This is a genomic window from Cupriavidus basilensis OR16, assembly GCF_000243095.1.
GTDB classification, from domain to species: Bacteria; Pseudomonadota; Gammaproteobacteria; order Burkholderiales; family Burkholderiaceae; genus Cupriavidus; species Cupriavidus basilensis_D.
This window is the reverse complement of sequence record NZ_AHJE01000090.1, coordinates 1-41,971: the sequence shown is the minus strand read 5'-3', so window position 1 is coordinate 41,971 and position 41,971 is coordinate 1. Positions and strand designations below refer to the sequence as shown.

Annotated in this window: 40 protein-coding genes, 10 pseudogenes and 1 riboswitch; of the genes and pseudogenes, 30 read left to right on the top strand and 20 right to left on the bottom strand. The window is 64.9% G+C overall.

Going from position 1 to position 41,971, the window contains the following annotated elements; all coding sequences use genetic code 11:
* The 4 genes and pseudogenes from OR16_RS46505 to OR16_RS28750 form a co-directional block, all read right to left on the bottom strand.
* Positions 1 to 197, bottom strand: a pseudogene (locus OR16_RS46505) (hypothetical protein); the annotation flags it as partial.
* Between the two features lie 10 nt (positions 198 to 207).
* Positions 208 to 1,334: pseudogene (locus OR16_RS28760) on the bottom strand (L,D-transpeptidase family protein); the annotation flags it as partial.
* A 5-nt stretch (positions 1,335 to 1,339) separates the two neighbouring features.
* Positions 1,340 to 1,708: pseudogene (locus tag OR16_RS28755) on the bottom strand (universal stress protein); the annotation flags it as partial.
* A gap of 144 nt (positions 1,709 to 1,852) precedes the next feature.
* Positions 1,853 to 2,812, bottom strand: a complete 960-nt coding sequence (locus tag OR16_RS28750) for a zinc-dependent alcohol dehydrogenase family protein (RefSeq protein ID WP_043421548.1) — start codon at positions 2,810 to 2,812, stop codon at positions 1,853 to 1,855.
* Positions 2,813 to 2,912: 100 nt separating this feature from the next.
* Here OR16_RS28750 and OR16_RS46500 point away from each other — a divergent pair.
* Positions 2,913 to 3,017, top strand: a pseudogene (locus tag OR16_RS46500) (universal stress protein); the annotation flags it as partial.
* 123 nt (positions 3,018 to 3,140) lie between these two features.
* Here OR16_RS46500 and OR16_RS28745 read toward each other — a convergent pair.
* Positions 3,141 to 4,658, bottom strand: coding sequence for an AAA family ATPase (locus OR16_RS28745; protein ID WP_006162050.1), 1,518 nt, complete (start codon positions 4,656 to 4,658; stop codon positions 3,141 to 3,143).
* 640 nt (positions 4,659 to 5,298) lie between these two features.
* Here OR16_RS28745 and OR16_RS28740 point away from each other — a divergent pair.
* A complete protein-coding gene (locus OR16_RS28740) occupies positions 5,299 to 6,546 on the top strand; it encodes an MgtC/SapB family protein (RefSeq protein ID WP_006162049.1) in 1,248 nt (415 codons plus the stop codon).
* 56 nt (positions 6,547 to 6,602) lie between these two features.
* Here the strand turns inward: OR16_RS28740 and OR16_RS41965 are convergent, their stop codons facing one another.
* The 5 genes from OR16_RS41965 to OR16_RS28715 form a co-directional block, all read right to left on the bottom strand.
* Positions 6,603 to 6,887, bottom strand: coding sequence for a DUF1488 domain-containing protein (locus OR16_RS41965; protein ID WP_006162047.1), 285 nt, complete (start codon positions 6,885 to 6,887; stop codon positions 6,603 to 6,605).
* 299 nt (positions 6,888 to 7,186) lie between these two features.
* Positions 7,187 to 7,678, bottom strand: coding sequence for a hypothetical protein (locus OR16_RS28730; RefSeq protein WP_006162041.1), 492 nt, complete (start codon positions 7,676 to 7,678; stop codon positions 7,187 to 7,189).
* Between the two features lie 263 nt (positions 7,679 to 7,941).
* Positions 7,942 to 8,145: a YgaP family membrane protein gene (locus OR16_RS28725; protein WP_006162039.1), complete on the bottom strand. Its 204-nt coding sequence runs from the start codon at positions 8,143 to 8,145 to the stop codon at positions 7,942 to 7,944.
* Positions 8,146 to 8,324: 179 nt separating this feature from the next.
* Positions 8,325 to 10,625 carry a heavy metal translocating P-type ATPase gene (locus OR16_RS28720; RefSeq protein WP_006162037.1) on the bottom strand — a complete coding sequence of 767 codons (2,301 nt, stop codon included), beginning with the start codon at positions 10,623 to 10,625 and terminating at the stop codon, positions 8,325 to 8,327.
* Positions 10,626 to 10,632: 7 nt separating this feature from the next.
* Positions 10,633 to 10,914 carry a DUF883 family protein gene (locus OR16_RS28715; protein ID WP_006162036.1) on the bottom strand — a complete coding sequence of 94 codons (282 nt, stop codon included), beginning with the start codon at positions 10,912 to 10,914 and terminating at the stop codon, positions 10,633 to 10,635.
* A 332-nt stretch (positions 10,915 to 11,246) separates the two neighbouring features.
* On the opposite strand from OR16_RS28715, the pseudogene OR16_RS43120 reads away from it, so the two are divergent.
* The 8 genes and pseudogenes from OR16_RS43120 to OR16_RS28685 form a co-directional block, all read left to right on the top strand.
* Positions 11,247 to 11,399, top strand: a pseudogene (locus OR16_RS43120) (ABC transporter permease); the annotation flags it as partial.
* Between the two features lie 10 nt (positions 11,400 to 11,409).
* Positions 11,410 to 11,544 (top strand): hypothetical protein, encoded by a 135-nt coding sequence (locus OR16_RS47445; RefSeq protein WP_006162032.1) that lies wholly within the window; start codon positions 11,410 to 11,412, stop codon positions 11,542 to 11,544.
* A 130-nt stretch (positions 11,545 to 11,674) separates the two neighbouring features.
* Entirely contained in the window at positions 11,675 to 14,257 is a 2,583-nt protein-coding gene (mgtA, locus tag OR16_RS28710) for a magnesium-translocating P-type ATPase (RefSeq protein WP_006162031.1), read from the top strand.
* A gap of 149 nt (positions 14,258 to 14,406) precedes the next feature.
* A complete protein-coding gene (locus tag OR16_RS28705) occupies positions 14,407 to 14,739 on the top strand; it encodes an ArsR/SmtB family transcription factor (RefSeq protein WP_006162030.1) in 333 nt (110 codons plus the stop codon).
* 12 nt (positions 14,740 to 14,751) lie between these two features.
* Positions 14,752 to 15,233 (top strand): annotated as a pseudogene (locus OR16_RS28700) (ArsI/CadI family heavy metal resistance metalloenzyme).
* Positions 15,234 to 15,243: 10 nt separating this feature from the next.
* The gene (locus tag OR16_RS28695) at positions 15,244 to 15,447 is read left to right on the top strand and encodes a low molecular weight phosphatase family protein (RefSeq protein ID WP_006162028.1); all 204 of its coding nucleotides are present in this window, start codon (positions 15,244 to 15,246) and stop codon (positions 15,445 to 15,447) included.
* A gap of 18 nt (positions 15,448 to 15,465) precedes the next feature.
* Positions 15,466 to 15,960, top strand: coding sequence for an arsenate reductase ArsC (locus tag OR16_RS28690; protein WP_006162026.1), 495 nt, complete (start codon positions 15,466 to 15,468; stop codon positions 15,958 to 15,960).
* Positions 15,961 to 15,965: 5 nt separating this feature from the next.
* Positions 15,966 to 16,691: an MIP/aquaporin family protein gene (locus OR16_RS28685; RefSeq protein ID WP_006162024.1), complete on the top strand. Its 726-nt coding sequence runs from the start codon at positions 15,966 to 15,968 to the stop codon at positions 16,689 to 16,691.
* A 184-nt stretch (positions 16,692 to 16,875) separates the two neighbouring features.
* On the opposite strand, the gene OR16_RS28680 is transcribed toward OR16_RS28685, so the two are convergent.
* Together OR16_RS28680 and OR16_RS28675 are read right to left on the bottom strand one after the other, a co-directional pair.
* Positions 16,876 to 17,241 (bottom strand): ArsR/SmtB family transcription factor, encoded by a 366-nt coding sequence (locus OR16_RS28680; protein WP_006162022.1) that lies wholly within the window; start codon positions 17,239 to 17,241, stop codon positions 16,876 to 16,878.
* 258 nt (positions 17,242 to 17,499) lie between these two features.
* A complete protein-coding gene (locus OR16_RS28675) occupies positions 17,500 to 18,897 on the bottom strand; it encodes an MFS transporter (protein WP_006162020.1) in 1,398 nt (465 codons plus the stop codon).
* A 97-nt stretch (positions 18,898 to 18,994) separates the two neighbouring features.
* Here OR16_RS28675 and OR16_RS47855 point away from each other — a divergent pair.
* The 13 genes and pseudogenes from OR16_RS47855 to OR16_RS28615 all read left to right on the top strand — a co-directional run.
* Positions 18,995 to 19,120, top strand: a pseudogene (locus OR16_RS47855) (helix-turn-helix domain-containing protein); the annotation flags it as partial.
* A gap of 307 nt (positions 19,121 to 19,427) precedes the next feature.
* Positions 19,428 to 19,730, top strand: a complete 303-nt coding sequence (locus OR16_RS47850) for a LysR substrate-binding domain-containing protein (RefSeq protein ID WP_337459878.1) — start codon at positions 19,428 to 19,430, stop codon at positions 19,728 to 19,730.
* Between the two features lie 223 nt (positions 19,731 to 19,953).
* The gene (locus OR16_RS28665) at positions 19,954 to 20,421 is read left to right on the top strand and encodes a hypothetical protein (RefSeq protein ID WP_043421543.1); all 468 of its coding nucleotides are present in this window, start codon (positions 19,954 to 19,956) and stop codon (positions 20,419 to 20,421) included.
* 145 nt (positions 20,422 to 20,566) lie between these two features.
* On the top strand, positions 20,567 to 20,839 hold the full coding sequence (locus OR16_RS28660) for a hypothetical protein (RefSeq protein WP_006162016.1): 273 nt from the start codon (positions 20,567 to 20,569) through the stop codon (positions 20,837 to 20,839).
* Positions 20,840 to 20,977: 138 nt separating this feature from the next.
* Positions 20,978 to 21,448 carry an SUF system Fe-S cluster assembly regulator gene (locus OR16_RS28655; RefSeq protein ID WP_006162014.1) on the top strand — a complete coding sequence of 157 codons (471 nt, stop codon included), beginning with the start codon at positions 20,978 to 20,980 and terminating at the stop codon, positions 21,446 to 21,448.
* 23 nt (positions 21,449 to 21,471) lie between these two features.
* Positions 21,472 to 22,920 (top strand): Fe-S cluster assembly protein SufB, encoded by a 1,449-nt coding sequence (sufB, locus tag OR16_RS28650; protein WP_006162013.1) that lies wholly within the window; start codon positions 21,472 to 21,474, stop codon positions 22,918 to 22,920.
* Between the two features lie 75 nt (positions 22,921 to 22,995).
* Positions 22,996 to 23,766 carry a Fe-S cluster assembly ATPase SufC gene (gene sufC / locus OR16_RS28645; protein WP_006162012.1) on the top strand — a complete coding sequence of 257 codons (771 nt, stop codon included), beginning with the start codon at positions 22,996 to 22,998 and terminating at the stop codon, positions 23,764 to 23,766.
* Positions 23,763 to 25,097 (top strand): Fe-S cluster assembly protein SufD, encoded by a 1,335-nt coding sequence (sufD, locus tag OR16_RS28640; protein ID WP_006162010.1) that lies wholly within the window; start codon positions 23,763 to 23,765, stop codon positions 25,095 to 25,097. The genes sufC and sufD overlap by 4 nt, the downstream gene beginning before the upstream one ends.
* Positions 25,094 to 26,362, top strand: coding sequence for a cysteine desulfurase (locus OR16_RS28635; RefSeq protein WP_006162009.1), 1,269 nt, complete (start codon positions 25,094 to 25,096; stop codon positions 26,360 to 26,362). The genes sufD and OR16_RS28635 overlap by 4 nt, the downstream gene beginning before the upstream one ends.
* Positions 26,362 to 26,812, top strand: a pseudogene (gene sufU / locus OR16_RS28630) (Fe-S cluster assembly sulfur transfer protein SufU). The gene OR16_RS28635 and the pseudogene sufU overlap by 1 nt, the downstream one beginning before the upstream one ends.
* Positions 26,813 to 26,816: 4 nt before the next feature.
* Positions 26,817 to 27,185: an SUF system Fe-S cluster assembly protein gene (locus OR16_RS28625; protein WP_006162007.1), complete on the top strand. Its 369-nt coding sequence runs from the start codon at positions 26,817 to 26,819 to the stop codon at positions 27,183 to 27,185.
* Position 27,186: 1 nt separating this feature from the next.
* A complete protein-coding gene (locus tag OR16_RS28620; protein WP_006162006.1) occupies positions 27,187 to 27,507 on the top strand; it encodes a Rieske (2Fe-2S) protein in 321 nt (106 codons plus the stop codon).
* A 133-nt stretch (positions 27,508 to 27,640) separates the two neighbouring features.
* Positions 27,641 to 27,841 carry a DUF2905 domain-containing protein gene (locus OR16_RS28615; protein WP_006162005.1) on the top strand — a complete coding sequence of 67 codons (201 nt, stop codon included), beginning with the start codon at positions 27,641 to 27,643 and terminating at the stop codon, positions 27,839 to 27,841.
* Positions 27,842 to 28,002: 161 nt separating this feature from the next.
* Here the strand turns inward: OR16_RS28615 and OR16_RS43735 are convergent, their stop codons facing one another.
* From OR16_RS43735 to OR16_RS40115, 5 genes are all read right to left on the bottom strand, one after another.
* A complete protein-coding gene (locus OR16_RS43735) occupies positions 28,003 to 28,224 on the bottom strand; it encodes a hypothetical protein (RefSeq protein ID WP_141639933.1) in 222 nt (73 codons plus the stop codon).
* A 188-nt stretch (positions 28,225 to 28,412) separates the two neighbouring features.
* On the bottom strand, positions 28,413 to 28,661 hold the full coding sequence (locus tag OR16_RS28610) for a hypothetical protein (protein WP_006162004.1): 249 nt from the start codon (positions 28,659 to 28,661) through the stop codon (positions 28,413 to 28,415).
* 201 nt (positions 28,662 to 28,862) lie between these two features.
* Entirely contained in the window at positions 28,863 to 29,210 is a 348-nt protein-coding gene (locus OR16_RS28605; protein ID WP_006162003.1) for an MTH938/NDUFAF3 family protein, read from the bottom strand.
* A gap of 36 nt (positions 29,211 to 29,246) precedes the next feature.
* Positions 29,247 to 29,441, bottom strand: a complete 195-nt coding sequence (locus OR16_RS28600) for a hypothetical protein (protein ID WP_006162002.1) — start codon at positions 29,439 to 29,441, stop codon at positions 29,247 to 29,249.
* A 58-nt stretch (positions 29,442 to 29,499) separates the two neighbouring features.
* Complete coding sequence (locus tag OR16_RS40115) at positions 29,500 to 29,940, bottom strand: hypothetical protein (protein ID WP_006162001.1); 441 nt, start codon at positions 29,938 to 29,940, stop codon at positions 29,500 to 29,502.
* Positions 29,941 to 30,199: 259 nt separating this feature from the next.
* Here OR16_RS40115 and OR16_RS41955 point away from each other — a divergent pair, with 259 nt between their 5' ends.
* The 3 genes and pseudogenes from OR16_RS41955 (at position 30,200) to OR16_RS28580 (ending at position 32,184) form a co-directional block, all read left to right on the top strand.
* On the top strand, positions 30,200 to 30,364 hold the full coding sequence (locus tag OR16_RS41955) for an FmdB family zinc ribbon protein (protein WP_006162000.1): 165 nt from the start codon (positions 30,200 to 30,202) through the stop codon (positions 30,362 to 30,364).
* 15 nt (positions 30,365 to 30,379) lie between these two features.
* Positions 30,380 to 30,522, top strand: a pseudogene (locus OR16_RS46495) (hydrolase); the annotation flags it as partial.
* Between the two features lie 131 nt (positions 30,523 to 30,653).
* A riboswitch (glycine riboswitch) is annotated at positions 30,654 to 30,752 on the top strand.
* A gap of 163 nt (positions 30,753 to 30,915) precedes the next feature.
* Positions 30,916 to 32,184, top strand: coding sequence for a D-amino acid dehydrogenase (locus OR16_RS28580; RefSeq protein ID WP_006161998.1), 1,269 nt, complete (start codon positions 30,916 to 30,918; stop codon positions 32,182 to 32,184).
* Between the two features lie 53 nt (positions 32,185 to 32,237).
* Here OR16_RS28580 and OR16_RS28575 read toward each other — a convergent pair whose 3' ends face one another.
* On the bottom strand, positions 32,238 to 34,685 hold the full coding sequence (locus OR16_RS28575) for a DUF3772 domain-containing protein (protein WP_006161996.1): 2,448 nt from the start codon (positions 34,683 to 34,685) through the stop codon (positions 32,238 to 32,240).
* A 450-nt stretch (positions 34,686 to 35,135) separates the two neighbouring features.
* Here OR16_RS28575 and OR16_RS28570 point away from each other — a divergent pair, with 450 nt between their 5' ends.
* Positions 35,136 to 36,053 carry a helix-turn-helix domain-containing protein gene (locus OR16_RS28570; protein ID WP_006161993.1) on the top strand — a complete coding sequence of 306 codons (918 nt, stop codon included), beginning with the start codon at positions 35,136 to 35,138 and terminating at the stop codon, positions 36,051 to 36,053.
* A gap of 167 nt (positions 36,054 to 36,220) precedes the next feature.
* Positions 36,221 to 37,861: an MFS transporter gene (locus tag OR16_RS28565; RefSeq protein WP_006161991.1), complete on the top strand. Its 1,641-nt coding sequence runs from the start codon at positions 36,221 to 36,223 to the stop codon at positions 37,859 to 37,861.
* A gap of 16 nt (positions 37,862 to 37,877) precedes the next feature.
* On the opposite strand, the gene OR16_RS28560 is transcribed toward OR16_RS28565, so the two are convergent.
* Together OR16_RS28560 and OR16_RS28555 are read right to left on the bottom strand one after the other, a co-directional pair.
* Positions 37,878 to 39,065, bottom strand: a complete 1,188-nt coding sequence (locus tag OR16_RS28560; protein WP_063709615.1) for an MFS transporter — start codon at positions 39,063 to 39,065, stop codon at positions 37,878 to 37,880.
* Between the two features lie 20 nt (positions 39,066 to 39,085).
* Positions 39,086 to 39,469 carry a response regulator transcription factor gene (locus tag OR16_RS28555; RefSeq protein WP_006161988.1) on the bottom strand — a complete coding sequence of 128 codons (384 nt, stop codon included), beginning with the start codon at positions 39,467 to 39,469 and terminating at the stop codon, positions 39,086 to 39,088.
* A 349-nt stretch (positions 39,470 to 39,818) separates the two neighbouring features.
* On the opposite strand from OR16_RS28555, the gene OR16_RS40110 reads away from it, so the two are divergent.
* A complete protein-coding gene (locus OR16_RS40110; RefSeq protein ID WP_050983139.1) occupies positions 39,819 to 41,093 on the top strand; it encodes a serine/threonine protein kinase in 1,275 nt (424 codons plus the stop codon).
* Between the two features lie 23 nt (positions 41,094 to 41,116).
* Positions 41,117 to 41,971 (top strand): annotated as a pseudogene (locus tag OR16_RS28545) (histidine kinase); the annotation flags it as partial.

The following is a 41,971-nucleotide window of genomic DNA, read 5'->3' as shown; positions in this document are numbered from 1 at the left end:
CCCATAGCGTAGACGATGTCAATGCGCTCGCCGGTGTGGGTATGGTCGAAGGCGAGGCTGCGGGCGCCCGGCAACGTTGCCAGGGCCGCAAGCGCGGGTGGGCCGGTAGCGGCAGTAGCACGCCGGCCAAGGCGAGTTCGCCGGTGCGACGCAGGAACAGTCGGCGGGGGTCGCTGGGTGGTCTGGTCATCGGACACTCCCTTTTGCTTATTGGCTCAATCTTGCGCGCTCGGCGCTCCAGGAGGAAGTCCGCAGGTTCGCGGACCGTTGCCGCAGCGCGTCGTCCAGGAGGCGGTCGAGTCCGTAGATATCGGAGAAGAAAAAGGTGCGACCGTCGGCCTTGACGATGGCCGTGCCGTACGCAAGCACCACCGGCAGTGGCTGCTGCAACCGCAACGTGCTGGATTGCCCTTTGTCCATGGCCTCGCGAATGCGCGCTTCGGTCCAGCCGGGTGTGTCGAGCCATGGCTCAGGTCGCGCCGGTCCCGCGTGAACAGCTTGGGCGCGGGCGTGTGATGCAGGTAGATGTTGTCGTTGTTGGGGAAAACAAACTTGATGTCCCCAAGCGCATTCATCGGCCCCGGGCGCTGCCGGATGCGCATCTGCCCGCGCTGGACGGCATCCAGGCTGGCCGCCGACAGCGTGGTCACCGCCTTGCCGTCGGCACCAACGAACTCGAAGCCCTGCCGCTCGAAATAGCCGGCGTCGCGCCGCAGCCTGGGCAAGGTTTCCGCACGCGCAATAGAGGGTGGCACGTTCCAATACGGGCTGAACTCGATGAAACGCATGTGCTCCTTGAAGAGCGGTGTTCGCGTGTCGAGCGCCTTGCCGACGATGACCTTCATCTCCACCTTGACCTGGACGTTGCTGTCGTGGACTTCATAGGCGCGCAGGACGAACTCCGGCACGTTGACCACGATCATGCGCGGGCCTTCCAGCAGGGGTGTCCAGCGAAGGCGCTCCAGCGTCAGTTCGATTTGCCGTACGCGGCTGGCGGGCGAGACATTCAGTTGCGCTAGCGTGCCGGCGCCGATAGCGCCATCGGCCTCCAGCCCGTGGCGGGCCTGGAAAGCCTTGACACCCTCCATCAGCGCGCCCTCGTAGCGTTCCGGGGCGGGTGTGCCCGTAGGCAGGTCGCCCATCGCAATCAGCCGCCGCGTCAGCACCGGTACGCCGGCGTAGGCTTGGCCGCTCGCCAGCTTCTTGCCCGGCAGCGGCGGCAGCGGTGCCTGCCAGGCCGGATCACCTGCCAGCGCTCGGTAGCGGGCGAGCGCCTCGCGCAGGGTGCCATATAGCGGGAACGACGGTGCCGCCTGCTGGACGGCCTTGGGCAGGTCCGCCGGAAGCCGCGGCGGCCGTGCGTGCCAATCACGATGAGATCCGCACTCCAGCGATCGGCTTCTTCCACGATGGTGGTGGAAATCTGCCCGGGGGCGACGGGCTTCTCGAGAATCTTTGTCGTATGCGGGATACCCGCTTCCGACAGGCGCTTGGCAGCGGCAGCCAGCGCATCGCGTCCCACGGCCAGGATGCTCTCCATAAGCTTGTTGGCATCGTAGCTGGCGACGGAGAAGAAGACATCGCTGTCGTCCGCGACGAAGAGCACCTCGACCTCGCTGCCGGTGGCCTTGGCTACGGTGATGGCCTGGCATAGGGCGAGATCGGAAGAGTGACTGCCGTCCACTGCGAGCAGTATTCGCTGATACATGGTTCGTGCCTCCTGGCTGGATATGGCAAGGTGCGCGTGCATGGGCGCCTCCGTCATTTGCAGCTTAGGGGGCGAGCCAGATGGCGTATTGACCTGTATCAAACACCTGCATCAGGCACTGCGCGCGCACCGTTGCCAGGCAGGCTAGGCGATGCGCAGTACCGCCGCGCCGGCCAGGCGGCCCGCGCGCAGGTCGGCTAGCGCGATATTGGCCTGCTCCAGCGGGTAGACCGTCGTGGTTATGCGCAGCGGCGTGGCTCGGGCGATTCGCATCAGTTCCAGTCCGTCGTTGCGCGTGAGGTTGGCCACCGACACGATCGATCGCTCCTCCCATAGCAGGCGATAGGGGAAGGCCGGAATATCGCTCATGTGGATGCCGCTGCAAACCACCGTGCCGCCCTTGGCGACGGCTTGCAGCGCCAGCGGCACCAGCGTGCCAACCGGGGCGAAGATCAGGGCGGCGTCGAGAGGCCGCGGCGCTGGTTGGTCGCTCGGGCCCGCCCAGCAGGCCCCAGTGTCAAGTGCGAACTGGGAGGCGTCGGCGTCGCCGGGCCGTGTGAAGGCGAAGATGTCCTGTTGCCGGGCGACGGCAATCTGCGTCACCAGGTGGGCTGCCGCGCCAAAGCCGTAGATGCCGATAGACCGGACGTCACGGGCGTCTCCTGCCATGCACAGCGTGCGGTACCCAATCAGGCCCGCGCACAGCAATGGCGCCGCATGCTCGTCATCGTAGTGCGCCGGGATGGGGAAGCAATAGCGGCTGTCGGCCACGACGTATTCGGCGTAGCCGCCGTCGCGCGTATAGCCGGTGAACTGCGGCGCATCGCACAGGTTTTCGCGATGTGCCGTGCAATAGCCACAGTGGCCACAGGTCCGCCCGAGCCACGGCACGCCGACCCGGTCGCCCGGGGCAAGGTCCGTCACACCGGCGCCGCAGGACTCGATCCTGCCGATGACTTCGTGTCCGGGAATCAGCGCCGTTTTCGGGTGCGTAAGATCGCCGTCGACAATGTGCAGGTCGGTGCGGCAGACGCCGCAGGTGTTCACGGCGATACGCACTTCGCCTGGGCCGGGAACCGGCACGGGGACGCGCGCCAGGCGCAGGGCCGGCCCGGTGCCTTGTGCCCAGCATTCATGCTAGGCCACGCCGGCGCTCGCCGCATGAGCCGCATCAATGGCATGCGCCAGGCGCCGCCCCCGGAAAGGTAGGCCGGTCCTTGTCATTCCATTTGCCGGTCAATTCGCAGTCCCCGGCGCACGTGCCATGGTGGCATGGAACGGCGGACGCGAGGCCGCGCGTGCCTTGCACGCGGATGCGGGCAGGTCAATGTGCTAGTCGGCCTCAGGTCTTATCTCGTCCGGACCAGCCGTGACGCGCGCAGCCGGAGTCATTCGAGCTCGGTTTCGCATCGACGGTACAGCTTGACCTGCGTCAGCCCGTTGATTCGGCGTCGCCGATTCGCACTACATGGCGCCATTCATCGCTGCCCAACGGCTCCTGTACGCGCCGCTGCCACTCCAGCACCTGAAGGTCCGCGTCGGATGGGTCTCCGCCATGGCGCGTGCGCGCGGCGATGCGTTCGCGCAGGGTAGCCAGGCCGGCATTGCAGTCGACGATGGAGAACGGCACGCCCCGGCGCGCGGCCAGCGACGCAAACCGCAGCCGCTGCTTGCGTGCAAGGAAGGTCGCATCGGCGATCATGGGGAAGCCGGCGGCACTGCCAAGCCGGCAGATTGCCAGTAGCCGCCCATAGACGCGGGCGGTGTGTTCAGCCGTGTAAAGATCGCCTTGTGCAGCGAGGTGGCTACGTGGAAGACGTTTGCGCTCAACGTCCGCGCGCACGCGGACCATGGCTGCGCCTAGCGCGAGCTGCTGGGCAACGGTGCTCTTGCCGCTGCCCGAGAGACCATGCATGAGAGTGATCGCGCCCGGAGGCCTCGTCAGGGTGACGCTGGCCAACGCAAGTAAATCGACGCAGCGCATCTGTATCGTCGCCATTTCCGCGGCAGTGCTCGTGCCCGCCACGTTGCGCTGGTGCTCCCGCTCAAGCAGCACACGGGCGCGCACCACGGCGCGCAGGGCCGTGTAGAACGGCAATACAGCCAGGCCGGCATAGTCGCCGCTGCACTCCAGGTAGGTATTGATCAGGCGATAGGCCAGATCTTGCCTGCCGGCATGCAGCAGGTCCATGAAGAGAAAGGCGATATCGCTGATCGTGTCGATCCAGCGCAGGCCAGCATCGAATTCAAGGCAGTCAAAAGGGGTTGGCACACCGTCGATCAGGGCGATATTGCCAAGATGCAAATCGCCATGGCACTCCCTGACATGGCCGCTCGCCAGCCGTTTCTCGAAGGCGGGGCGCAGCGAAGCGGCCCGCTCGTGCAGTAATGCCGCCAGGTGCGTAGCTGCATCGGTGGCAGATGCGAGCGCGGCGACCCTCGCGATGACCTGTTCTGCCACTGCCGCGATCTGCTCCGGCGTGCCGTGCCCGCCGTTGGCACTGGCTACGGGCGCCGCCAGGTGGATCGCGGCAAGCCGGTGGGCCAGCGTCTCGATATGCGATGCGGTCAATCGATTCGACTCTGCCATGGCGCAGAACAGGTCTCGCTGGCGGAAGCGGTGCATCTTCACCGCATACTCGAGCGCTGCGCCGGTGCCTCCCACCCGGACATCCCGCGGGGCGGGGCCCGCCACGATCGGTATCAGGCCGAGGTAGAGCGTCGGAGCCATCCGGCAATTCAATTCCAGTTCGGCTTCGCAATCCGCTTTGCGCGCAGCTAGCGTGCAGAGGTCGATGAAGTCGAGATGGACCGGCTTGCGCACCTTGTAGGCGAAGGCGCCGGCAAGGAATACCTGCGAAATGTGCGTCTCGATGAGGCTGACTTTGCCCACGGGATGTGGGTAGGCCGTGGGGCGCATCAACGCTTGCGTGAGTACCGCCGGTTCCATGCCGGGTTCTCCCAGGTGCCTGCCTCCCGGATCGGGAAGGCCATATGCCCATGCTATGCGCGCGGCCGGAATTTGGATTGACACGGATCAAGTCGACCGGTAGCCGCACTGCCTATATTTAAGCTTGAAGCGGAACGAGGGTTCGGCGTGCAACGCCGCGGGCACTTCTTGCCGACGGTCCATGCGCCGGCGATGGGAGAGAGGCGATGAGGATGATGATTTCCGACAAAGGCCCGGGTGGCGGCTCCGCGCGTTTGCGTGGTCTAGCGGCTTGCCTTGCCGCCATGTTTTGCGCCGGCTGCGCGTCGGGACCGGATTGGTTCCGGCCGCCCAAGCCCAGGGCGGACGCTACCGTACCTGCTGGGCCCGGGGTTGCCCGTAATGCGGCTGGGGACGACACATTCCGGATCGCGGCAGTTGACCTGGCGCAAGCCGCTTGCCCGATGTCATCGCATCATTGAAATGATCCACCTTTGCGCGCGCGGGAGTCCACGACGTTGAAGGCCGGTTGGCGCCACGGGATCTCGGCGTTTTACGGCGCATCAAGCATGCCGGGTGCGCATGACCCGGGCTTGAGAGGCAGTGCGTTGGCATCGCACCCGCGCTCTGGTCTCTTGTTCGTTGCCTTGGGAACACCGGCATGTATCAAACGGTAGTCGTCTTTTGCGTCGCCTTGGCGATCGGCTTGGGCTTCGGGCTGGAGCGGGAGCGCAGCCAAGTGCCGGACGGCGCCGAGGCCTCCGCCGGCCTGCGCACGTTTGCCATTGCCAGCGTGTGCGGCGCGCTGGGCGCGTTCCTGCCGAACGCCGGATTGCTGCCGGCGGTCTTGCTGGCGGTGGCCGCCCTGGCCGCCATGGGATACCGCCACACAGCAGCCAGCGACCCGGGGCTGACCACAGAGATTGCGCTGCTGTGCGCGGTGCTGCTCGGCGCGCTCGCCGTCTCGCAGCCTGCGCTTGCCGCCGGTATCGCAACGGTCCTGGTAATCCTGCTGCACGGCAAGGCCACCCTGCACCGTCTGGTGCGCAATGAACTGACCCGGCAGGAGGTGAGCGATGCCCTGATGCTCGCAGCCGCCGCGCTGGTGGTCTGGCCCCTGCTGCCAGACCGGTACATGGGGCCGCTCGATGCTTGGAACCCGCGCACGCTCTGGCTGGTGGCGGTGCTGGTCATGTTGTTGGGGATGGCCGGGCATATCGCCTCGCGCCTGTTCGGAGAGCAGGCCGGCCTGCCGCTGACCGGATTGTTCGGCGGCTTTATTTCTAGCGTGGCGACGATCGGTTCGATGGCGGCGATGGTGCGCAAGGCGCCTGGCGCGCACAAGGCGGCGGTAGCGTCTGCCTCGCTCTCCAGCGTGGCCACCTTCGTGCAGATGCTGCTGCTGCTTGCCGCCACCAGTGCGGCTGCATTTCGGGAATTGGCACTGCCCCTTACCGCTGGGCTGGCCACCATGCTGCTCTACGCGGGCGTCTGGCTGTGGCGCTCGGCCCGCGAACCGGCCGTGCACAACGGCACCCAACCGGCCGGCCGGTCCATGGACTGGCGGGTGGCGGCGGGCTTCGTGTTGCTGATGGCGCTGCTGTTGCTCGCTAACGCCGCCGCGCGGGCATGGGCCGGGTCCGGGCTACTGCTTGGCGTTGCGGTGGCCGGCGGATTTGCCGACGCGCACGCCGCGACGGTATCGGTCGCGGCGCAAGTGGCGGCCGGGCGCCTGTCCCCCGAGGCCGCGGTCTGGCCAGTGCTGGCGGCATTCTCCTCCAACACCATGACCAAGATCGTGGTGGCCGCGGCAGGCGGGCGCACCTTCGCGTGGCGCGTGGGCAGCGGGCTGGTGCTGGCCGCCGCCGCGACCTGGTGCACTGCCTTGATGCTTATCCCCTGGAGCTGATGCCAGAGGCCCGTGCCAAGCAGCAGCAGTCCGCCTATGCCTTGGCGCTTGGCGCGCTAGACCGCGAAGCGGAAATGACCGCTGTGCAGCACAATATTGTGGGCAGCGGTCATTTCGAACAACTGCCGGGCTACACCTTCGATATCTTTGCGGTGACCTTCAAAGGCCAGGATCAGGTCTTCAGCCCTGTGCGAGCGCGCGCCAAAGTGGTCTTCCAGTGCTTCGGCCGTGATCGCGTAGCTGGCCGGTGCGCCGTTCACGCTGACAGGGCATTCGAGAGACAGATCGGCGGGGCAATATGAGGGGCTTGCTTTGGGAAAGATGATCTGTGTGATGGTCATGGCATCGACCCCAGGGGCGAGAAAGGTGTAGCGCAGGGAAAAGCAGGGGAAAAGCAAGGAAAGGCACGAAAACGTCGAAGCCGCGATTGCGATGTCGACTACTTGCAGTCTAGGCAGTACGGTTTTGGCTTCAAGTCTAACTGCACGGTTTCCTGATCAACGTCAAGCCGTCGTTCATACATGGTCATGCTCTGTGCCAACTGCGAAGATCGGCCGAGTTCATGGTGCGGGGATACGCCGCGCAGCCCGTGCGTCAGCGACGCCCATAGCGCCTCGTTACCGACGCCTCGGCGGCGTGCTCAGCCGGCATGGACGGGCGCCCTTTGCGGACTGGCCGCGGTACCGGTGCCGTTCAACGCAGGATTCCACGCCATGGCCTGTCTGAACTGCTCGAATATGTCCTGCACCGGCGCGACCATCGAAGCGGTATCCCCCGCCTGCCGCAAGCTCATCGCCTGGCATCGCTGCCAGGACTCGCCGATCTCGCGCATCTGTTCGACAACGGCTGTCTGGTTGTGGATGGCCAGACTCACCCACGCTTGCATCAAGTGCGTGCAATGCTCGGCTTCGTTGCGCAGGAAGGTGACTGGCAGCGCGGCGAGCGCGGCGAAGTCGCCCGCATTGGCAAGCTCCACACCCACTTCGTGCGTGGTCTTGATGTCCCTGCGGATGGCTTCCAGCTGGATTTCAAGGAAGCGCTGGCGGCTCTCTTGCAGCAGGGTCAGCACACGCAGGCCTGCTTCGCAATTGGCGCCGAAGAACGCGAGTGGGACGTCGGTCTGGTCTGTCATGGTGTCTCTCCGTGATGCTCCGTGATTGGGCGCGCATACCCTGTGCTGCTGCCATGCCATGCGGACTCTCACGCGGGAAGGGCCCAGGTTTGGCATTGCTGGAAAGGACGAGTGCAGGGCATGCATGTCAGGCCACTCGTCCGCGAGATGCTTCTGAAGCGTGGCGGCCGCGCTCATGGATCCGCATCGAGCTTTGGCCGCCCATGGCGTGCCGCCATCGGGAATGGCAGCGGCACCTGGTGTTGCCGCAGGCGTCGGCCGGATCAGCCGGGCTTTCCGCCCGAGGCCGGGCAGGTCCTGACGCCGAGCAGGCTGTAGAGGGGGCAGATGCGGACGAGCCCTGTCAGGATCGGAATCACGCCGATCCATCCCCACACGCCGATCGTCCCGGTGACGGCAAGGCCGACTAAGGCCAGGCCGACGACGATCCTGAGAGTGCGGTCAATCGTACCAATATTGGTTTGCATTGCGTTCTCCTTTCGATAGCCCGTCAAATACAACCGCAGCGTCGCCGGGGTCGTTTTGCAATCTGGCGCCTGCACGATCCCAATATAACCAGATGGCTGTCGGTGGCTTTGATCTACGGCAACCCTGACGTGCATTAGCGCTGGAGTGCACGCCGTGCCGTGCGGCCTGGCGCCCTCTGTCAGGCGTCGCCCAGCGCGTGATACAACTCGTCCTCCTGCGCGAAATGCAGGCGCAGGATCGCATTGAGCTCATACAACAGGCGCTGGGCCTCCTGCGCGCTCTCCAGGTCAAGCCCGTCCTCGGCCCGGTCGGCGGCGATGCGCTCCAGCATGCCCGCCAGGTGGAATATTTCGCGATGCCCGCCGCTCAGCGCGGCAAGCGGATCCTCGCCGCCGAGCCGTTGCGCCAGCTCCGGATACAGGTCGGCGTCGTCGTGGAGCTCGTGCGCGAGCAATTGCCGGCGCAATGCCTGATTGAGTTGTGCGAGTTCCACTGCGGCGACGCCTCCAGGGAGGCTGGCTACACGATCCGCCATCAATCTCACTTGGCCCAGCACCTGCCCCAGTTCGCTGTGTTCGGTCTTCAGTTTCGTAGCCTCGGCAGGCGTGATCTGCGCGGGTCGCCAGCCTGGCCCCGGTTTGCGTGCCCGTAGTGCATTCAGGATTACCGCGACGTCGATCAACTCCTGCAGTATCGCGCCCGCCAGCGGCGGCAGGTAGCCGGCCGCGGCCACGATCATCGCGGCCAGGGAGAGCGCCATGCCCGCCACGACGCTTTGCACGGCGATGCGGCGTGCGCGCCGGGCGATCTGGATGGCCTCGGCCAGGCGGTCCAGGCGGTCGACCAGCAGTACCACGTCCGCTGCCTGCGCTGGCGCTGCGGCGCCCGCCGCGCCCATCGCGACGCCGACGTCGGCGGCAGCCAGCGCGGGCGCGTCGTTGACGCCGTCGCCAACCATGATGACGATGTCGTGCCGCTGCGCCTCGCGGATGGCCGCGAGCTTTTGCGCGGGCGTCTGCTGGGCGTGCACCTCCGTCACGCCCAGCATCGCGCCGGTCATCTGCGCCACGTCGTCGCGATCGCCGGTGAGCATCACCATGCGCCGGATGCCCGCTTGCCTGAGCAGCCTGAGCGCGCGGGGTGTGTCGAGCCGGATCTGGTCCGCGAGCTGCAGCACGCCGCACATGGCGCCGTCGACGCCAAGGAAGACGGCCGACGCACCCTCGTGGCCCAAGCGCCGCAGCAATGCCGTGCTCCACGGCTTGGGCGCCGTTGTCCTCGCTACGTGCGCCAGGGAACCCATGGCGACAGTGTGCCCGTCGACAATGCCGCTCAGGCCGGCGCCTGGCTCCTCACTGACCTTGGCCGGTAATGCCAGCGCCAGGCCGCGCTCGCGTGCCGTGGCCACCAGCGCGCGGGAACTCACGTGCACGGATGCCTGCGCCAGCGAGGCCGCCAGGCGAAGCACATCGCTGGGCGTGTGGCCCGGCGCTGCCTCGATCGCCGAGACGCGGGCCTGGCCTGTGGTCAGGGTTCCCGTTTTGTCGAAGAACAGCACGCGGCCCTGCGCCAACCGCTCCAGCGCGGCGCCGCTCTTGACCAAGATGCCCCGGCTGGCACTGCGCGACATGCCGCAGACGATGGCCACCGGTACCGCGAGAATCAGCGGGCAAGGGGTGGCGACCACCAGCACTGCGAGCGCGCGGCGCGCATCGCCAGTGATGAGCCAAGCGGCGCCGGCCAGCGCCAGCGCCAGCGGCACCAGCAGTAGGGCGTAGCGGTCGGCCAGGCGCGATGACGGGCTGCGGCTTTGCTGCGCTTGCGTCACAAGGTGGACAATGCCTGCATAGGTACTCTGCGCCGCGGTGGCGCCGGCGAGCATCTCGAACGGCGCGCCGGCATTGACCACGCCGCTGCGCAGCGGCTCGCCCGGCGCGCGCCGCTGCGGCATGGCCTCGCCGGTCAGGGTGGATTCATCCAGGTCAGCGGCCAGGATCAGGGTCCCGTCAGCAGGCACGACTTCGCCGGTGCGCACCAGCAGGCGGTCGCCAGCACGGATGAGGTCCACCGGCACCGGGCGCCATTCGCCGTTTTCGTAACGACTGGCCTCGCGCGGGGCATGGCGCAGCAGCGCGCTCATCTCCCTGGCGGCGCGCGCTTGCGCATAGCTCTCCAGGGCGCACCCGCTGGCCAGCATCAGGCTGATCACGGCCGCGGCAAAGTGCTCGCCAAGCCACCATGCGAAGCCGATGGCCAGCAGCGCAAGGACATCGACTCCAGCTTTGCGGTGCCATGCCGCCGAGACGGTGCTGGCGCTCAGGGTGATCAACACCGGCAGGACGCCGATCAGCCACACGCTGCGGGCGAGCGCAACCGACCCGAACCCATACAGCAGCGATCCCGCGGCGAGTGTGCCTGCGGAGATCGCCAAGAGCCCAGTATTGAGCCAGCGGTGGTAGCGAGGCTCCTGGAGTGCCATGTCAAGTTCAATCGCGGCGGGTGAGCACGATGGCGAAAAGCGCCTGCACATACTCTTCGCCGGAATCCGCCCAATCCCGTACTTGCTCGCGGCCCTGCGCCTGCAACTCGCGCAGCCGCAGTTGCAGCGCCTCCAGCCGTGCCTTGAACTGTTCACGGGCTTGACCGGCTTGCTCGCCGGTCAAGGCGGCGGTGTCACGCAGCAAGGCCTGCACATCCGACAACAGGACGTTGATATCGTGCTGTAGCGTGGCACGGTGCGCGGACAGGGCGGATCTGAGGTCGTTCACGGTGTTCTCCTGGCTGGTTCAATGAAGTGAATGCGGTGGGATGAAGCGTGGCGGATCCGCCGTGAGGAATAGCGGAATGGCATCTCCAACTATAGGCAGGGCTCGGGCGCGCCAGTTGATCTGCATCAATGGGTGCCGCGCACCCGACACTAGACTGAGCACACGGCATCGGAGTGTTCCGCCAGCGTGCAGAGACCGCTGCACGCCTGAATGGCGGGCGCGGCTTGGCCTGTGCCCGATGTCTCTCCCAGATACCGCCGGGACCGAACCGCGGTGAAGTCCAATGCAGCACGCGGATAAAGAAGCAAAAATATGGTGCCCGGCATTCCAATACCGTGGCCAACACCATCGGCATGCCAGACTGCATGCTTGATGCAGTGCGCAGCATGGAAGGCGTCAAGTTCGCCCTGCCGTCGTACTCTGGCGGCGCGCTGGTGCGCCTGAAGAGCGGCACCTACCAGCCGGCGACGGTGGTCGGCATCGACTCCGGCGTCAATGTATAAGCAGGCCGACATCGGCTACCTGCAGGCCAGGACCCAGCGGCTGCAGGACACCGTGGCCTTGGCCCTGGCGCTGGGTGCGGGCTGGGACGCCAATGCAGGGCAAGCACAGGCAAGGCAGCTATCATGATCGATCGAGCAATCCAGTACCTGGGCAAGACGGTGGGCTGGCTGCGCCGTCCGCGCACCATACCGCGGGAAGCGGCTGAAGCCCCGCGGGTCAGGGCCCCGCCAGGCAGAAGCCGGCAGCGTCCAGCGGCATGCCGGAAGCAATACTCCGGGCTGCCAGCACGCCACTCGCGGTCCTGCTCGGGCAACTGAACGCCAGCCCGGAAGGCCTGACCGACGCCGAGGCCACGCGGCGCCTGCAAGGATATGGCCCCAACCTGGTGGACCACGAACGCCAGCGCCCGGCCCTCTTCGACTTGCTGCGCCGTTTGCTCAATCCGCTCAATGTGCTGTTGCTGACCCTGGCGACGGTATCTGCCGCCATTCACGACTACGATGCCGCGACCGTGATCTTGGTGATGGTGATGCTCAGCGTTGGGCTGGCCACTGTGCAGGAGCGCCGCTCCGGCCGCGCCGCTGCGGCGCTGCGCGCGATGGTGCATACCACCACCGCCACGCAGCGCCGGCCCGAGCCGGGGGCATTGCCCCTCATCAGCGAACTGCCGATCGGCGCACTGGTGCCAGGCGATATCGTTCACTTGTCGGCAGGTGACCTGGTTCCCGCCGATGCCCGGCTGCTGGCCTCCAAGGACCTGTTCGTCAACCAATCGGCTCTCACAGGAGAATCACTGCCAGTGGAGAAGTTCGCGCTCGAGAGCGCCAGCGGCGACGAGCCCGGCACGCTGGAGAACATCGTGCTGATGGGCACGGCGGTGATCAGCGGCAGCGCGACCGTAGTTGTGGTGCTGACCGGGCCGCGCGCCATGTTCGGCAGCATCGCCCGCTCGCTTGAGGAAGAGACGTCCGGCACCGTGTTCGAGCAGGGCCTGCAGCGTTTCGCGCGCCTCATGATCGGCCTGATCGTGATCCTTGCGCCGCTGGTGTTCGTGATCAACGGGCTGACCAAGGGCGACTGGCTGGAGGCGCTGCTGTTCGCGGTGGCAGTCGCCGTGGGGCTGACCCCCGAGATGCTGCCTATGCTGGTGACGGTGAACCTGGCAAAGGGCGCGCTTGCCATGTCGCGCCGCAAAGTGATCGTGAAACGCCTCAGTGCCATCCAGAACCTGGGTGCCATGGATGTACTTTGCACCGACAAGACCGGCACCCTGACTCAGGATCGCATCATCCTGAAGAAGCATGTGGACCTGGCGGGACAGGAGACGGTGCGCGTGCTGGAATTCGCCTACCTGAACAGCTATCACCAGTCCGGGCTGCATAATCTGCTGGACAAGGCGGTACTCCTGCATGACGAGGTGGGCGAAACGCTGCGACAGGAGGGTGGCTACCGCAAGATCGACGAAGTGCCATTCGATTTCGAGCGGCGCCGCATGTCGGTTGTGGTGGACGGGCCGCAGGGCAGGCTCCTGGTCTGCAAGGGTGCGGTGGAGGAAGTCTATGCCGCATGCGCCAGCGCCGAGCTCGGGGGGCAGACCCTGGCGCTTGACGACTCGCATCGTCACTCGCTCATGACGGTCTGCAATGCACTCAACGAAGATGGCTTCAGGGTGATCGCTATCGCCTACAAGCCTTTGCCGCCGGCGCCGGATACGCATCCGTACTCGGTGGCGGACGAATCCGCGCTGATCCTGCTTGGCTATATTGCGTTTATCGACCCGCCCAAGGATAGCGCGGCACCGGCGCTGGCGGCGCTGCGCGACAGCGGCATCGAGGTCAAGGTGCTGACTGGCGACAGCCCTGTGATCGCGCGCAAGATATGCAGGGAAGTCGGCCTTGACGTGGATCGGGCCGTACTCGGCGCGGAACTCGACGGGCTCTCGCCGCAAGCGCTGGGAGAACTCGCCGAGCGCACGCAGCTCTTCGCCAAGCTGGCACCGGCGCACAAGGCCGCCATTGTCAAGGCCCTGCGGGCACGCGGACGGGTGGTGGGTGTACTGGGAGACGGCATCAACGACGGCCCTGCGCTAAAGGCGGCCGACGTGGGCATCTCGGTGGACAGCGGCGCCGACATCGCCAAGGAGTCCGCCAGCATCATCCTGCTGGAAAAGAGCCTGCTGGTGCTGCATGACGGCGTGATCGAAGGCCGCAAAGTCTTTGCCAACCTGCTCAAGTACCTGCGCATGGGGGCGAGCTCCAACTTCGGCAATATGTTCAGCGTGCTCGGCGCCAGTGCCTGGCTGCCGTTCCTGCCGATGGCACCGATCCAGGTACTGACCAACAACCTGCTTTACGATTTTTCGCAGACTGCACTGCCTACCGACAACGTGGACGACGATGCCGTCAGCCGCCCGCGCCGCTGGGAGATCGGCAAGCTCGGCCGCTATATCCTGTGCATTGGCCCGATCAGCTCGCTGTTCGACTACATCACCTTCGCGACGCTCTACTGGGGGCTGGGCGCCAGTACGCCTGCGCAGCAGCACCTGTTCCAGACCGGCTGGTTCCTGGAGTCGCTGCTGTCGCAGACCCTGATCGTCCACGTGATTCGCACGCGGAACATTCCCTTTGTGCAAAGCCGTGGCAGTACCGCGCTGATTGCCACCACGTTGGCGATTTGCCTGATTGGCATCTGGCTGCCGTACTCGCCGCTGGCAGCGCCGCTGGGACTGGTGTCTGCGCCGGGCACGTTCTGGCTGTTCCTGCCGCCGATCATCCTCGGTTATTGCTGTCTGACCTATGCGCTGCGCGGATGGCTGATTCGGCGCTTATCGATCGACTGAAGCGCGATCCAGGGCTGCGTGGCGCAACCCTTGACATGGCTCAAGGATTGGCTTCGTCAACGGCTTATTCTGGGCGCAAGCCCGATCACAGTGCCTTGCCCGACCTCGGGGTGCTTGCGCCTTATCCATACTTCCAATATTATGGAAATATGGAAGAAAACGATGTGATCCGCTCTCTCGCTGCGCTGGCCCATGGTCTGCGCCTTCAGGTTTTCCGCCTGCTGGTGGTGGCCGGGCCCACCGGGTTGACGCCCGGTGCGATCACCGAGCAGGTTGGGGTGCCCGGTGCGACGTTGTCTTTCCACCTGAAGGAACTGATGAATGCCCGCCTGATCACGCAGGAACGTGAAGGCCGGCACCTGATCTATCGCGCCGCGTTTGAGCACATGCGTGACTTGCTGGGCTTCCTGACAGCTAACTGCTGCCAGGGGGAAGCCTGTTTCGAAAATGCCGCTACCGCCACCACCGTTTGTGCGTGTTAAAGGGGAACTCCAATGAAGCGCTTTCACGTCCACCTTAACGTCCAGGACCTTGGCAAGAGCATTGCCTTCTACTCGAAGCTGTTCGCGGCCGAGCCCACGCGGGTCGAGAGCGACTACGCAAAGTGGATGCTGGAAGATCCGCGAGTGAACTTCGCCATCTCCACGCGTGGGGGGAACCCGGTGTAGATCACCTGGGGTTCCAGACCGACAACGCGGAAGAGCTCGTGGCGCTGAAAGACCGCGCGGAAGCCGCCGATATGGCGCTGCTTGATGAAGGGCAGACCACCTGCTGCTACGCACGTAGCGAGAAGCACTGGGTCACGGATCCCCAAGGCATCGCCTGGGAGCATTTCCACACGCTCGGGAACGTGCCGGTGTTCGGTGAAAGCCGGCCTGCGGAATCTGCTCATGCGGACTCGGCATGCTGCGCGCCGCGCGCCCCGCAGGGCAAGCCGATTGGCATCGCCGTGAAGGCGAACTCGTCGTGCTGCTGAAGAGGCCAAAATGAGCGAAAAAGCCTATAACGTGCTCTTCATCTGCACCGGGAATTCGGCGAGGCCCATCCTCTCCGAAGGGCTGATGAACCATCAGGGAAAGGGGCGCTTCCAGGCCTACTCGGCTGGCAGCCACCCGACGGGTATTGTTTATCCCCGTGCGCTGGCGACCCTGCGGCGCTACGGACATATCGGACATATCGGGCAAAGCTGACCATTGCGAGTAGCACTTATGACAACCAACGTTCTAATCCTCTGCACCCACAACTCTGCGCGAAGCGTACTGAGCGAAGGCATGCTCAACCATTGGGCAAGAAAGTTGGGCAAGAATGTCCGTGCCTATAGTGCGGGCAGTGCGCCAAGTGGCCGCCTGAACCCGTTCGCCCTCGAGGCGCTGACCAATGCCGGCGTTGATGTCAGCGGCTATCGCAGCAAGAGCTGGGACGAGTTTGTCGGCGAATGTGCGCCTGAGATGCACATTGTGATCACCGTGTGCGACAGCGCGGCCGCAGAGGAATGCCCATACTGGCCAGGCAGTCCGGTGAAGGTGCATTGGGGTTACGTCGACCCGTCGAACGCGCCCGGTGGGGATGACGGTAAACGTCAGGCCTTCGAGCTGACACGCCAGGCCATCAGCTACCGCATGTTGCAATTGCTGCAGTTGCCGCTTGAGAATCTGAGCAAGGCCGATCTGCAGGAAGTTTTGACCGCCATTTCGAAGAGCTGAGCATCATGGCAGACCTGCCTCGCAAACTTGGGGCGGAAGCCCTTGGCACGGCGCTACTGCTGGCCGTTGTAATTGGTTCGGGAATCATGGCCGAGCGCCTGGCCGGTGGCAATGTCGCCATTGCCTTGCTGGCCAACACACTCGCCACTGTGGGCGGCCTTTATGTGTTGATCGAGGTATTCGGTCCGATCAGTGGAGCGCACTTCAACCCGGCCGTCAGCGCGGTCATGGCGGTCCGGGGCGAACTGCCCATGCCGGCCCTGCTGCCTTACATCGTGGCCCAACTGCTTGGCGCCATGCTCGGCGCGTGGCTAGCCCACGCGATGTTCGACATGAGCATTCTGCAATTTTCCACCAAGGTGCGAACCGGCCCCGGGCAGTGGATCGCCGAAGCAGTGGCGACGGCCGGCCTGCTTTTGGTCATCCTGCGGGCGCCGAATGGGCGCGCACCCGCCATGGTGGCGAGCTACATCGGCGCCGCGTACTGGTTCACCGCTTCCACATCCTTCGCCAATCCGGCGGCCGCCTTCGGTCGGATGTTCAGTGATACGTTTGCCGGCATCGCGCCTGGGAGCGCGCCGGGATTCATGGTCGCCGAGTTGGTTGGCGCTGCCGTCGGACTGGCGCTGCACAGCGCGTTCGAGCCTCGCACGAAGAGCGCCGGTCATCCGAACGTGATCGAGTCCTCAGGCCAACAGGACCGCGCTCCAGGGGCGCGCGAAAATCTCTAACGTGTTCCTTCTGCCTCGCCATTGCGCTTCTCAGGCGCTTGCGGCAGCGATCGGTCAGGTAGTCGACCTGTCATGCCGCTGGAGCGTGAACTTGTAGAGTTTGTAGGGTTCTTCCATGGCGTCTACCACGCGATCGCTAGCAGGAGGAGTCGGGATTGGGCTATGGCACTGAGAGCCCCGTCGCTCAAGTTGTCTTGGCGGCCGACCTGGTTCGTTCTGCCGACTTGGGCTCGCATTCGAACGGCGTTACGTTGCAACCCTTAGGGTTGCCCTCGCAGCAGTGTTCAGTGAGGAAACCAACGAGCTCGTTGATCTGGTCATACTGGGCCTGGTAAATGACGAACCTGCCTTCCTGGTGGCTCCTTATCAGCCCGGCGTGGACGAGCTCCTTGAGATGAAACGAGAGGGTGGCCGGCGGCAGCCCCAACTCCTGGCCAATCCGTCCGGCGTTGACGCCTTCCAGGCCCGCTTGAACCAGCAGGCGAAAGATCGCCAGGCGAGATTGCTGCGCGAGCGCGGCTAGGGCTTTGACGGCGGAGGCACTTTGCATTGGTTGTTGCGCTTGGAGAGGCAATTCCACGTATTCTCCGTCAGTTTTCAGACGAACGGTTGCTTCCTAGCCTGGATGCAGGGAAACCAAGGTGATCGAGCGTGCCCCCGGCAGTGCCGGGAATCCCGCATCACGATGAAGGCGCAAAGCACGTCGACGGGTGCGCCAGTCGTGACTTGGCTGTCTGCGCCCCGCCTCCCGGGCACGGCCAGAACGTCCCACAATGGAGGCGAAGATGCCAATCGAAGAGCGCTAGGTTCAAGTGGCGCTTTGCTGCCCGTCCTTTCTAGCGACTGGACGTTCCGCGCGAATGCCGAACCAGCACATCACGGCTCCCCCCAGCAGCAGTGCGGCCGCGAGGCAGAGCGATAGATGCATGCCGCGCATGAAGGCTTGCGGGGCAGTGTCGTGCACCAGATAACCGAACCCCGCCACGCCGAGCATGCCGCCTACCTGTCGCGCCGAGTTGAGGACGCCGGAGGCGATGCCCGCGCGGGAGCCATCCACGGCTGAAAGCGTGACATTGGTCATGGTCGGTACCATCAGTGCGATGCCGCTGGCGGCCAGCAGCATTGGCGGGGCGAGCAACCAGTAGGGGCCGTCGATGCGCACCGGCAACAGCATTAGGTAGCCCAGGCCGGCCAGGAGCAATCCCAGCACCATCAAGTACCTCGCGCCCATCCGCGTGATCAGGCGGCCGGCGAGCACGTTGACTGCCATCAGCACCACCGTCATCGGGAGGAACGCCAGCCCGGTCTGCTGTGGCGATAGTCCCTGCTGAAGCTGGAAGAACAGGCTGAAGACAAAGATCTGGCCATAGTAGGCAAAATTCACGATCACACCGGCGAGCGACGCCACCCTGAACGCGGGGATCCGCAATAGCGCCAGCGGCAGCATCGGCGCAGCACTGCATGATTCGATGCGGATGAAGGCGGCCGCCGACGCCAAGGCCAGCCACAGCCCCGCCTGCACCCAGGCGTGTCCCCAGCCGAGGCGGCCCGCTTCGGTGACCGACGCGGTGAGTGCAGCCAGTGTGAGTATGGCCGCGCCTTGCCCGGGCCAATCCAGGCCGCGGTGATGTCCGCCGCCATCGGCGGCGACATGGCGCAACGTCAGGTACAGGCCAATCAGGCCTAGCGGCAGGTTGATCAGGAAGATGCTGCGCCAGCCGAAGTGGGTCACAAGCAGGCCGCCCAGCACCGGCCCGGCCGCCAGCGAGATGCCGCCGATCGCACCCCACCAGCCGACTGCGCGGCTGCGTTGTTCGCGTTCGGGAAACGCCCTCTGGAGCATCGACAGCGAGTTCGGCACCAGCAGCGCCGCGCCAATGCCCTGGCCCAGTCGGGCCACCACCAGCATTGCCAGGCTGCCCGCCGCGCCGCACGCCACCGACGTCAGAGTGAACAGCGCGAGCCCCATCAGGAACACCCGCCTGGCACCCAAGCGATCTCCGATTGCCCCGCTGGTCAGTAGCAACGCCGCGAATACCAGCGTGTAGGCGTTGATCACCCATTGCAGCCCGGCCACATCGGTGGCGAATCCTTGCCGCAAGGTATCAAGGGCGACGTTGACGACGCTGACGTCCAACAGGACGACGACGAAGCCGAGCGCAGCAGCCAGCAGGGTGGCCCGTTGCGCATTGGTGGTGGTAGGCATGGCATGGATTCCATCGATAGGATCTCCGGATGCTAGGCTGCAGACATAGCTGCGTAAATTCCATAAAATCTCCACCCAACCTGGAGAAAATGCACAGATGCTCGATTGGGAAAGTCTTCGCCATTTCCTGGCAGTCGCCCGCACCGGTACGTTGTCCGGCGCAGCGCGCGATTTGCAGGTGGACCACGCCACGGTAAGCCGCCGGCTGGCCGCGCTCGAAGCCGGGCTGCAAGCGCTTCTGGTTGAACGCTTGCCGCGCTCGTGCCGCCTGACGCCCCTTGGGGTGTCGGTCTTCGAGCAAGCCAAGACGATGGAAGCTGCCGCATTCGCTATCGAGCGGCAGACGCGTGCCAGCCACGAGCCCGTGAGCGGCAAGGTGTCGCTCAGTGCGCCACCGGTGCTGACCACACATCTGCTGGCCGGCAGGCTGGCGGATTTCCGCGCGGCTTATCCGGGTATCCAGCTCTCCGTGTCAGCGCAGGCCCGCGCGGTGTCGCTGACGCATTGCCTACGATGCGCAGTTCGCCGACATGCCGCAGCAGCGCTGGCTGCTGGAACTGGCGGGTCCACGGCCCGTGGGCTGCGAACTCAGCGATATCAGCAGCCATCTCGCCGCTGCCCGTGCAGGGGCGGGCGTGGCAGGCCTGCCTTGTTTCCTGGGGGATGCCGATGCAGGCCTGGTACGGCTGGAACACGAGGGCGCTGCATTCTCACGCGACATCTGGCTGGTGGTGCACAGGGACTTGCGGCGCTCGGCCCCTGTGCGCGCGGTGATGGATTTTCTGGGCGAGGTAGTGGCCGGGCACGGCGCATTTGGGGTCGTTTCGGAATAGGCTCCTACGCTCTCAAACGGCTGCTCAGGGCTGAAAAGGGACACCCCTTGAATTCTGGTCGTCGTCCCCCGGCGCGCACCCGGTGTCACGTCCCAAAGTGCATGGCGCAGATTCTCAGCGTTGGCGGAGCGTGTTGCCACGCCATGCAAGGAACCCCCTCAGAAGGGGGTTCGTGCGCAGAGGGAGACCATCGATACTTTCTTCATTGAACAGGGACGGGCGTATGACAGATTCGTCTGATGACACAGCGGCCACGCAGACCCCGTCTAACGAAACGGGCAGTGCAGAGGACGCATTTGCGCAGACGGCCAGACGCGCCCGGCACGAGCTTCTTCGCGCGAATGAACGTGCGGAATCAACGTTCTACGAAACACTCAGAGACGCAGCGCCGGGAGATTTTCACGCGCTGGCGGCTGCCCAGCTAGACCTGAATCAATCGATTGCGAAATTTGCTGAAAGATATCGTGAAGCGATCGCGGTCGCGATCGCTGAACGCGCGCGCCTCCTGGCTACTTTCCCCTCAGCAGTGACGGTCGATAACGAGGTATCGCATGCCATGGGGGGGCCGTTGAGCGCGCTGGTAAAGCACCTGGCAAAGCACCTGGCAAGGCAGCGCGTGGCAGCGCTGACCCGCCTCGATGCCAACGTACATACCCCTGGTACCCGTTCGACGAAGCGCGTCAAGCGGTGACCATCGCGAGCGCCTCGCGTAGCCGAACCAAACCTGCGCTCGGCGCGTAGCATTGTTTGGGTCAGCTGCTGAGCCAAGTTCATGCATTGATGGGGGAGGGAGCAGCGGCGCGCGAGCTATTAGCTATTAGCTATCGGGAGATGTCATGGGAAAGCGCTTCGAAGAACTACCGGTGGACGAGCAGGAGGCCTTCAAGTCGGCATGCCGCAAGCATGGCCGGATCCGTGAGGAATTCACGGTCGACTTTGAGGAGGACAGCCCTGCTAAAGAAGGCGTAAGTCACATTCCCCGTCAGGTGACCGTCGCGGCCACTCTGACTGGCGCCCGCCAGCACTACGCGGCCGGAAGCGACACGTCCTGGCCTGTCGAGTTCGAGCGAGACCTCGATCGAGGATTTTTCTGGGAAACCTACGACTAGGTTCATGCCGGTTCCACAGGCTGTGCCGCCGTCGGATTCGATAAGCAGGGATTGGAGGTCGCATTGCGGCGGAACCCTCGATTGGAACTATACAGGACCGTATCAGTTCTAATTGGCAAGGAGTAGCTTGGGGTAACGATGCTCAGACTAAGCAAACTGACCGACTACGGCACGGTGATCATGACGCACATGGCGCGGGAGCCGGGCCGGATCTGCAGTGCCGCCGAGGTTGCGGCCGAGATCGGCGTGTCGATGCCCACCGCGAGCAAGATCCTCAAGATGCTTGCGCGGCAAAAGCTGCTGCATTCGCTGCGCGGCGCGAAGGGCGGTTACCTGCTGGCGCGGCCGCCGCAGGAGATCTCGATCGCGCAGGTGATTGACGCCATGGAAGGCCCTGCCGGCATGACGGAATGCAGCATCGCGGCCGGCCTGTGTGCCCAGGAAGGAACGTGTTCCATCCGCGCGAACTGGCAGCGAATCAGCCTGGCGATCTTTCATGCCCTGGATGGCGTAACGCTGGCGGACATGACGCAACCGACGTTGCATCCGGTGGATATGGGCACGCTGCACGCCTGGAAGGCGGCAGGCCGCAAGCAGGCGTTCGAGTGACGCATGGCGACCGAAGGCAGAACATGGCAACCCCGGCACACAAGCTCGACCAGCTGATCAGCCAAGGCTATCAGCACGGCTTCTACACGTCCGTGGCAACGGACACGGTGCCGTGCGGGCTGAACGAGGACGTGATCCGCATGATCTCGGCCATGAAGGACGAGCCGGAGTTCATGCTTGCGTGGCGCCTGAAGGCCTATCGTCACTGGCTGACGGTGTCCGAGCCGCACTGGGCGACGGTCAGGCACCCGCCCATCGACTACCAGGCCATCGCCTACTATTCGGCGCCGCGTTCCCAGAAGGCCGGGCCGAAGACGCTGGACGAGGTCGACCCCGAGTTGCTGCGCACCTACGAGAAGCTGGGCGTGCCCCTGCGGGAGCGCGAGTTGCTCGCGGGCGTCGCCGTGGATGCGGTATTCGACAGCGTCTCGGTCGCGACCACCTTCAAGGCGAAACTGGGCGAGCTCGGCATTATTTTCTGTTCGTTCTCGGAGGCGGTGCGGGAACATCCCGAGCTGGTGCGGCAATACCTCGGCACGGTCGTGCCTTACACCGACAACTACTTCGCTACGCTCAACTCGGCTGTGTTCAGCGACGGCTCGTTCTGCTATATCCCGCCAGGAGTGCGCTGCCCGATGGAGTTGTCCACTTACTTTCGCATCAATGCGCAGAAGACCGGCCAGTTCGAGCGCACCCTGATTATTGCCGACGAGGGCGCCTACGTCAGCTATCTGGAAGGCTGCACCGCACCGATGCGCGACGAAAACCAGCTGCATGCCGCGGTGGTGGAACTGATCGCACTGGAAGGTGCGCAGATCCGGTACGCGACGGTGCAGAACTGGTATCCGGGCGACAAGGATGGCAAGGGCGGCATCTATAACTTCGTGACCAAGCGTGGTGACTGCCGCGGTGCCCGCTCGAAGATCTCGTGGACCCAGGTCGAGACCGGATCGGCCATTACCTGGAAGTATCCAAGCGTGATCCTGCAGGGCGACGACTCGGTTGGGGAGTTCTATTCCGTGGCGCTGACCAATCATTACCAGCAGGCCGACACCGGCACCAAGATGACCCACCTCGGCAGGAATACCCGGAGCACGATTCTCTCCAAGGGCATTTCGGCCGGCCACGGCCAGAACGCCTATCGCGGGCTGGTGAAGGTAGCAAAGAGCGCCGGCGGCGCGCGCAACTACTCGCAGTGCGACTCGCTGTTGCTGGGCGACAAGTGCGCGGCCCACACCTTTCCCTATATCGAGGTGAAGAACGCCACTGCCCGCGTCGAGCACGAGGCCTCCACCTCGCGCATCGGCGAGGACCAGCTGTTCTATTGCCAAAGCCGTGGCATCGGTCCCGAAGACGCGGTATCGATGATCGTGAACGGCTTTTGCAAGGAAGTGTTCAAGGAACTGCCGATGGAGTTCGCGGTGGAAGCGCAGAAGCTGCTGGGCGTCAGCCTGGAGGGAAGCATCGGCTAAGGGAGCGCGTGGGACGCGCTGCCTCGGAGCCGCATTGGCGTCGCGTTGGAGCCACATTGGAGCAAGAGGCCAGCCATGCTTGAAATCCGCAATCTGCACGTCTCAGTCGACGACAAGCCCATCCTGCACGGCATCGACCTTACCGTGAAGGCTGGGGAAGTGCACGCCATCATGGGCCCTAACGGCTCCGGCAAGAGCACACTTGCCCATGCGCTGGCTGGACGGGACCGCTACGTCGTCGCCGCGGGTGAAGTCCTCTACGATGGCGCGAACCTGCTCGGCATGCCGCCCGAAGAGCGGGCGCGCGCGGGTGTCTTCCTAGCCTTCCAGTATCCGGTGGAAATCCCCGGTGTCTCGAACATCTATCTGCTCAAGGCGGGGCTCAACGCGATCCGCAAGCATCGCGGCGAGCCGGAGCTGGATGCCATCGACTTTCTCGCGCTGGTCAAGGACAAGCTCAGGCTCATGGAGATGGACCCAAGCCTGCTTTACCGCGCCGTGAACGAGGGCTTTTCCGGTGGTGAAAAGAAACGCAACGAGATCCTGCAAATGGCGGTGCTGGAGCCACGGCTCGCCATTCTCGACGAGACCGATTCCGGGCTCGATATCGATGCGCTCAAGATCGTCGCCAGCGGCATCGGCGCCATGCGCGGCCCGCAACGCGCCATCGTACTGGTTACCCACTACCAGCGGCTGCTCAATTACATCGTGCCGGATCGCGTGCACGTGCTGGCGCAGGGCCGCATTGCCAGGTCCGGCGGGCCCGAGCTGGCGCTCGAACTGGAGCGTCATGGCTATGCGGGGATGGAGGCACCGGCCTTCGCCGGCGTGGAGGCCTCGCCATGAGCGCAACCGGCGTCGAACACTATCTTGCCGAGTTCGCCCGCGTCGAGGCAGTATTGCCCGGCCGGCGGCTGCCCTGGCTTGCGCGCGCGCGCAAGCAGGCGCTGGAATGCTTCGCGCAAGCCGGGTTTCCGACGCTGCGCCACGAGGACTGGAAATACACCAGCGTGGCCGCGATCGAAAAAAGTCGCTTTACCGCGGGGCCGGCGGCGTCCGGCGATAAGCCGGATGCCGCCCTCCTGGCTGCGCGGCTCGAGACGCTCGCCTTGCCCGGCGCGTACCTGATGGTATTCGTCAATGGCCGCCATCAGCCGCAATGGTCGCGTATCGGCGCGCTGCCGGCAGGGGCTGAACTCCTCAGCCTCGCCACCATGATGGAGTGCACACCGGAGCCTGTGGAAGCGCTGCTTTGCCGCCCCGTGAGCGAACTCCCGTCCGGCTTCGCTGCCTTGAACACCGCGTTCATGGCTGATGGCGCCTATATCCGCCTGGCCGCTGGCACGGCTCCCGACATGCCGATCCACCTGTTGTTCATCGCCACGGAGCCGGAACTGGTCACCCATACGCGTAATCTTGTGATGGCGGAAGAAGGTAGCCGTGTGTGCATCGTGGAGCACCACGTGGGTGTAGACGGCCTCGCTTATTTCACCAATAGCGTCACCGACATCGTCGCCGCGCGTGACGCGCACGTCGAACATCACAAGGTGCAGCAAGAGAGCCTCAAGGCATTCCACATCGCCGGCGTGAATATGGACCAGCGGCACGGCAGCCGCTTCACCTCCAGTGCATTCGCCCTGGGCGGCGCTCTGGCACGGGCCGACATCCAGGTCGGGCTGAATGCCGAGCGCGCGGAATGCTCGCTCGACGGGCTGTACATGACCGGCGGGCGGCAGCATATCGACCACCACACCCGCGTCGACCACGCCAGGCCGCAAGGCAAGAGCCGCGAGTTCTATAAAGGCGTGCTGTCCGGCGCCTCGCGCGCCGTGTTCAACGGCAAGGTGGTGGTGCATGCCGATGCCCAGCATACCGATGCGCACCAGTCCAACCGCAACCTGCTCCTGTCCGAGCAGGCCGAAGTCGACACCAAGCCACAGCTGGAGATCTACGCCGACGACGTCAAATGCAGTCATGGCGCCACCGTAGGCCAGCTCGATCCGGAGCAGATCTACTATCTGCGCACACGCGGGGTGGACGATGCCTCTGCGCGGGCCCTGTTGACCTTCGCTTTCGCCGAAGAGATGGTCAACCGGCTGGGCCTGGTTTCCTTGCGCGCGCGGCTGGGGACGCTCTTGCGCGGCCACTTGCCCGAGCCGCTGAGGGGGCTGACATGAACACGGTCGCGCAAGAGTTCCGGGCCCTGTGGGGCGCGGCACCGGCCGCTGGCCTGGACGTCATGCGGCTGCGCTGGGACTTCCCCATCCTGCGGCAGACGGTCAACGGCAAGCCGCTGGTCTATCTGGACAACGCCGCCACCAGCCAGAAGCCACAGAGCGTGATCGACTGCGAGGCACATTACTACGCCACGCTCAATGCCAACATCCATCGTGGCGTGCATACCCTGAGCCAGCTGGCAACCGATGCCTACGAGGCAGCGCGCGGCGCTACGCAAGGCTTGATCCATGCGGCGCGGCGCGAGGAGATCGTGTTCGTGCGCGGAACCACGGAGGCGATCAACCTGGTGGCAACGAGCTACGGACAGCGCCTGCGGGCCGGTGATGAGATCCTGATCAGCGCAATGGAGCACCACTCCAATATCGTACCGTGGCAAATGGCGTGCGAGCGTACGGGTGCCATCCTGCTGGTGGCCCCGATCAACGATGCGGGCGAACTGCTGCTGGATGAATTCGAGCGCCTGCTTGGCCCACGCACCAGGCTGGTTGCCGTGACCCATCTCTCCAATGCCCTTGGCACGGTCAACCCGGTGCGGTGCCTTATCGAACTGGCGCATGCCAGGGGCATTCCGGTGCTGGTCGACGGTGCCCAGGCCGTGCCGCACCTCAAGGTTGACGTGCAGGCGCTGGATTGCGATTTCTACGCATTTTCGGGACACAAGCTCTACGGCCCCACCGGCATTGGCGTGCTCTACGGCAAGGCCGCGCTACTCGATGCCATGCCACCTTACCAGGGCGGGGGCGACATGATTCGCGAGGTAACATTCAGCAAGACCACTTACAACGAGCTGCCCTTCAAGTTCGAGGCCGGCACACCCAATATCGCCGGCGTGATCGGCCTGGGCGCGGCGATCGACTATGTGAGCGCGGTGGGCCTGGAAGCCATCGCGACCCACGAGCACGCGCTGCTCGCCTACGCCACCGGACAGGCGGCGCAGATTTCCGGCCTGCGCATCATCGGCACGGCCACGGAAAAGGCGAGCATTCTCTCGTTCGTCCTGGATGGCGTGCATCCCCATGATGCCGGCACCATCCTCGACCTGGAAGGCGTTGCGATCCGTGCTGGCCACCATTGCGCGATGCCCGTGATGGAGCGGTTCGGTGTGCCTGCCACGGTGCGGGCGTCCTTCGCGCTCTATAACACGCGAGAGGAAGTGGATGCGCTGTTCCGTGCCGTGCGCAAGGCACAGGAGGTATTTGCCTGATGTCCGACCTGCTCGATCTCTTCCGGGGAGTTTGTGGTCGACCACAGCCGCTCGCCCCGCAATTGCAGGCGGCTGACGGGTGCGAACCGCAGCGCCGAGGGGTTCAACCCCCTGTGCGGTGACCGGCTGCGGCTGTACCTGAGGGTCAGCGATGGCGTGATCGAGGATGCGAGCTTCGAGGGTTCCGGCTGCGCCATCTCCACCGCCTCGGCGTCACTGATGACCGAGGCGCTCAAGGGTAAGACCGAGGCGCAGGCGCAGGCGCTGTTTTCCGGCTTCCATGCGCTCGTGACCGGATCTGGCGCGGCGCAGGCCGGCGCGCCGCTGGGCAAGCTGGCGGTGCTGGGCGGCGTACGGGAGTTTCCGGCGCGTGTGAAGTGCGCGACGCTGGCCTGGCATGCCATGCTAGCTGCCTTGCAAGGTAGCGCCCAGCCGGTCTCAACGGAGTGACGCGATGAGCATGATCGATTGGCTCCACAAGGTCGAGGCACACGAAGACACGCTCGAGCCAGGCCCCGACACGATGGAGGGACGGGTGATAGAGGCGCTGCGCACCGTCTACGACCCCGAGATTCCGGTCAATATCTACGACCTGGGCCTGGTCTATGCCCTGTCCGTGGACCAAGCCGCCGGCAGGGTGGGGATCCGCATGACGCTGACCGCGCCGGGCTGCCCGGTGGCGCAGACCTTCCCCGGCGTGGTCGAGAGTGCCGTCATGGAAGTTTGCGGCGTGGATGAAGTCGAGGTTGAGCTGGTATGGGATCCGCCCTGGTCGCGAGAGCGGATGAGCGAGGCGGCGCGGCTGGAACTGGGGTTGCTCTGAGATGAGCGAATGGATCGATGTCGCCGCGGCCGACGAATTCGCGCCCGGGATGTGCCGCACGGTTGACGTCGACGGCTTGCAGGTCGCGGTATTCAATGTGGACGGCAACTACTACGCGGTCGAGGACATGTGTTCCCACGAGGCGGAGCCGCTCTGTGGCGGCGACGTCGAAGGCCAGGAGGTCGTCTGTCCGCGCCACGGCGCGCATTTTTCCCTCATCACGGGGGCGGCGCTGTCCCCTCCGGCTTACGACCCGGTGGCGATTTTCCCGGTCCGGGTCGTGGGCGGCAAGGTGCAGGTCAAGGATGATCGCTGGGACTAGGTGGCAACGTGCTTCATCTCAATTCCCAAATCCCTGTTCAGCTTTCCAGGCAACAGCTCCAGTTGACAGTCGCACGCTACGCGCCGTCAGCGAGAGCGGATACCGTGCACTATCCAACATGCGGAGGTCGCCCATGTCGCGCATGCTTGTCGCTCTTGGCCTGATCCTGGTAGCAGGAGGACTGCTCTGGTCCTGGCTGTCCGGGCTCGGACTCGGTCACTTGCCCGGGGACATCATTATTCATCGTCATCACTTTCACCTGTACTTTCCAATGACGACTTCACTGCTCGCCAGTGCGGCGGCATCGTTCATTCTTTGGTTGATAGGCCGGTGAAGCGGCACTTGATCTGTTGATCTGTTATCCGGGTGTCGGCGAGTCCGTCAGGAAGTGGGAGTCTTGCCTACCGACACGCTCGGAGAACCTCCATGTGCATCGTGATCCAGACATGGATCGAAGGGGGGAGCATTCCTAGAAGACCATCACGGTTGAGGTGTTCAAGCGCAAAGCCGGCTTCGTGCCTGCCGCATGGGATCGCAGAAAGCGAAAAAAAACCGGAACTGTGCGGGGGTGCCCATTCCGGTTTCGCGCAGCGTGCGCGTAAGTGGTGCAGCAACGCTGCGAGAGACGAATTTAAACATGCCAACATCTGATTTAGACGGCGCTAAATTCACATGTTGTTGCAGGCCAACGCTGAATAGTGATTTCATGTCCAGCACGTGCGGGTTTCTCCATATCTGGACGCGGAGATAGCAATGAAGCGTTGCGCTAACCTGCTGGTCCGTCCGGGGCAGCCGTACATTGGCGGCCCATGTCGAGAAAGGGCTGCCCGTCTCAAGTGCGGCGGCCATGCCACATAAGAAGCGCCGCCTGATACGGCCACTCCCGATTCCGATTCCGATTCCGCTCACCCGAACGTGCCTCGCGCCAGATCCTTTTCGAATTCGGAGGTCCACGCGGTGGCATGTCCGATTCGGTACTCCCTTTCCTTGAGCGTCGACTTGCGGATGATGGTGACATAGCCCTGGATAGGGTAGACCTCGTCCACGACGTCGGTCGTGTCGGTTTCCTGAACCAAGAAGTCGGCCTCGGCAAGCCGATGACGGTGCAGGATGGCGACAAAATCCGCCTTTTCGTCCGGTGCGATCACTGACATTTGGCGCCCCCCGATATTGAACGCTCGACTTTTCCAAGATAGCACAAGCGTCAACGCTGCAATGGTGAGGAGCGCGTTCGGGCGCGCCGCGCTACCACGGCATCGGCATCGGCATCGGCATCGGTGTCGGTGTCGGACATCATGGCCACTTGGCACATGCAGCAAGCGGCCAGTTCGATGCTGGCGTCAATGCGCTGCTGCCTAGCAGGTGAGGTGCAGGATCGCATTGGCGCCGCGGGGGTGCTCCTCCAGCCTTGCGATGGCTTCGGCGGTCGGAAGAATGACCAGGTCGACGTGGCGATGCCTGGCCTCTCGCTTCACATCTTCCATCACCGGCAAAGCACCGGTGCCGGTGCCGATCACCAGTTGGCTGCAATTCCAGGGTATGTCTTCCCTGGCTGATAGCGGTGTGTGCCCGAAGGCTTCGCGGAATTGCCGGGATGGCTTCTTCTTTCGTTTGCGAACCTCACCCCGGTCGATGACCACGTCATGCTGATAAGTCACGCCGTCAATACAGACGGACCCAAAGGAAAATGCTTCGAAGCGCATACGTACCTCCACTGGGACGCGGGCGGTGACAGCGGCTCATGACTCGTTCTCCTGGAGCTTGCCGGTGCTGGTTACAGCCACCACGTCCAGGTCGAAGAATGGGCTGTCCTGGGGCGGCGGCGGCAATCCCGCGCCCCAGGCACTGATGGCAAGCTTGATGTACTCGGCCATCTGCTCGTCCGAGACGTCCTTGGGTTGGTCAATGATGACCACGTACCGATGATTGCTCATGGTGCATCCTTATCGGCTGGTAGCGGAGCCTGCTCAAGGCTGCCATGGATCGCGTGTCCTAACGCTTGCGATGCTTCCCGCCGTGCGGCGCATCGTCGGCCGGATCGGGAATCAGGTCCTTGTCCAGCACGTCATCGATGTTGGGCGGCGCAGGCGGGTGCTCTTCGCGCTCCGCGCTCCGATCCGCCCGGTCCGCGGGGGTATCGGCGGGAATGCTTTCGGCGGCGCGCGTGATTTCGTTCATGCCTTCTTCTGGCGCCTCATCCTCGTCCGGATCGTGGCCATGGGGGAAATCGATCGGTTCTGCCGCCCGTTGGGTGAATTCGTCGACGGCCTCGTCCAAGTTCTCCCACACGTCTTCCAGTTCGATGGCATCCAGGATGCTGGGCATGGTGCGGTCCGTGCGCGGCCGAACCGGTGATCCGGTCGGCCGCGTCTTGGCAGAATCCACCTTGTGCGGCTTTTTCATCGTCAACTCCTGACCGACGATCATGGCCATGCTTTGTGCAAGCACGTGTATGTCTCAATAATAAGCACGCAAAGAGCGCGCTGTGAAGCATGGGTGCCTGATGTGGTACCGGGGACGCGAGACCGCCAGGGGATCCGTCGGAGCGCAAGCCCGGGAGCGCCATGAAAAGATATTCCGTTATCGCCATGCAGGCCTGGACGGTATCCTAGAATGGAGTGCCGAACTGCCGGAAGTCGCTGGCATCGCAAGGTCCGGCGAGTTCCTGCGCCAAGCAGGCTGGAGGCGCCTCATGCCCACCTATCAGTACCGTTGCGAGAAATGCGGTGAGGTTTTCGACCGCGCGGAACATCTCGCCGAACATGAAATTGCCCACCCGTCGTGCCCCAAATGCGGCAGCAAGACGGTGCAGCACGTGCCAACGCCGTTTGTTGCGAAGACGGCGAGAAAGAGCTGAGGTCTGCCGCCGGTGACCCTTGGCGCGGTGATGAAGCTGGTCAAGGAGCATTCCGGCGCCTACGGCATGGGTGTGGACTATGCCTACACCGTGGCGCACAAGGCAGCGCAGCGCACCGCAACGCCGCACGAGTCGTCGCGCCCGTGGCGGCACGCTGATTCCGCGCGGCGGGGTACTAGGCCGGCAGCAGCAGAAAGTTTCTCGCGCCGGCAAGACTAATGCTAAAGTTCAGCATCGCGCGCCCTGGTACCGCTATCGGAATTGGCAGGTAGCTGGCGGACGCGACGCAAAGTTGATATCGGGAGAGACTGCCTTGGCCGTACGGCCGGACAGCGCCGAAGGAGCAACCGCCCCGGAAACTCTCAGGCAAAAGGACCGGTATCACGTTTGAACTCTGAAGAACCCCGGCACTCGTCAGCCGGCGGTACCGAAGGAGCAAGCGATCCCACCCCAAAGTGGCGCATCGTGAATCTCTCAGGTCAAGGACAGAGGGGGCGTCTTTCGCGCATGTCGCGCAAGAGGCTCCCATTCGACGTCCTGGAACCATAGAGATGAAGACAATAGCCGTTATCGGTGGTGGCATCACCGGCGTGACCACTGCTTACGCACTCGCCAAACGCGGTTTCTCGGTCACCCTGCTCGAAAAACACCGCTACGCCGCCATGGAAACCTCGTTCGCCAATGGCGGGCAGCTTTCCGCCTCCAACGCCGAAGTCTGGACGCACTGGTCCACCATCCTCAAGGGCATCAAGTGGATGCTCAAGAGCGATGCGCCGTTGCTGGTCAACCCGCGCCCGAGCTGGCACAAGCTGTCCTGGTTCGCCGAGTTCATCGCGGCCATCCCCCAGTACCGCAAGAACACCGTGGAAACCACACGCCTGGCGATTGCCGCGCGCGAGCACCTGTTCTCCTGGGCGGCGGCCGAGGGCATTGATTTCGACCTGAAGCAGGAAGGCATCCTCCATATCTATCGCGACAAGGCGGGCTTTGACCACGCCGGCCGGGTATCGAAGCTGCTGGCCGAGGGCGGGCTGGAGCGCCAAGCCGTCACGCCGCAAGAGATGCGCGCCATCGAGCCGACCCTGGCCGGCGACTACTACGGCGGTTATTTCACCCAGAGCGATTCCACCGGCGACATCCACAAGTTCACCAGCGGCATGGCCGCGGCCATCGACCGCCTGGGTGTGCGCTGCTTGTACAACCAGGATGTCCAGTCGGTCAGCACCGACGGCCGGCAGGTCGCCATCGTCAGCAGCGACGGCCAGCAGACCGAATCGCGCGTGTTCGACGGTGTGGTGGTGTGTGCCGGCACCGCCAGCCGTGCGCTGGCGGCCAGCCTTGGCGATCGCGTCAACATCTATCCGGTCAAGGGCTATTCGATCACCGTCAACCTGAACGACGCGCAAAGCCAGGCTGCCGCGCCTGTGGTGAGCTTGCTCGACGACGAGACCAAGCTGGTCACCAGCCGCCTGGGCGTCGACCGTTTCCGCGTGGCGGGTACCGCCGAGTTCAACGGCTACAACCGCGACATCCGCGCCGATCGCATCCGCCCGCTGGTGGAGTGGGTCAACCAGTGCTTCCCCGGCGTCAGCACGCGTAGCGTGGTGCCCTGGGCCGGCTTGCGGCCGATGATGCCCACCATGCTGCCGCGCGTGGGCCGGGGCCGTGCGTCCTGCGTGTTCTACAACACGGGCCATGGCCACCTGGGATGGACGCTGTCGGCGGTCACCGCAGACATGATCGGCGATGTCGTGCAGCAAGCCATGGGCGCCAGGAGCGTTAGTGGCGTGCAGGGCCCGGCGGTGCTGGTCAGTCCATAAGGGGCCGGCTCCAAGGCCCCGAGCGAGGCCCAAAGACAGCGACAGCGAACGCGTCATGCGGCCAGCGCGGCCATGTTCTCCACCCGCAACGTTTGCGGGACCGACAGCGAGATATCGGCCGCGCGCAGCCGCTTCAGGATCTCGAACAGCAGGTCGCTCTTGGTCGCGGTGGCGATGCGCGGGCTGCCTACGTAGCCCGTCACGCTAAGCGTGATCCCGTTCGGCGCCAGCTGGCTGAACGTGACGGATGGCGCGGGCTTGTCAAGGATCGCCTCATTCTCCCGATAAGAGTCGAGCAGCAGCTCGCGCACTTGTTCGGGATCGATGTTCAACGGAAAGGTGAGCACAAGCGTCGCGACGCCTTGCGTGCTGTTGCTCATCGTCACATTGCGCAGGTTCTGCGAGATCAACTGCGAGTTCGGCACGATCACGGTGGAGCGGTCGCCCAACAGGATCTCCGTCGCGCGCACGTTGATGCGCTTGATGTCGCCCTCCACGCCGCCGATGCTCACCATGTCGCCGACCTTCACCGGGCGCTCGGTCAGCAGGATGAGCCCCGACACGAAGTTCTTGACGATCTCCTGCAGGCCAAAGCCAATGCCGACGGACAGTGCGCTGACGATCCAGGCCAGGTTTTCCCATTTGACGCCCAAAAGCGAGAGCGTCAGCAATACGATCAGCACGTAGCCGATGTTGCTGAACAGCGTGATCAGCGAGGCCCGCAGGCCCGCTTCCATGCAGACCTTCGGCAGGAGTTCCGCGTCCAGCCAGCGCCGCACCGAGCGCAGCAGGTAGGTGCCGACCGACAGCGCGATGACCGCGTTCAGGATGCGGTCCGGCATGATGTTCAGGCTGCGCAGCCGCTCCCCGCCGAGCATTGTCAGCAGGCTGTTGAGCAGGTCGCTAGGCGTGGTCCCGAAGCCACCGGTCAGCAGTGCAATGACGGCCACCAATAGCAGCAGGCTGGTGCCGATCCCCGACAGCACCGTCGACGCCTGTTCGAGATGGCTGTCCCCGAGCCCGAACAATTGCTTGATCACCTTGCCGCTCGGGTGGTGCGCCGCAAACACGTTATCGCAGACGTCGCGGGTCAGTTGCGTCAACAGGTACAGGCTGCACAGGACGATGTCGATCCATACCAGCTCGTAGGTCAGGAAGCGCGCGAACGTGATATAGCCGACGAGCAGGGCCAGCAATGAGGCGACGACCGTCACCGTCACGCCAGCGTGAATCAGGCCGGCGAAGGTGGAGCGCGCTTCAGGCCGCTCGCCCGCCGCGGCGAGCCGCGTGCGCACACGGTTGGCGCGCAGCAGCGCCGCGCCGATCGTCAGTACCACCACCAGCGACACCAGGCCGCGGCCGAGCAAGGTCACCTGCAGGCTTGTGTCCGCGGTCCGGTTGAGTTGCTCGAGCGCGCCGGCGATCAGCAGCAGGCCCGCGAGGACGGAGGGGAAAGGGCGCATCGCCAGCGCGACCTTGTCGGCGAGCGCCGGCAGGCGCCATGAGGGATGGCGCGTGCACAGCAACGCCCGGCCCAGGCCGGCTATCAGCGCGCTCGTCAGAGCCAGCTTGCCGAATTCGCCGATCAGGTCTTGCACCTGGGGTGGCAGCTCGTCGTGCGGGACGAAAGCAAAGCACACAAGCTGTACCGCAATGGCGGTCGCCGCGACGGTCGCGAGCACAGTCGCCAGCGCGAGTGCGCTGCGCCGTAGCCGGCTTTCCGGCAACCGCGTCAGGCAGAACCACGCCAGCGCCCGCTCGATCAGCCGTCGGCCGATGGTCCAGGCGCCGATCGCAAGCAGCACAAGCAGGGCTGTGATCGCTTGCCGCCCTGGCTGCCAGGCCAGGTCCCACAACGGGGTGACCTGTTCCTTGAACGCGTTCAGCCGCCGCTGGTCCTCTGGGCTCGGCGTGAACAACGGCGCCCAGAACTGCATGCTGAGAATGCTTGCCGAGCGCAGCGCAAGCTGGTTCTTCAGCCGGCTGCGCTGCAGCTTGGCGATCTGTTCGGTCAGGTTGGCGACATTGTCCTTGACCTCGGCGGCCTGCTTCAGGCCGCTATCGAGCTGTGCCTTGCGTGCGGTCAGGTCGGCCCGCTGCTGCGCGACCGCAGGTGCTTCGGGCGTGGTGCCGGCGGCAGGTGGCGGACCAAGTACATCGAGCTGTGCCTGCAACTGCGCACGCTGCGGCAGCAGCGCCGCATTCAGCTTGTCGGCATCGCCGGCCAGCTGGTGGATGGCGTCATCCAGCCCTTCGAGCTGCATGCCGCTGGTGGGGGACGACGCCAGTTGCTTGATGCGGTCCTGTTCGGTCTGGAGCCGCTTCAGCTCGGCGACGGCATCGGCATGCCCAAGGGGCTTGGCGGCGGGCGCGTCCGCTTTCGATGTGATGTCCGCGGTTACGCTCGAGGCTGCCGCTGTTGCGCTTGGCAGCGCTGTGGGGATCAGGTGCAATAGTGCAACCAGCGCAAGGCTCAGCGCGAGCTTGGGGAGTTTGCTCATAGAAAGAGAAAGATCCTTACTGATCGGCTCGCCGGGCCGGCCATCGAGAGGGTTCGCGGGGATTGCAATGGCGCGTCAGACGGCGAATGACCGGGGTCGACGATCAGGATGTTGGGTGGCCGCGCCAGCGATCGAGATGGGAGTCGATCGGAGCGCCAGGGGGCGGCCTTGCCGGCGTGTGCCCTATAGTCCGTCGGACTACTGGCAATGCCGCGTGATTGGCAAGCCGCTTGATACGGAAGAACTGGCTGAATGAGCCTGAATTATACAGAAGGCATCGCGCGCCCTTCGTTTTCGGCAGGCAACAGGCGCTTGCGTAACTCGACCTGTATCATCCAGGTTTCACGCGAGCAGTAGGTAGTAGGTAGTAGGCAAGCTCTGCTATTCTTGGCCCGCAGCCGCTGCCGCGGCATGGGTTTTCATGGTGGTGGTTTATTCCCGTGCGAGATCATGACCGTCAACGCTAATGCCTCCATCGTGCTCGCATCCCCTGGATCGATCGACTCATTCGGGTGCGCCGCGGAAAAGCTCTCCAACGATCAGAAGCTCGCCGGCAGCGAGATCAAGTTTTTTCGCAAAAGCTCGGCCGGCGAGAACGCAAGCCAGGTGATCACTTCGGCATCGAATCGCGGCTTTCTGGTGGGGGTTTCGCTGTGCACGGGACATCGCCGCCGGGTGTTTCATGAGGGCTGCGCGAGCACCCATGAGTTTGAAACAAACTCCATCTATATCCGGAATTTTTCTGAAGACTATAAAGCCGATTTTTATGGCTACTTCGATTTCATATTGCTGGAAATTTCCCGCGCCTTTATCGAGCGCACCAGCGCGGAACTAGGTCGCTCGCGCATCCTGGGGCTGCGCAGCGCGGCGGGAGAACAAGACCAGTTACTGGCGCATCTCGCCCAGGCGGCGGCGCCGGCACTGAGCCACCCCGAGATGGCCAGCAAGCTGTTCGTCGATCAACTGGGCTTCGCGATCGGGACCTATCTCGTCGAGCAATATGGCAATGGCGCCGTCGCGACCCCCAAGACAAACCGGTTGCTGTCGCAACGCAGCGTGGCGATGGCAAAGGAAATGCTGATCGCCAAGATCGATGGCGACCTGTCCATTGCGCAGGTCGCGGATGCCTGCAACCTGTCGCGTAGCCATTTCACCCGTGCCTTCCGGGATACGACTGGCCAGACACCCCATCAGTGGCTGGCAGCCCAGCGCCTGGAGCGCGCCCGCGGGCTCCTGCGCCAAACAGGACTCTCCCTGGCGGAAGTGGCCATGGCTTGTGGCTTCTCCGATCAGAGCCATTTCACCCGCGTGTTCTCGCAATCGGTCGGCGTCTCTCCCGGCAACTGGCGGCGCAGGGTTCACTCCTGAAGGGCTGGGCACAAGGACGATGCGTCGGCTCCGATGCTAGTTGGCGCCGAGGCACAAGACAATTGTCCCTTGGTATGGGTAGACGGCGCCGGCTGTGCTCCACACAATGCGGCTGTGCCACCGTCGGCATTGCCACCGTCAGCGCCTGAGCAACCTGCGACCAAGCCATGAATGACTCTCAAGCCGGCACTGCCGGCAAGCCTGCCGCCGAGCGCGCCAGCGCCGGTTCTGCCGGTTCTGCCGGCTCGCCGTGGAGCCCGTTGCGGCACCGCACTTTCCGGATGCTGTGGATCGCCACGGTGGCGTCCAATGTGGGCACCTGGATGAACGACGTGGGGGCCAGCTGGCTGATGACGTCGCTCGATCCCGATCCCCTGATGGTCGCCCTGGTGCAGGCTGCGGGCAGCCTGCCGATGTTCCTGTTCGCCATGCCGTCCGGGGTGCTTGCCGATATCGTCGACCGGCGCAGGTACCTGATCTTCGCGCAGCTTTGGACGCTGGCCGTGGCGACCACGCTGGGGGTGCTTGCGCTCACCGGGCTGGTCAACGCCCATGTGTTGCTGCTTGCGGCGTTCTTGCTGAGTACCGGTGCGGCGATGAGCTCGCCGCCGTTCCAGGCCATCGTGCCGGATCTGGTCGACAAGGCGGATTTGCCGCCGGCCATTGCGCTGAACTCCCTGGGGATCAATATCAGCCGCGCGATCGGCCCCGCGCTGGGCGGCCTGATCCTGTCGTTCTCCGGGCCCGCGGCGGTCTTTCTGCTCAACGCGCTGTCGGTGCTGGGCGTGACGCTGGTGCTGTACCGGTGGAAGGCCGAGCCCGCCCGGCGGAACCTGCCGCCCGAGCATTTCTTTTCGGCGGTGCGCGCCGGCCTGCGGTACGTGGAGGCCGCGCCGCTGCTGCGGGTCGTGCTGGTCAGGGCGGTTGCGTTCTTTCTCTTCGGCAGTGCCGGCTGGGCGCTGCTGCCGCTGGTGGCCCGGAGCGAGCTGGGCCTCGGCCCGGGCGGCTATGGCTTGCTGCTGGCCAGCATCGGCCTGGGCGCGGTCGGTGGCGCCCTTGTGCTCCCCAAGCTGCGTGGCCGGGTCTCAGCCGATCGCATGGTGGTGCTGGCAAGCCTGCTGTTCGCGCTGAGCTTGCTCGCGCTGGCCTATGTGCGGCACTTCTGGCTGCTGGCAGCGGCCCTGCTGTTTGCCGGGCTGGCTTGGATCGCGGTACTGTCCACGCTCAATGTGGCCGCCCAGCGTAGCGCCGCGGGCTGGGTCAAGGCACGCGCGCTGGCGGCCTACCTGACCGTGTTCTTCGGCGCCATGACCGCGGGGAGCGCGCTATGGGGCAAGACCGCCGCGCTGCTGGGCATTCCCGCCGCCCTGATGCTGGCGGCCGCGGGGCTGGCCCTTGCGTGCGCCGCTGCGCTGCGGTGGCGCCTGGGGATCTCGCCGGACCTGGACCTGGCGCCTTCAGGCATGCTGCACCCGGGCGAACTGGACGTGGCCCACGACCGCGGGCCGGTGATGGTCAGCGTGGAGTACGAGGTCGCGCGCGAGGATGCAGCCGCGTTTGCCAAAGCCGTGCAGGAGATGCGCCGGATTCGCCGTCGCAGCGGTGCACTGTCCTGGGGCGTCTACGAAGACCTTGCCGCGCCTGGCCGCTTCATCGAGACCTTCGTGGTGGAGTCTTGGCTGGAGCATCTGCGCCAGCACGAGCGCCACACCATGAACGACAAGCTGATCCAGACGCGCGTGCATGGCTTTCACCGCGGTGCCGCGCCGCCCGTCGTGCGCCACCTGGCAGCCCCCGACGGCCGCTGACCACAGCTGCGCCGGATCAGGGTGGGGTGGCGTCCAGGCGATGCAGCAGTTGCCTGGACACTTCCAGGATCAGCAGGATCACGAGCACGCCACTGATGGCAAACAAGGCCGGGATGCCGGCCGTGTCCACCAGGCGCGCGGCCAGCAGTACGCCAAGGCCCTGGCCGGCAAACAGGCAGAATGCAAACAGGGCGACGGCGTTCGCGCGTTGCGACGGTGCCATCTGCGTGGCGGCGGTTTGCATCGCATTCAGGACGATGTAGTAGCCGCAGCCCGCGCACAGGCACCCTGCGGCGATCCAGAGCCAGTGTTGCCCAAGCGCAATACAAGCCATCCCCACGCCAAGCAGCGCGGCCGCCAGCCTGGCCAGGCGCTGCCGTCCCATCCTGCGAATCAGCGCCGGCGCGAAGCCGGCATACAGCAGCCCGCCGACGCCGTGCATCGACGTGATGGCGCCGGCCGCTGCCAGGGACAGGGCAAAGTGGAGCTTGAGGTAGGTCGGCACAAAGGCGAACACGCTCGGGCAGAGCAAGCCCAGCAGCAAGGTCATGCAGAGTACCCGGCGCACCCATGCGGATTTCAGCAGGGTTGCGGGCCCTGGCCGCGGGCCGGGGTCCACGCGCTGCCAATGGCCGGCCGTTTCACCGCGGCGTGCCAGGTTGGCCAGGATTGCGGCCACGCAGGCGAAGCCGGCCGCCAGCAGCACGAAGGCAGCGCGCCAGCCCAGCGCATCGGCGACGAGCCCGGATACCCATTGGCCGGTCATCAGTCCGCAGATAGTGGCCACCGAATAGCGCGCGAGCAGGCTCTGCCGCGAGGCCAGCGGTTCGGTATCGCCGAGGCGCGCCAGGCAGATCGGGATGACGCCCGCGGCCGCGGCGCCGGCCATGGCGCGCAGCACCACCAGCCATGCAAAACCGGGCGCCAGCGACTGGCTGAAATTGGCAACAGCGCAGGCCAGCAAGGCGGCCGCGATGACACGCAGCTTGCCGTAGCGCTCGGCTAAGGGGCCGTAGATCAGCTGGAACGCGGCATAGGCAAGCATGAAGCTTGTCACGGCCACACCCGTCTTTCCCGCGGAAATCCCAAAATCGCGCGACAGGGCCGGCAGCAGGGTGTCGGCGGCCCGGATGGAGGCGGCGGCAAAGAAGCCGCTCAGGCCCAGGGCAAGCCGCTCATGGCGCATGCCGAGCGCCAGGGGCATCACGCTTTCGGGCATCGTCTTCAGTCTTCCGGCTGCTGCCAGGAACCGGCGCTTTGCGCCAGCACATGCCCGATGCAGCGGATGATGTCGGTTTCCATGAACGGCTTGCTGAGAAAACAGACCGCGCCGCTCGCCTCGGCGCGTTGCCGGTAGCGTTCCTCGGGGAAGGCCGTCATGAAGATCACCGGCGTGGAAAACCCGCGTGCGCGCAGGAGTTCGCAAAGCGCGAAGCCGTTCATCGCAGGCATCTGCACGTCGGTGACCAGGCAGGAAATGGCATCGATGGTCTTTGATTGAAGCAGATCGTTCCCGCTCGCATAGAGTTCGACACCCATGTTGAAGGAGCGGAGCAGGCTTCCCAGGGCTTGTCGGACAGCAGCATCGTCGTCGACGATGGCGATCACCGGGGTAGCTATCACACGGTGTTCCTCTTATTGTCATGAGCGGTGACGAAGCGGTCGGAAGCCCCCATCGCTTGCTTCGAGGATATCGCGCTGTCGCGCTCAATGGAATCATACGGTGGTATTGTCGGCATCAGCCGGGGATGCCCCCTGGGTGCGGCGGGGGGGAGCGGCCCGGCCGCGCTGTCCCCGCTGTGCTATCAGGCCCGCCAGGCCCAGGCCTGGCGTGGCCGGGGGTAACACCAAAGTATGAGACAACGTTCCCGGCGTACGCATCCTCTACAGCGGATTGCCCCTCTTGGGCGCGATATGCTCTGAGGTTCCCTGCCTTCATGATGCTGTCCCAGCTTCGATGACTTCGTTACGGTGCTACAAGTTCGAGTATTTGCTGGACGGTGAGATCGCGCTGCTTCGCGGGACCGCCGCCGGATGCTCGCCCGTGCTGCTTTCGCTCGCCGGCCCGGCTGCCAACGAGGCTGGCGTACAGCGGCGCCTCGAGCACGAATACGCCTTGCGGGGCCTGCTGCGATCCGATTGGGCAGCGGTTCCGGTGGCATTGACTCGCTATGGCCGCAGGCCGGCCCTGCTCGCGGCCGACGAGGGTGGCTTGCCGCTGGCCCGCTCGCTTGGCGAGCCGTTTCAACCGGATGCCTTCCTCGAAATCGCGATCGCGGTGTCTGCCGCGATCGCGGCCATGCACGGATCCGGCATGGTCCACCGGGACATCAAGCCAGCGCATCTCCTTGTCGCGCCTAGCCGGGAACGGGCCTGGATTACCGGTTTCGGCATCGCCACCGTCGCATCGTCCGGCGCCTTGCCAGGCGTGGAATCCCCGATGCTGGCGGGAACCCTGCCCTACATGGCGCCCGAGCAGGCCGGCAGGGGAGAGCCGGCGGTCGACGCACGGGCGGACCTCTACGCATTGGGCGTGATCCTGTATCAGATGCTCACGGGTGTCCTGCCGCTCGAAGCCAGCGAGCCGGTCGCCTGGGTGCACAGCCATTTCGCAAGACAGCCGGTGGCGCCGTCGGAGCGCAACGACGCCGTTGCGCCGGTGCTGTCCGCGATGGTGATGCGGTTGCTGGCCAAGGCACCCGAGGAACGCTACCCCAGCGCGAGCGCGCTTGCCGCCGAACTGCGCCGATGCCTGGAGGCGTGGCGCAACCAGGGCAACCTGGATCTGGTCGCAAGCGCCCCATTGCCTGATTCGCCGGGTATCCAGGGCGATGCCCCGGGTTTGCTTGCCGAGGGCCTGCAGCGGCTGCCGCCAGAAACGAGCGCCTTGCTGATGGCGCTGTCTTGCCTGGGCCGCGTGGTGCCGGCGGCAACCGCGGCTCAGGCGTTGGATGTCAGCGAAGCACGCCTTGGCGGCCTGTTGGCCGAAGCCGTGGCCGGGGGCTACATCGTCGTCGGCGATGCCTGCTATCGCTTCGCCCACGAACGGGTCCAGGAGGCAGCCTATGCCTTGATCCCGGCAGCCGACCGCCCGGACTTGCACCTGCGGCTTGGACGCCGCCTGGCGCAGCGGGGGAGCACGGTGACAACAGCGACGGCAACGGCAACCGCGGCGTCGCCGGCGCGGTTGACCAGTTCAACCAGGCAGTCGGCATCCAGGTCGCCCAACTGAGCCTGGAGGCCGCGCTTCGCGCGATGAAGGCAACCGCCTACGACAACGCCGGGGCCTATTTTTCCGCCGGCGAGCGCTGGCTGCCTGACGGGGCATGGGAGACCCATCATGCATTGGCACTGGCGTTGGCGATGGGACGCGCCGAGTGCGAGTTCGTTGGCGGACGGCTTGGCCCCGCCGCGGCCAGCTTGCTGGCGCTGAGTGCCAGGACGCGGACACCCTCCGACCTGGCGGCGGTCACGCGGCTGCGGGTGGCGGTGCATACCGCGCTTGACCAGTCCGATCACGCCGTCAGGTTGGGGCTGGCGTTCATCCACACGATGGGCCTGGACTTCCGGCCCGACGCGCAGGGACAGGTGGAGGAGGAGTACCAGCGCTTCCTTGCGCTGCTGGGCGATCGGCCGGTCGAGTCGCTGGCCAGCTTGCCGCGCATGCACAGCCCGGTGTGGCGTGCCACGCTCAGTGTCCTGGCCGAGGTGATGTCGCCCGCGTCGTTCATGGACCGGAACCTGCGCGACCTGATACCGCTCTGGATGGCGCTCATCAGCCTGGAACATGGCAACGACGAAGCCTCCTGCATTGCCTACGTTCATCTTGGCATGACGATCGGGCCACGCCTTGGCGACTATGGGCTGGGCTACCGCCTCGGCCAGGCCGGCCTGGCGCTGGTCGCACAGGAGGGCATGGGCCGCTTTCGCGCCAAGGTCCATATGTGCTTTGGGGCGTTGCTGCTGCCGTGGACCCAGCCCATCCGCGCTGGGCGCGAGCTGATCGAGCGCAGTTTCGACGAGGGCCGGCAGACGGGGGATTTCAATTTCGCTGCCTACAGCCGTAACCAGCTGGTGACCCATCTGCTCGGTTGCGCAGAGCCGCTGGCC

Excerpts from the sequence above, each read along its gene's own strand:
- OR16_RS47445 (WP_006162032.1), top strand. The coding sequence starts at position 11,410 with ATGTATAAGCAGGCCGACATCGGCTACCTGCAGGCCAGGACCCAGCGG.
- OR16_RS28695 (WP_006162028.1), top strand. The coding sequence starts at position 15,244 with ATGAGCGAAAAAGCCTATAACGTGCTCTTCATCTGCACCGGGAATTCG.
- sufC (WP_006162012.1), top strand. The coding sequence starts at position 22,996 with ATGCTTGAAATCCGCAATCTGCACGTCTCAGTCGACGACAAGCCCATC.
- OR16_RS28685 (WP_006162024.1), top strand. The coding sequence starts at position 15,966 with ATGGCAGACCTGCCTCGCAAACTTGGGGCGGAAGCCCTTGGCACGGCG.
- OR16_RS28565 (WP_006161991.1), top strand. The coding sequence starts at position 36,221 with ATGAATGACTCTCAAGCCGGCACTGCCGGCAAGCCTGCCGCCGAGCGC.
- OR16_RS28730 (WP_006162041.1), bottom strand. The coding sequence starts at position 7,678 with ATGACAGACCAGACCGACGTCCCACTCGCGTTCTTCGGCGCCAATTGC.
- OR16_RS28575 (WP_006161996.1), bottom strand. The coding sequence starts at position 34,685 with ATGAGCAAACTCCCCAAGCTCGCGCTGAGCCTTGCGCTGGTTGCACTA.
- OR16_RS47850 (WP_337459878.1), top strand. The coding sequence starts at position 19,428 with ATGCCGCAGCAGCGCTGGCTGCTGGAACTGGCGGGTCCACGGCCCGTG.
- OR16_RS40110 (WP_050983139.1), top strand. The coding sequence starts at position 39,819 with ATGACTTCGTTACGGTGCTACAAGTTCGAGTATTTGCTGGACGGTGAG.
- OR16_RS28720 (WP_006162037.1), bottom strand. The coding sequence starts at position 10,625 with ATGGCACTCCAGGAGCCTCGCTACCACCGCTGGCTCAATACTGGGCTC.
- sufD (WP_006162010.1), top strand. The coding sequence starts at position 23,763 with ATGAGCGCAACCGGCGTCGAACACTATCTTGCCGAGTTCGCCCGCGTC.
- OR16_RS41955 (WP_006162000.1), top strand. The coding sequence starts at position 30,200 with ATGCCCACCTATCAGTACCGTTGCGAGAAATGCGGTGAGGTTTTCGAC.
- mgtA (WP_006162031.1), top strand. The coding sequence starts at position 11,675 with ATGCCGGAAGCAATACTCCGGGCTGCCAGCACGCCACTCGCGGTCCTG.
- OR16_RS28615 (WP_006162005.1), top strand. The coding sequence starts at position 27,641 with ATGTCGCGCATGCTTGTCGCTCTTGGCCTGATCCTGGTAGCAGGAGGA.
- OR16_RS28740 (WP_006162049.1), top strand. The coding sequence starts at position 5,299 with ATGTATCAAACGGTAGTCGTCTTTTGCGTCGCCTTGGCGATCGGCTTG.
- OR16_RS28675 (WP_006162020.1), bottom strand. The coding sequence starts at position 18,897 with ATGCCTACCACCACCAATGCGCAACGGGCCACCCTGCTGGCTGCTGCG.
- OR16_RS28570 (WP_006161993.1), top strand. The coding sequence starts at position 35,136 with ATGACCGTCAACGCTAATGCCTCCATCGTGCTCGCATCCCCTGGATCG.
- OR16_RS28690 (WP_006162026.1), top strand. The coding sequence starts at position 15,466 with ATGACAACCAACGTTCTAATCCTCTGCACCCACAACTCTGCGCGAAGC.
- OR16_RS28660 (WP_006162016.1), top strand. The coding sequence starts at position 20,567 with ATGGGAAAGCGCTTCGAAGAACTACCGGTGGACGAGCAGGAGGCCTTC.
- OR16_RS28605 (WP_006162003.1), bottom strand. The coding sequence starts at position 29,210 with ATGCGCTTCGAAGCATTTTCCTTTGGGTCCGTCTGTATTGACGGCGTG.
- OR16_RS28580 (WP_006161998.1), top strand. The coding sequence starts at position 30,916 with ATGAAGACAATAGCCGTTATCGGTGGTGGCATCACCGGCGTGACCACT.
- OR16_RS28665 (WP_043421543.1), top strand. The coding sequence starts at position 19,954 with ATGACAGATTCGTCTGATGACACAGCGGCCACGCAGACCCCGTCTAAC.
- OR16_RS28610 (WP_006162004.1), bottom strand. The coding sequence starts at position 28,661 with ATGTCAGTGATCGCACCGGACGAAAAGGCGGATTTTGTCGCCATCCTG.
- OR16_RS28680 (WP_006162022.1), bottom strand. The coding sequence starts at position 17,241 with ATGCAAAGTGCCTCCGCCGTCAAAGCCCTAGCCGCGCTCGCGCAGCAA.
- sufB (WP_006162013.1), top strand. The coding sequence starts at position 21,472 with ATGGCAACCCCGGCACACAAGCTCGACCAGCTGATCAGCCAAGGCTAT.
- OR16_RS28560 (WP_063709615.1), bottom strand. The coding sequence starts at position 39,065 with ATGCCCCTGGCGCTCGGCATGCGCCATGAGCGGCTTGCCCTGGGCCTG.
- OR16_RS28655 (WP_006162014.1), top strand. The coding sequence starts at position 20,978 with ATGCTCAGACTAAGCAAACTGACCGACTACGGCACGGTGATCATGACG.
- OR16_RS28745 (WP_006162050.1), bottom strand. The coding sequence starts at position 4,658 with ATGGAACCGGCGGTACTCACGCAAGCGTTGATGCGCCCCACGGCCTAC.
- OR16_RS28620 (WP_006162006.1), top strand. The coding sequence starts at position 27,187 with ATGAGCGAATGGATCGATGTCGCCGCGGCCGACGAATTCGCGCCCGGG.
- OR16_RS40115 (WP_006162001.1), bottom strand. The coding sequence starts at position 29,940 with ATGGCCATGATCGTCGGTCAGGAGTTGACGATGAAAAAGCCGCACAAG.
- OR16_RS28705 (WP_006162030.1), top strand. The coding sequence starts at position 14,407 with ATGGAAGAAAACGATGTGATCCGCTCTCTCGCTGCGCTGGCCCATGGT.
- OR16_RS28600 (WP_006162002.1), bottom strand. The coding sequence starts at position 29,441 with ATGAGCAATCATCGGTACGTGGTCATCATTGACCAACCCAAGGACGTC.
- OR16_RS28635 (WP_006162009.1), top strand. The coding sequence starts at position 25,094 with ATGAACACGGTCGCGCAAGAGTTCCGGGCCCTGTGGGGCGCGGCACCG.
- OR16_RS28725 (WP_006162039.1), bottom strand. The coding sequence starts at position 8,145 with ATGCAAACCAATATTGGTACGATTGACCGCACTCTCAGGATCGTCGTC.
- OR16_RS28625 (WP_006162007.1), top strand. The coding sequence starts at position 26,817 with ATGAGCATGATCGATTGGCTCCACAAGGTCGAGGCACACGAAGACACG.
- OR16_RS41965 (WP_006162047.1), bottom strand. The coding sequence starts at position 6,887 with ATGACCATCACACAGATCATCTTTCCCAAAGCAAGCCCCTCATATTGC.